The sequence below is a fragment of the Streptomyces sp. TOM-9 genome (genome assembly GCF_056858595.1).
Genome location: NZ_JBXEQB010000001.1, coordinates 3,962,137 through 4,019,807, shown reverse-complemented (window position 1 = coordinate 4,019,807; position 57,671 = coordinate 3,962,137). Strand labels below are relative to the sequence as shown.

At 73.2% G+C, this 57,671-nt stretch carries 38 protein-coding genes, 1 other RNA gene and 1 pseudogene (2 of these 40 only partly in view); 25 read left to right on the top strand and 15 right to left on the bottom strand.

Going from position 1 to position 57,671, the window contains the following annotated elements:
- Positions 1 to 58, bottom strand: the 5' end (the start) of a protein-coding gene (locus tag AC1VWI_RS18660; RefSeq protein WP_499512150.1) for a DUF7544 domain-containing protein. The gene continues 1,196 nt to the left of window position 1, outside the view; 58 of the gene's 1,254 nt are visible here — the first part of the coding sequence; it begins with the start codon at positions 56 to 58; its stop codon lies off the left edge, out of view.
- A 143-nt stretch (positions 59 to 201) separates the two neighbouring features.
- Here AC1VWI_RS18660 and mtnA point away from each other — a divergent pair, with 143 nt between their 5' ends.
- The 7 genes from mtnA to AC1VWI_RS18625 all read left to right on the top strand — a co-directional run bounded on the left by mtnA (position 202) and on the right by AC1VWI_RS18625 (position 8,914).
- Positions 202 to 1,338, top strand: a complete 1,137-nt coding sequence (gene mtnA / locus AC1VWI_RS18655; RefSeq protein WP_499512149.1) for an S-methyl-5-thioribose-1-phosphate isomerase — start codon at positions 202 to 204, stop codon at positions 1,336 to 1,338.
- Positions 1,335 to 2,024, top strand: a complete 690-nt coding sequence (mtrA, locus tag AC1VWI_RS18650) for a two-component system response regulator MtrA (RefSeq protein ID WP_078620260.1) — start codon at positions 1,335 to 1,337, stop codon at positions 2,022 to 2,024. Before mtnA ends, mtrA begins: the two co-directional genes overlap by 4 nt.
- 28 nt (positions 2,025 to 2,052) lie before the next feature.
- Complete coding sequence (gene mtrB, locus AC1VWI_RS18645; RefSeq protein ID WP_499516848.1) at positions 2,053 to 3,996, top strand: MtrAB system histidine kinase MtrB; 1,944 nt, start codon at positions 2,053 to 2,055, stop codon at positions 3,994 to 3,996.
- Positions 3,996 to 5,825, top strand: a complete 1,830-nt coding sequence (locus AC1VWI_RS18640) for an LpqB family beta-propeller domain-containing protein (protein WP_499512148.1) — start codon at positions 3,996 to 3,998, stop codon at positions 5,823 to 5,825. The genes mtrB and AC1VWI_RS18640 overlap by 1 nt, the downstream gene beginning before the upstream one ends.
- Before the next feature lie 215 nt (positions 5,826 to 6,040).
- Positions 6,041 to 6,820 (top strand): ComF family protein, encoded by a 780-nt coding sequence (locus AC1VWI_RS18635; protein WP_499512147.1) that lies wholly within the window; start codon positions 6,041 to 6,043, stop codon positions 6,818 to 6,820.
- Positions 6,821 to 7,305: 485 nt separating this feature from the next.
- Entirely contained in the window at positions 7,306 to 7,989 is a 684-nt protein-coding gene (gene hpf, locus AC1VWI_RS18630) for a ribosome hibernation-promoting factor, HPF/YfiA family (protein ID WP_499512146.1), read from the top strand.
- 172 nt (positions 7,990 to 8,161) lie between these two features.
- Positions 8,162 to 8,914, top strand: a complete 753-nt coding sequence (locus AC1VWI_RS18625) for a response regulator (protein WP_499512145.1) — start codon at positions 8,162 to 8,164, stop codon at positions 8,912 to 8,914.
- Positions 8,915 to 8,924: 10 nt separating this feature from the next.
- Here the strand turns inward: AC1VWI_RS18625 and AC1VWI_RS18620 are convergent, their stop codons facing one another.
- Both AC1VWI_RS18620 and AC1VWI_RS18615 read right to left on the bottom strand, forming a co-directional pair.
- Complete coding sequence (locus tag AC1VWI_RS18620; protein WP_499512144.1) at positions 8,925 to 10,088, bottom strand: winged helix-turn-helix domain-containing protein; 1,164 nt, start codon at positions 10,086 to 10,088, stop codon at positions 8,925 to 8,927.
- A 95-nt stretch (positions 10,089 to 10,183) separates the two neighbouring features.
- Entirely contained in the window at positions 10,184 to 10,771 is a 588-nt protein-coding gene (locus AC1VWI_RS18615; protein WP_499512143.1) for a GNAT family N-acetyltransferase, read from the bottom strand.
- Positions 10,772 to 10,978: 207 nt separating this feature from the next.
- On the opposite strand from AC1VWI_RS18615, the gene secA reads away from it, so the two are divergent.
- A complete protein-coding gene (secA, locus tag AC1VWI_RS18610; RefSeq protein WP_499512142.1) occupies positions 10,979 to 13,771 on the top strand; it encodes a preprotein translocase subunit SecA in 2,793 nt (930 codons plus the stop codon).
- Between the two features lie 65 nt (positions 13,772 to 13,836).
- Here secA and AC1VWI_RS18605 read toward each other — a convergent pair whose 3' ends face one another.
- A complete protein-coding gene (locus tag AC1VWI_RS18605) occupies positions 13,837 to 14,262 on the bottom strand; it encodes an Rv3235 family protein (protein ID WP_499512141.1) in 426 nt (141 codons plus the stop codon).
- Positions 14,263 to 14,400: 138 nt separating this feature from the next.
- Here AC1VWI_RS18605 and AC1VWI_RS18600 point away from each other — a divergent pair, with 138 nt between their 5' ends.
- Together AC1VWI_RS18600 and AC1VWI_RS18595 are read left to right on the top strand one after the other, a co-directional pair.
- A complete protein-coding gene (locus tag AC1VWI_RS18600; protein WP_499512140.1) occupies positions 14,401 to 14,907 on the top strand; it encodes a DUF6912 family protein in 507 nt (168 codons plus the stop codon).
- Positions 14,908 to 14,988: 81 nt separating this feature from the next.
- The gene (locus tag AC1VWI_RS18595; RefSeq protein WP_499512139.1) at positions 14,989 to 15,642 is read left to right on the top strand and encodes an HAD family hydrolase; all 654 of its coding nucleotides are present in this window, start codon (positions 14,989 to 14,991) and stop codon (positions 15,640 to 15,642) included.
- A gap of 106 nt (positions 15,643 to 15,748) precedes the next feature.
- Here AC1VWI_RS18595 and AC1VWI_RS18590 read toward each other — a convergent pair whose 3' ends face one another.
- The gene (locus AC1VWI_RS18590) at positions 15,749 to 16,315 is read right to left on the bottom strand and encodes a DJ-1/PfpI family protein (protein ID WP_499512138.1); all 567 of its coding nucleotides are present in this window, start codon (positions 16,313 to 16,315) and stop codon (positions 15,749 to 15,751) included.
- Positions 16,316 to 16,625: 310 nt separating this feature from the next.
- Here AC1VWI_RS18590 and AC1VWI_RS18585 point away from each other — a divergent pair, with 310 nt between their 5' ends.
- A complete protein-coding gene (locus tag AC1VWI_RS18585; RefSeq protein ID WP_499512137.1) occupies positions 16,626 to 21,554 on the top strand; it encodes an NAD-glutamate dehydrogenase in 4,929 nt (1,642 codons plus the stop codon).
- A 73-nt stretch (positions 21,555 to 21,627) separates the two neighbouring features.
- Here the strand turns inward: AC1VWI_RS18585 and AC1VWI_RS18580 are convergent, their stop codons facing one another.
- From AC1VWI_RS18580 to AC1VWI_RS18570, 3 genes are all read right to left on the bottom strand, one after another.
- Positions 21,628 to 23,151 (bottom strand): hypothetical protein, encoded by a 1,524-nt coding sequence (locus AC1VWI_RS18580; protein ID WP_499512136.1) that lies wholly within the window; start codon positions 23,149 to 23,151, stop codon positions 21,628 to 21,630.
- Positions 23,152 to 23,251: 100 nt separating this feature from the next.
- The gene (locus AC1VWI_RS18575) at positions 23,252 to 25,534 is read right to left on the bottom strand and encodes a bifunctional glycosyltransferase/CDP-glycerol:glycerophosphate glycerophosphotransferase (protein WP_499512135.1); all 2,283 of its coding nucleotides are present in this window, start codon (positions 25,532 to 25,534) and stop codon (positions 23,252 to 23,254) included.
- A 17-nt stretch (positions 25,535 to 25,551) separates the two neighbouring features.
- Positions 25,552 to 29,241, bottom strand: a complete 3,690-nt coding sequence (locus tag AC1VWI_RS18570; RefSeq protein WP_499512134.1) for a bifunctional glycosyltransferase/CDP-glycerol:glycerophosphate glycerophosphotransferase — start codon at positions 29,239 to 29,241, stop codon at positions 25,552 to 25,554.
- Positions 29,242 to 29,377: 136 nt separating this feature from the next.
- On the opposite strand from AC1VWI_RS18570, the gene AC1VWI_RS18565 reads away from it, so the two are divergent.
- Positions 29,378 to 31,474, top strand: coding sequence for a bifunctional glycosyltransferase/CDP-glycerol:glycerophosphate glycerophosphotransferase (locus AC1VWI_RS18565; RefSeq protein ID WP_499512133.1), 2,097 nt, complete (start codon positions 29,378 to 29,380; stop codon positions 31,472 to 31,474).
- Positions 31,475 to 31,478: 4 nt separating this feature from the next.
- On the opposite strand, the gene AC1VWI_RS18560 is transcribed toward AC1VWI_RS18565, so the two are convergent.
- The 5 genes from AC1VWI_RS18560 to AC1VWI_RS18540 all read right to left on the bottom strand — a co-directional run bounded on the left by AC1VWI_RS18560 (position 31,479) and on the right by AC1VWI_RS18540 (position 40,782).
- Entirely contained in the window at positions 31,479 to 33,692 is a 2,214-nt protein-coding gene (locus AC1VWI_RS18560) for a bifunctional glycosyltransferase/CDP-glycerol:glycerophosphate glycerophosphotransferase (protein WP_499512132.1), read from the bottom strand.
- Positions 33,693 to 33,814: 122 nt separating this feature from the next.
- Complete coding sequence (locus tag AC1VWI_RS18555; protein ID WP_499512131.1) at positions 33,815 to 34,735, bottom strand: carbohydrate ABC transporter permease; 921 nt, start codon at positions 34,733 to 34,735, stop codon at positions 33,815 to 33,817.
- Entirely contained in the window at positions 34,732 to 36,009 is a 1,278-nt protein-coding gene (locus AC1VWI_RS18550; protein WP_499512130.1) for a carbohydrate ABC transporter permease, read from the bottom strand. The genes AC1VWI_RS18555 and AC1VWI_RS18550 overlap by 4 nt, the downstream gene beginning before the upstream one ends.
- 81 nt (positions 36,010 to 36,090) lie before the next feature.
- Positions 36,091 to 37,476 (bottom strand): ABC transporter substrate-binding protein, encoded by a 1,386-nt coding sequence (locus AC1VWI_RS18545; protein WP_499512129.1) that lies wholly within the window; start codon positions 37,474 to 37,476, stop codon positions 36,091 to 36,093.
- Positions 37,477 to 37,695: 219 nt separating this feature from the next.
- Positions 37,696 to 40,782: an FtsK/SpoIIIE domain-containing protein gene (locus AC1VWI_RS18540; RefSeq protein WP_499512128.1), complete on the bottom strand. Its 3,087-nt coding sequence runs from the start codon at positions 40,780 to 40,782 to the stop codon at positions 37,696 to 37,698.
- Positions 40,783 to 41,149: 367 nt separating this feature from the next.
- On the opposite strand from AC1VWI_RS18540, the gene AC1VWI_RS18535 reads away from it, so the two are divergent.
- The 4 genes and pseudogenes from AC1VWI_RS18535 (at position 41,150) to prfB (ending at position 46,576) form a co-directional block, all read left to right on the top strand.
- Positions 41,150 to 42,937 carry a serine/threonine-protein kinase gene (locus AC1VWI_RS18535; protein WP_499512127.1) on the top strand — a complete coding sequence of 596 codons (1,788 nt, stop codon included), beginning with the start codon at positions 41,150 to 41,152 and terminating at the stop codon, positions 42,935 to 42,937.
- A gap of 287 nt (positions 42,938 to 43,224) precedes the next feature.
- Positions 43,225 to 44,469, top strand: a pseudogene (locus AC1VWI_RS18530) (serine/threonine-protein kinase); the annotation flags it as partial.
- Between the two features lie 75 nt (positions 44,470 to 44,544).
- Positions 44,545 to 45,372, top strand: a complete 828-nt coding sequence (locus AC1VWI_RS18525) for a DUF8189 domain-containing protein (protein WP_499516847.1) — start codon at positions 44,545 to 44,547, stop codon at positions 45,370 to 45,372.
- A gap of 85 nt (positions 45,373 to 45,457) precedes the next feature.
- Positions 45,458 to 46,576, top strand: a complete 1,119-nt coding sequence (prfB, locus tag AC1VWI_RS18520) for a peptide chain release factor 2 (RefSeq protein WP_499512126.1) — start codon at positions 45,458 to 45,460, stop codon at positions 46,574 to 46,576.
- Positions 46,577 to 46,968: 392 nt separating this feature from the next.
- On the opposite strand, the gene AC1VWI_RS18515 is transcribed toward prfB, so the two are convergent.
- Positions 46,969 to 47,160, bottom strand: a complete 192-nt coding sequence (locus AC1VWI_RS18515; protein ID WP_326575680.1) for a hypothetical protein — start codon at positions 47,158 to 47,160, stop codon at positions 46,969 to 46,971.
- Positions 47,161 to 47,435: 275 nt separating this feature from the next.
- On the opposite strand from AC1VWI_RS18515, the gene ftsE reads away from it, so the two are divergent.
- The 5 genes from ftsE (at position 47,436) to ssrA (ending at position 51,344) form a co-directional block, all read left to right on the top strand.
- Positions 47,436 to 48,125 carry a cell division ATP-binding protein FtsE gene (gene ftsE, locus AC1VWI_RS18510; protein ID WP_018564091.1) on the top strand — a complete coding sequence of 230 codons (690 nt, stop codon included), beginning with the start codon at positions 47,436 to 47,438 and terminating at the stop codon, positions 48,123 to 48,125.
- Positions 48,126 to 48,169: 44 nt separating this feature from the next.
- Positions 48,170 to 49,087 (top strand): permease-like cell division protein FtsX, encoded by a 918-nt coding sequence (gene ftsX / locus AC1VWI_RS18505; RefSeq protein ID WP_499512125.1) that lies wholly within the window; start codon positions 48,170 to 48,172, stop codon positions 49,085 to 49,087.
- Positions 49,088 to 49,154: 67 nt separating this feature from the next.
- Positions 49,155 to 50,318, top strand: coding sequence for a S41 family peptidase (locus tag AC1VWI_RS18500; RefSeq protein WP_499512124.1), 1,164 nt, complete (start codon positions 49,155 to 49,157; stop codon positions 50,316 to 50,318).
- Between the two features lie 55 nt (positions 50,319 to 50,373).
- Positions 50,374 to 50,856 (top strand): SsrA-binding protein SmpB, encoded by a 483-nt coding sequence (gene smpB, locus AC1VWI_RS18495; protein ID WP_499512123.1) that lies wholly within the window; start codon positions 50,374 to 50,376, stop codon positions 50,854 to 50,856.
- 101 nt (positions 50,857 to 50,957) lie between these two features.
- Positions 50,958 to 51,344, top strand: a transfer-messenger RNA (tmRNA) gene (ssrA, locus tag AC1VWI_RS18490).
- A gap of 112 nt (positions 51,345 to 51,456) precedes the next feature.
- Here ssrA and AC1VWI_RS18485 read toward each other — a convergent pair.
- Positions 51,457 to 52,665 carry an MFS transporter gene (locus tag AC1VWI_RS18485; protein ID WP_499512122.1) on the bottom strand — a complete coding sequence of 403 codons (1,209 nt, stop codon included), beginning with the start codon at positions 52,663 to 52,665 and terminating at the stop codon, positions 51,457 to 51,459.
- A gap of 98 nt (positions 52,666 to 52,763) precedes the next feature.
- On the opposite strand from AC1VWI_RS18485, the gene AC1VWI_RS18480 reads away from it, so the two are divergent.
- From AC1VWI_RS18480 to AC1VWI_RS18465, 4 genes are all read left to right on the top strand, one after another.
- A complete protein-coding gene (locus tag AC1VWI_RS18480; RefSeq protein WP_499512121.1) occupies positions 52,764 to 53,753 on the top strand; it encodes a LysR family transcriptional regulator in 990 nt (329 codons plus the stop codon).
- Positions 53,754 to 53,856: 103 nt separating this feature from the next.
- Entirely contained in the window at positions 53,857 to 55,248 is a 1,392-nt protein-coding gene (locus AC1VWI_RS18475) for a nitrate/nitrite transporter (RefSeq protein ID WP_499512120.1), read from the top strand.
- A 153-nt stretch (positions 55,249 to 55,401) separates the two neighbouring features.
- Positions 55,402 to 56,547: a uroporphyrinogen-III synthase gene (locus tag AC1VWI_RS18470; protein WP_499512119.1), complete on the top strand. Its 1,146-nt coding sequence runs from the start codon at positions 55,402 to 55,404 to the stop codon at positions 56,545 to 56,547.
- Between the two features lie 620 nt (positions 56,548 to 57,167).
- On the top strand, positions 57,168 to 57,671 hold the 5' portion of the coding sequence (locus AC1VWI_RS18465) for a UvrD-helicase domain-containing protein (protein WP_499512118.1). Its footprint extends 1,770 nt past the window's final position; 504 of the gene's 2,274 nt are visible here — the first part of the coding sequence; the start codon lies at positions 57,168 to 57,170; its stop codon lies off the right edge, out of view.

Sequence of the window (57,671 nt, the reverse complement as noted above, 5' to 3'; positions counted from 1 at the left end):
GGCCCGGTTCGCCGGAGGGGGAGGATCCGGGCGAGGCCCAGCCCGGAGAGTCGTTCATCGTCGCTCCTTCGCTACTGCGCTACCTACTCGTCCAACGGCGGGACGGTGGCCATCGTGCCATGGGCGAAGCGGGCTTGTACCTGCGGATGCGGAGTGCCGCAACCGTTCAAAACGTGCTGCCGTTCACGGCAGACTGAGCAGATGGGTGATCAGTACGTGGTAACTCTGGCCAATGATTCCAAGGGCAACCCTGACGAGCCCCTCCCGGCGCTGCGCTGGGAGGAGCCGCCGGAAGGCCCCGTCGTCGTCCTCCTCGACCAGACCCGGCTGCCCTCCGAGGAAGTGGAGCTGGTCTGCACCGACGTCCCCGCCCTGGTCGAGGCCATCCGCGGCCTCGCCGTGCGCGGCGCCCCACTGCTCGGCATAGCCGGCGCGTACGGCATCGCCCTCGCCGCCGTCCGCGGCTACGACGTGGACGAGGCCGCCGAATCCCTCGCCCACGCCCGGCCCACCGCCGTCAACCTGGCCTACGGCGTCCGGCGGGCCCTGGCCGCCTACCGGACCGCCCTCACCGGCACCGCCGGGGGCGACCCCGAACGCGCCGCCGCGGCGGCCCTGGCCGAGGCCCGCAGCCTGCACGCCGAGGACAAGGAGGCCAGCGCCGCCATGGCCCGCCACGGCCTCCAGCTGCTCGCCGAGCTCCTCCCCGGCGGCGGCTACCAGATCCTCACCCACTGCAACACCGGCGCCCTCGTCTCCGGCGGCGAGGGCACCGCCTTCGCCGTCGCACTCGCCGCCCACCGCCAGGGCCAGCTGCGCCGCCTGTGGGTCGACGAGACCCGCCCCCTGCTCCAGGGCGCCCGCCTCACCGCCTACGAGGCCGCCCGCTCCGGCATGGCGTACACCCTGCTCACCGACAACGCCGCAGGCTCACTCTTCGCCGCCGGTAACGTCCACGCCGTCCTCATCGGCGCCGACCGCATCGCCGCGGACGGCTCCGTCGCCAACAAGGTCGGCAGCTACCCACTCGCCGTACTCGCCCGGTACCACAACGTGCCCTTCATCGTCGTCGCCCCCACCACCACCGTCGACCAGGGCACCGCCGACGGCCCGTCGATCGAGATCGAGCAGCGCCCAGGGCACGAAGTGACCGAATCGGCCGGAAACCCGGTGGCACCCCTCGGCACCCAGGCGTACAACCCTGCGTTCGACATCACACCCGCAGGCCTGATAACGGCAATAGTCACCGAAAACGGCGTGGTTTCGCCGGTCACACCCGATGCCCTGGCAGCTTTGTGCCCGTCTCGTGCTCCAGGTCACGATCAGGTAATGGGATGATGGTCGCTATGAAGGGACGCGTCCTGGTCGTCGACGACGACACCGCACTGGCAGAGATGCTTGGCATCGTGCTGCGCGGAGAAGGTTTTGAGCCGTCGTTCGTGGCCGACGGTGACAAGGCCCTCGCCGCATTCCGTGAGACCAAGCCTGATCTGGTCCTCCTCGACCTCATGCTCCCCGGACGGGACGGCATCGACGTATGCCGCCAGATCCGGGCCGAGTCCGGGGTCCCCATCGTCATGCTCACCGCGAAGAGCGACACGGTCGACGTCGTCGTGGGCCTGGAGTCCGGGGCCGACGACTACGTCATCAAGCCGTTCAAGCCCAAGGAGCTCGTCGCCCGCGTGCGGGCCCGGCTGCGCAGGGCCGAAGAGCCCACGCCGGAGCAGCTCACCATCGGTGATCTGGTTATCGACGTGGCCGGCCACTCGGTCAAGCGGGACGGCCAGCCCATCGCGCTGACCCCCCTCGAGTTCGACCTGCTGGTCGCGCTCGCCCGCAAGCCCTGGCAGGTCTTCACCCGCGAAGTGCTGCTCGAACAGGTCTGGGGCTACCGGCACGCCGCCGACACCCGCCTGGTCAACGTGCACGTCCAGCGGCTGCGCTCCAAGGTCGAGCGGGACCCCGAGCGCCCCGAGATCGTGGTGACCGTCCGCGGCGTCGGCTACAAGGCCGGACCGGGCTGACGTGGCCACCGCGTACGAGCGTGAGCGGATGGAGAGCCGGCACGCGGACCCCCTGACGGGTCTGCTGCCGGTGCTCCGCTCGTTCGTGCGCTGGGCCCGGCGGCCCCTCCAGCCCGCCGCCCGGCTCTGGCGCCGCAACATCCAGCTGCGCGTGGTCGCCACCACCCTGCTGATGTCCCTCGGCGTCGTCCTGCTCCTCGGCGTCGTCGTCATCGGGCAGGTCAAGAACGGACTGCTCGACGCCAAGCGGCAGACCGCCCAGAGCCAGGCCGTCGGCGGCTTCGCCGTCGCCAAGGAGACGGCCCGCAGCGCCCCCGACACCGGCGGCGCCGGAACCGACAGCCAGCACAGCCCCGACACCGCGACCTGGCTCAACGACCTCGTCGACGGACTCGCCAGCAGCGGCCAGGGCGTCTACTCCGTCGTCGCCCTCAGCTCGGACACCTACAGCGCCAAGGCGGACAGCCCCGGCACCCACGCACCCCGCGGCTCCGGCGGCGTCTGGCCCGAGGAGAGCGTGCCCGCGGACCTGCGTCAGGCCCTCGACGAGCGGTCCGACGTCTTCGAGCGCTACATCTCGATGAAGAGCGACAGCGAGCCCGACGGCGAGCCCGCCCTCATCGTCGGCCAGCGCCTCAGCGACCCCAACGGCAACCCCTTCCAGCTGTACTACCTCTTCCCCTTCGACCAGGAGGAGAAGACCCTCGGCCTGGTCAAGGGCACCCTGGCCACCGCAGGGATCTTCGTCGTCGTACTGCTCGGCGCCATCGCCTGGCTCGTCGTCCGGCAGGTCGTGACGCCCGTCCGCATGGCCGCCCGGATCTCCGAACGGCTCGCCGCCGGACACCTCCAGGAACGCATGAAGGTCACCGGCGAGGACGACATCGCCCGCCTGGGAGAGTCCTTCAACAAGATGGCGCAGACCCTCCAGGTCAAGATCCAGCAGTTGGAAGACCTGTCCCGGATGCAGCGCCGCTTCGTCTCGGACGTCTCCCACGAGCTGCGCACCCCCCTGACCACCGTCCGCATGGCCGCCGACGTCATCCACGAGGCCCGCGAGGACTTCGACCCCGCCACCGCCCGCTCCGCCGAGCTGCTGCAGAACCAGCTCGACCGCTTCGAGTCGATGCTCTCCGACCTCCTGGAGATAAGCCGCTTCGACGCGGGCGCCGCCGCCCTGGAGGCCGAACCCGTCGACCTGCGCGACGTCGTGCGGCGCGTCGTGGACGGCGCCGAACCGCTCGCCGAGCGCAAGGGCAGCCGCATCGTCGTCCACGGGGACGAGCAGCCCGTCACCGTCGAGGCCGACGCCCGCCGCGTCGAACGCGTCCTGCGCAACCTCGTCGTCAACGCCGTCGAACACGGCGAGGGCCAGGACGTCCACGTCCGCATGGCCTCCGCCGGAGGCGCCGTCGCCGTCGCCGTGCGCGACTACGGCGTCGGCCTCAAGCCCGGCGAGGCCACCCGCGTCTTCAACCGCTTCTGGCGCGCCGACCCCGCACGCGCCCGCACCACCGGCGGCACCGGCCTCGGCCTGTCCATCGCCCTGGAGGACGCCCGCCTGCACGGCGGCTGGCTCCAGGCCTGGGGCGAGCCCGGCGGCGGCTCCCAGTTCCGGCTGACCCTGCCCCGTACCGGCGCCGACAGCCTGCGCGGATCACCGATCGCCCTCGAACCAGAGGACTCCCGCCGCAACCGCGACCTCGCCTCCGCGCTCTCCCACCGCGGCATGCCCGCAGGTGCCACCGCGCTGGACGCCGCCGCGTCCCCGGCCTCCGCACACCACGGCTTCCCGGCGCCGCGCTTCGCCGCGCCCGCCATCCCCTCGATGCCGCTCAGCCCACCGCGACCCCCGGCCGCAGACCCCGCGGCCCTGCCCGGCAACGGCGCACGGGTCGTCGGGCACCGCGCGGGCAGCGGGACGGTCACCCACCCCACGACAGCGGACCAGGCGCGGGAGGACGAGGACTGATGCGTGCGAAGGGGGGCGGCCTTCCGAGGCCGGCCGCTGCGGGCGTGCTCCTGTGCGCACTGGTGCTGCTCACGGGCTGCGCCTCCATGCCCAGCAGCGGCGAGGTGCACAAGGTCGGCGGCGGCGAGAAGCACGCCGACACCGACGCCCAGGTCCGGGTCTTCGGCGTCAAACCGCAAGGCGGCGAGAACCCCCGCGACATCGTCAACGGCTTCCTCGAAGCCACCACGAGCGACGAGGCCGACTACGCCACCGCCAAGCTCTACATGACCAAGGACCAGGCCAAGCGCTGGAAACCCGAGTCCGGGATCACCATCCTCGCCGGCGGACCCTCCCAGGTGCAGGAACCCGGCGCGCCGATAGCCGACGGCAAGGACGGCGGCAGCACCCAGATCACCCTCACCGGCGACAGGGTCGCCACCGTCGACGGACGGCACGCCTACCGCGCCGAGGACGGCTCCTTCAGCACCGGCATACGCCTGACCAAGGAGAAGGGCGAATGGCGCATCGCCGGCGTCGGTGACGGCCTGGTGCTCAGCGAGGCCGACTTCCAGCGCTTCTACCGCTCCGTCGACACGTTCTACTTCGCCTCCCCCGGGCCGGGCCCCGAAGAGGCCGCCGCCGGCCGGAACGCCCTCGTCGCCGACCCGATCTACCTGCGCAAGCGCATCAACGCGCTCAGCACCACCGTCAACGCCCTGCTCGCCGGACCCACCGACTGGCTGGAACCGGTCGTCGTCTCGGCGTTCCCCATGGGCATCCGGGCCACCAAGGTCGAGATCGACGACTCCCAGCGCGTGACGGTGACGCTCAACCGGTCCCCCGGCGGCGACGGTGCCCGGTGCGAGCGGATGGCCGCCCAGCTGATCGAGACCGTCCAGGGCATGTCCTCCACACCCGTGCCCTCGGTCGAACTCCAGGGCCCGGCGGGCCGCAGCCTGTGCTCGCTCCGGCGCGACGACGCCGGAGCGTACGCACCGGGCAAGCTCGTGGGAGAGAGCCGGGAGCAGTACTTCATCGACGCGGACCACCACCTCGTCAGCCTCAGCGGCGCGGACACCCAGCCCACCGCGGTGGCGGGCCCCCTCGGCACCGGCCCGTTCAAGATGGGCTCCGCCGCCGTGCGGCGCGACGAGCAGTACGCCGCCGCCCTCAGCGAGGACGGTGCGAGCCTCTACGTGACCGGGCTGAGCGCCGACGCCCAGCTCGGCCCCGTCGTCCTGCGCAGCCAGGCCACCGACCCGAAGAACCGCCTCACCACGCCCAGCTGGGACGGCTACGGCGACCTCTGGATCGCCGACCGCAACCCGAAGCAGCCGCAACTGCTGATGCTGCGCGACGGCGCCGGCACTCCTGTGCCCGTCGCCGTGCCGGAACTCGGCGACGGGCGCATCGAATCACTACGGGTCGCGGCCGACGGCGTGCGCATCGCCCTGCTGGTCCATGACGGCGACCACACCACACTGAGGCTCGGGCGGATCGAGCGCACCGGGACCGCCGACGACCCGCGGATCACGGTGGCGGAGCTGCGCAGCGTCGCGCCGCAGCTCGAGGACGTCAAGGCGGCGTCCTGGGCCGGGGTCAGCCGGGTGGTCGTCGTGGGACGCGAGGCCGGGGGAGTGCCGCAGATCCAGTACGTGGACGCGGACGGCTCGGGCGCGTCCACGCCGAGCCTGCCGGGCATCAGCGGCGTGACGTCGGTCGCGGCCTCGGAGCGCCAGGACAAGCCGCTGCTGGCGGAGCTCGATGGCGGGGTCTTCCGGCTGCAGCCCGACTCCAACTGGAAGGAAGTCGCGCCCAAGGCCAGCTCGCCCGTCTACCCGGGCTGACCGGCCGGGGGCGCCCTCCCCGGGCGCCCCCTTCGGGCGTCTGCGTCGAGCGGCGATCGCGCGGTGATCATGCGGCGGCGGAAGTTATCCACAGGCTGGGGACGGGCCTGGTGATCATCGCCCTTTCCCGGGATCGTTGAGTCATGCGGGGAGCACGGTCAGCACGGGGGCGGCGCGGCCGCGGGGGATGGCGGAGCCTGTGGGGGGCCCGTGGGGTGCGGTCATGGTGGCGGGAGATCTCGGGGCTGCTGCTGCCGGCCGAGTGCGCGGGGTGCGGGACGCCGCGGACCGTGCTGTGCGACGAGTGCGGCGCAGCGCTGCACGAGCCCGGGGCCCGGCAGGTCTGGCCGGACGCGCCGCCCGATGGGCTGCCCGCCGTGTGGGCGGCGACCGTCTACGCCGACCAGCCGCGCGCGGTGCTGCTGGCGCACAAGGAGCGCGGCGCGCTGGGGCTGGCCCGCCCGCTGGGCGAGGCCCTGGCGGGCGCGGTCTACGCCGCGGTGCGGGGAGGGGGTGGGGGAGGGGCCCCTGAGACGCGGCACCCGGAAGGCATCCTCGCCCCCGCCCTCCCCCCGCTCCTCCTCGTCCCCGTCCCCTCCTCCCGCCGGGCCGTCGCGGTCCGCGGCCATGACGCGACCCGCCGCCTCGCCTTCGCCGCCGCCGCGGACCTGCGGCGCGACGGGCTGTCCGTCCGGGTGGCCGCGGTGCTGCGGCAGCGGCGCGCGGTGGCCGACCAGTCGGGCCTCGGCGCCTGCGACCGGCCCGCGAACCTCTGCGGTGCCCTGACGGCCGTGCGCGGTGCCGGCCGCCTCCTGGGGACCGCGCCCGTGGTGCTGGTGGACGACCTGATGACCACGGGCGCCTCGCTCGCCGCCGCGGCCCAGGCGGTCGAGGACGCCGGGGGCCGGGTCCTGGCCGCGGCCGTGGTCGGCGGCCCGGCGCCGCTGCGCCACCCGGCGGGCGCTGCGGGTGATCCGGGCGCGCCGGGCGCTTAGGGCGGCGGGGAAGGTTGGGCCCCCGGGTAGCCCCGACGCGGGAAGCCGGGGCGGGCGGGGCTCCGACCGCGGGCCGGGTGGACGGCCGGACGGGCGGCCGAACAGGTGGCCGAACGGGAAGCGGAATCCGAAGGTCAGAGCGGATCTCGCAGGTCGCACAAGGGGCATTTCACCCGAAGGGAGGTATAGCGCTTCTGGGGGTGCCGACCCCGGGTCCGCGGGTCTATGTTCGGTGGTGAGGGGCGGCGGCGCCCGCTGTGGGCCGCCGTTTCACGGACCGCGGGACGTGGTTCACCCATGGTTCAGTGGGTGAAGATCTGTCTCGCGGGGGAGGAGGAGGTGAGAGTCGCGGCTTCGCCGCCCGGGAAGCCTCCGAGCGCGCGGAGCGGCAACGAACGTCGACGCCGGGCGGGACCTGGTGCCCGCCGGCCTCAGCGCAAGGGATCGTCCCGTGAGACCGAGGCGATCCGGGAACGGAGTTCTGCGTGGACATCGTCGTCAAGGGCCGCAAGACCGAGGTGCCCGACCGGTTCCGGAAGCACGTGAACGAGAAGCTGGAGAAGATCCAGAAGCTCGACGGCAAGGTGATGAGCCTCGAGGTCGAGGTGTCCAAGGAACCGAACCCCCGGCAGGCAGACCGTTCCGACCGGGTGGAGATCACGCTGCGCACCCGTGGCCCGGTGATCCGGGCCGAGGCCGCCGCGACCGATCCCTACGCGGCGCTCGACGTCGCGGCGAACAAGCTTGAGGCGCGGCTGCGCAAGGCGGCCGACAAGCGCCGGGTGCACCGCGGCGGCAGCCGTACTCCCATGAGCGTGGCGGAGGCGACGGCCGGACTGGCCATGACCGAGTTCAACGGCGCGCCGACCGGCGGGGAGACGTCCACAGGCGTGCCCACCACCAAGATCGGCGGCTGTCTCGAGGTCCAGGGTGAAGGACCCCTGGTGGTTCGCGAGAAGACGCACGCGGCAGCACCGATGACGCTCGACCAGGCCCTCTACGAGATGGAACTGATCGGGCACGACTTCTACCTGTTCATCGACTCCGACACGGAACAACCGAGTGTCGTCTACCGGCGGCACGGCTACGACTACGGCGTCATCCACCTCAAGGCGGACCCTTCCGTCGAGGATGCGCCGGCCGGCGCGGGCGGAGCGCTCAGCCGGTGAACTAGGGGTCAGGGGCGGCGCTCCCGGGCGGGAAAACGACCATCGCCTGGGGGCGCTGCCGTGCTCGGGCATGGAATCATGGCCGGGCAGCCAATGTACGGGCCGCAGCGCCCGGTTGGCCTGGCACGGACAGTGCGACTACCACGGGCGCCGGCCCGAGGGGGAGGAACCGATGGCGGACAGCTTCGAGCCCGCGCCGGCCGTTGGCGCGGAGCCCGGTCCGGGCGCCGCGGGGGAGGCGGGCGTCGCCGGTGCGCCGCGCAAGGAGCCGATCAGGGTGCTCGTGGTGGACGACCACGCCTTGTTCCGCCGGGGGCTGGAGATCGTGCTCGCGCAGGAGGAGGACATCCAGGTCGTCGGCGAGGCGGGGGACGGCGCGGAGGCGACGGAGAAGGCCGCCGACCTGCTGCCGGACATCGTGCTGATGGACGTGCGGATGCCGAGGCGGGGGGGTATCGAGGCGTGCACCTCCATCAAGGAGGTGGCCCCCAGCGCGAAGATCATCATGCTGACGATGAGCGACGAGGAGGCGGACCTCTACGAGGCCATCAAGGCCGGGGCGACCGGTTACCTCCTCAAGGAGATCTCCACCGACGAGGTGGCCACCGCGATCCGCGCGGTGGCGGACGGGCAGTCGCAGATCAGTCCGTCGATGGCGTCGAAGCTGCTGACCGAGTTCAAGTCGATGATCCAGCGCACGGACGAGCGCCGGCTCGTGCCCGCCCCCCGGCTGACGGACCGTGAGCTGGAGGTGCTGAAGCTGGTCGCCACCGGCATGAACAACCGGGACATCGCCAAGGAGCTCTTCATCAGCGAGAACACGGTGAAGAACCACGTGCGGAACATCCTGGAGAAGCTGCAGTTGCACTCGCGGATGGAAGCCGTGGTGTACGCGATGCGGGAGAAGATCCTCGAGATCCGCTGAGTCCGCCCGGTCAGGAGAGGGCTTCGGCCAGGGCAGCGGCGAGCTTGGGGTCGTCGAGCCGTTCGACGCGGACGCTGTCGCAGCCGACCCATGTGGCGGCCTCGCGCAGTGCCTGCGCCATGGGTTCGACGGCGCGCGCGGACTCCAGCGAGACCTGACGGGCGATCAGGGTGGTTCCCTCGCGGGCCGGGTCGGCACGGCCGACCAGCCGGCCGCCGGCCAGCAGCGGCATCGCGAAGTAGCCGTGTATGCGCTGGGGCTTGGGAACGTACGCCTCCAGGCGGTGGGTGAAGCCGAAGATGCGCTCGGTGCGGGGCCGGTCCCAGATCAGGGAGTCGAAGGGGGAGAGCAGGGTCGTGCGGTGCCGGCCGCCGCGGGAGGCTTCGGCGAGGGCGGTGGGGTCGGCCCAGGCGGGCTTGCCGCCCCAGCCTTCGACCTGGACGGGGACGAGCCCGGTGTCGGCGATGACCGAGTCGACCTGCTCGGCCTTGAGCCGGTGGTAGTCGGCGAGGTCGGCCCGGGTGGCGACGCCCAGCGCGGCGCCGGCTTGGGCGACCAGCCGGCGCAGGCATTCGGCGTCGTCGATGTCGTCGTGGAGGAGGGCGTCGGGAACCGCCCGTTCGGCGAGGTCGTAGACGCGTTTCCAGCCGCGCCGCCGGGTGCAGACGACCTCGCCGGTGTCGAGCAGCCACTCCACCGCGATCTTCGTCTCCGACCAGTCCCACCAGGGGCCGCCGTTCTTGGCGCCGCCGAGTTCGGTCGAGGTCAGCGGGCCGTCGGCCTTGAGCCGGTCCAGGACGGCGGCGGTGGAGCGGTCGGCGTCCTGCAGCACGTGCCAGCGGTGGCCGCGGGCCCGCCGGGCGCGGCGGCGGAAGGCGAAGTGCGGCCATTCCTCGACGGGGAGGATGCAGGCGGCGTGCGACCAGTACTCGAAGGCGTGGTTCTCCGTCCAGTACGCGGCCTCGACCGCGGTGCGGCCGACGGCGCCGAGGCGGGCGTACGGGATGAGCTCGTGGGAGCGGGCGAGCACGGAGATGGTGTCGAGCTGCACCGCACCCAGCCGCCGCAGGACGCCGCGGACGCCGCCGCGGCGGTCGGGGGCGCCGAGGAAGCCCTGGGCGCGCAGGGCGGTCCGGCGGGCGTCGTCGGCGGAGAGGGCCACGGGCGTCGTCATGGGCCCACCCTAGAAGGCGCCACTGACAATTCCGGTCCGGGCCTGGCCGCGGGGCCCGTCCCGGGAGTCCGCGGCCAGGCCGGCCGCCGCCGCGGTCACCCGCCCTGGTGCGGGAGGTAGGCGGCCCCGCCGCTCAGGCCGAGGTCGGAGGGGAGCAGGGAGCCGATCCACGCGTCCCGCCGGGTGCCCTGGTGGACGATCTTGGCGCGCATGGTGCCCTCCATCCGGAAGCCCGTCTTGAGGGCGACCGCGCGGGAGCCGGCGTTGCCCGCCTCGGCGTACCACTCCAGGCGCTCCACGCCGAGCTCCTCGAAGGCCCAGCGGGCGACGGCGCGGGCGGCTTCGGCGGTGAGGCCGCGGCCGCGCTGTTCCTTGGCGGTCCAGTAGCCGAGTTCGGCCTGCCGTTCCGCGGTGTTGAGCTGGGCCAGCCGCACCAGCCCCATGGCTCCCACCAGGCGTCCCTCGCGCGTGGTGACGGCGAAGTTGTAGACGGTGTCGTCGCGCCAGCCGTCGGGACAGGTCCGGGTGACGAACTCCTGCGCATGCTCGTGGGTGTACGGGGACGGCACCGGTGTCCAGCGCGGGATCTCCGGGTCCTGGCAGGCGACGCGGACGGCCTCGGCGTCGTCCGGTCCGAAGGGGCGCAGGACGAGGCGGTCGGTGGTGAGGGTTATCGGCTCCATGCGTCGGAGTATCCCCGAGGCAGGGGTGCGGTCTCGACCGGAAAAGACCGGATCGGGAGGGCGGCCGGCGGGGAGAACCGCCCGGCTTGGTGACGGACCTCCCGGCCCGCTGGTGTCCTCGCTTACGATGGCCGTTGCAGCGGGGTGTGACCTGCTGTGCCAGCGCGCGAAACCGTGCCAGGCCCGACCGGCAAGGAGCCAGCCTACGTGTCCGTCCTCAACAAGATCCTGCGTGCAGGCGAAGGCAAGATCCTGCGCAAGCTGCACCGCATCGCGGACCAGGTCAATTCCATTGAAGAGGACTTCGTCAATCTGACGGACGCCGAGCTGAGGGCCCTCACGGACGAGTACAGGGAGCGCTACGCCGACGGCGAGAGCCTGGACGACCTGCTCCCCGAGGCGTTCGCCACCGTCCGCGAGGCCGCCAAGCGCGTCCTGGGTCAGCGGCACTACGACGTCCAGCTCATGGGTGGTGCGGCGCTGCACTTCGGCCACGTCGCCGAGATGCGCACCGGCGAGGGCAAGACCCTGGTCGGCACGCTGCCCGCCTACCTGAACGCGCTGTCCGGCAAGGGCGTGCACCTGATCACCACCAACGACTACCTCGCCGAGCGCGACTCGGAGTGGATGGGCCGGGTGCACCGCTTCCTGGGCCTGCAGGTGGGTTGCATCCTCGCGAACATGACCCCGGCGCAGCGCCGCGAGCAGTACGCCTGTGACATCACCTACGGCACCAACAACGAGTTCGGCTTCGACTACCTGCGCGACAACATGGCGTGGTCGCAGGAGGAGCTGGTACAGCGCGGTCACAACTTCGCGATCGTGGACGAGGTGGACTCGATCCTGATCGACGAGGCCCGTACGCCGCTGATCATCTCCGGCCCGGCGGACCAGGCCACGAAGTGGTACTCGGACTTCGCCAGGCTGGTGACCCGCCTGAAGCCGGGCGAGGCCGGCGCCATGGGCAAGGCGGAGACCGGTGACTACGACTTCGACGAGAAGAAGCGCACCGTCGCCATCCACGAGTCCGGTGTGTCCAAGGTCGAGGACTGGCTGGGCATCGACAACCTCTACGAGTCGGTGAACACCCCGCTGGTGGGCTACCTGAACAACGCCATCAAGGCCAAGGAGCTCTACAAGAAGGACAAGGACTACGTCGTCATGGACGGCGAGGTCATGATCGTCGACGAGCACACCGGCCGCATCCTGGCCGGCCGCCGCTACAACGAGGGCATGCACCAGGCGATCGAGGCGAAGGAGGGGGTGGACATCAAGGACGAGAACCAGACGCTCGCCACGATCACCCTCCAGAACTTCTTCCGCCTGTACTCCAAGCTCTCGGGCATGACCGGTACGGCGATGACCGAGGCCGCGGAGTTCCACCAGATCTACAAGCTCGGCGTGGTCCCGATCCCGACCAACCGCAACCTGCAGCGCAAGGACCGGGCGGACCTGATCTACCGCACCGAGGAGGCGAAGTTCGCGGCGGTCGTCGACGACATCGTCGAGAAGCACGAGAAGGGCCAGCCGGTCCTGGTCGGCACCACCTCGGTCGAGAAGTCCGAGTACCTGTCGCAGCAGCTGAACAAGCGCGGCGTGCCGCACGAGGTGCTCAACGCCAAGCAGCACGAGCGTGAGGCGTCGATCGTCGCGCAGGCGGGCCGCAAGGGCGCCGTCACGGTGGCCACCAACATGGCCGGCCGTGGTACGGACATCAAGCTCGGCGGCAACCCGGACGACCTGGCCGAGGCGGAGTTGCGGCAGCGCGGCCTGGACCCGGTGGAGCACGTCGAGGAGTGGGCGCAGGCCCTGCCGGAGGCGCTGGAGCGTGCCGAGGCGGCGGTCAAGACCGAGTTCGAGGAGGTCAAGGAGCTCGGCGGCCTGTACGTGCTGGGCACCGAGCGCCACGAGTCGCGGCGCATCGACAACCAGCTGCGCGGCCGCTCCGGCCGTCAGGGCGACCCGGGCGAGTCCCGCTTCTACCTCTCCCTCGGTGACGACCTGATGCGCCTGTTCAAGGCGCAGATGGTGGAGCGCGTGATGGCGATGGCCAACGTGCCCGACGACGTGCCGATCGAGAACAAGATGGTGACCCGCGCCATCGCCTCCGCCCAGTCGCAGGTCGAGCAGCAGAACTTCGAGATCCGCAAGAACGTCCTGAAGTACGACGAGGTGCTCAACCGGCAGCGCGAGGTCATCTACGGCGAGCGCCGCCGCGTCCTGGAGGGCGAGGACCTGCACGAGCAGGTGCGTCACTTCATGGACGACACGATCGACGACTACATCGCGATCGAGACGGCCGAGGGCTTCGCCGAGGACTGGGACCTGGACCGGCTGTGGGGCGCCTTCAAGCAGCTCTACCCGGTCACGGTGACCGTGGAGGACCTGGAGGACGCCGCGGGCGACCGGGCGGGCATCACCGCGGACTTCATCGCGGAGATGGCCAAGGACGACATCCACGAGCAGTACGACGGGCGTGAGCAGCAGCTCGGCTCGGAGATCATGCGCGAGCTGGAGCGGCGCGTGGTGCTGTCGGTGCTGGACCGCAAGTGGCGCGAGCACCTGTACGAGATGGACTACCTGCAGGAGGGCATCGGCCTGCGGGCGATGGCGCAGCGCGACCCGCTGGTGGAGTACCAGCGCGAGGGCTACGACATGTTCAAGGCCATGATGGACGGCATCAAGGAGGAGTCCGTCGGCTACCTGTTCAACCTGGAGGTCCAGGTCGAGCAGCAGGTCGAGGAGGTGCCGGTGGAGGCCGGTGCCCCGCAGGACGCGGCTCCGACGCTGGTCAAGCAGGACGCCCGTCCGGAGATCCGGGCCAAGGGCCTGGAGGCCCCGAAGCGGGCCGACCGGCTGCACTTCTCCGCTCCCACGGTGGACGGCGAGGGCGGTGTCGTCGAGGGCGACTTCGAGAGCGACGCGGGCCCGGAGTCGGACGGCATGACGCGGGCGGAGCGCCGCCGCGCGGCCAAGGGCGGCCGGCGCCGCAAGAAGTAGCGTCCGCGCGTTCCGGGGCCGGACTCCTGCGGGGGTCCGGCCCCTGGCTTTCGCCCCGGCGCGGGTCACCGCGCCTCGACGGCGGCGCAGCGCCATCCGGTGCCCGTGACGGTGCCGCCTCCTGCGCGTGCCGGGCCCTCGCGGCCCGCGCGCTCCAGGCGGAAGGCGAGGGCCCGCACGACGTGCGGGGTGAGCAGCACGACGGCGCTGACCTCGACGGCCGTCCCGTCGGGGACGGGGCAGACGCGCGGCGGCCCCAGCAGTCGAGGCAGGTGGCCCCGGGAGACGTAGCGCCAGTCGGCGCGGGCGCCCACGAGGTCCCAGAGCCGGTCGTAGGCCTCGGGTTCCATCCGTCCGGCGAGGCTGGTGATGGGCCGCCGTCCGGTGAGGACCTCCAGGAGCCGTCCGGCGAACCAGACGTGCGGTGGCAGGGCGGTGACGTGCCGTGTGGGTGCGGGCGTGGACGCGGGCATGGGTGTGAAGACAGGCATGGTGTGGACCCCCGTGGTCTACCGACTGGTAACCGGGTTCTACGGGGACGGGCGCCGCTGCGGGAAGCCGGGCCCGCGATGTCCGGGGGGCGGTGCGGGATTCACCTATCAGGGGTGGTGCGCCCGTATGCTGACGCCATGCGCGTCTACATCCCCACGACCCTCCCAGGCCTGGCCGAGGCGCACAAGGCGGGTGAGCTGGGCCCTGCCCCGCTGGACGCCTTCGCCGTCACCCCGAGCCTGCGCGAGTGGTACGTCTCCGACGACATCGAGGAACTGGAGTACGCCGCGCTCACCCGCGCCGCCCAGGCCTCCCTGCGGCAGCTGGCGGCCACCCCGGACGCGCCCAGGCGGCGCGTCGTGGTGGCGGTGGACGTCGCCGACGGCGCCGTCTCCTTCGACCCCGACCGCGGCCTGGACCCCTCCGCGCTGGGCGCGGTGCGCCTGGCCGCGCCCGTGCCGATGGCCAGGGCGGCCGCCGTCCACGCCGACGCCGACGAGGCCGAGCAGGACGTCACGGCGGCCGCCGACGCCCTCGGAGCGGCCGACGCGGGGGACGACGACGCCCGCTTCACCGTCGACGGCGCCGAGGACCACGAGCTGCTCTGGTACGCCACCCAGGAGATCCCCTCGCTCATTGCGTGAGGTGACCGTACGAATACGCCGCGAGTGGATTTGACCTGGGCACTTGCCTTGAGGACATGGGGTCTGGGTACGGTTTCGGATGTGAACGCGCATCTCGTGTGGGACTGGAACGGCACGCTGCTCCATGACATCGACGCGGTGATCGAGGCGACCAACGCCTCCTTCGCCGAGATCGGGCTGCCGCGGATCACGCTGGAGCGTTACCGCGAGCTGTACTGCGTGCCGGTCCCCCTGTTCTACGAACGGCTCATGGGCCGGCTGCCCACCGACGAGGAGTGGGAGGTGATGGACGACATCTTCCATCGCCACTACTGGACCCTCGCCGGTACGTGCGGCCTCGCCGAGGGGGCGGCGGAGATCCTGGCGCGGCGCCGCTACGAGGGGCTGACGCAGTCGCTGTGCTCCCTGGCGCCCCACGATCAGCTGATACCGATCCTGCGCACGCACGGCATCGAGCACCACTTCCTCCGGGTGGACGGCCGTACCGAGGGCAGCCACAGCGGCAAGTCCGAGCAGATGGCGCGGCACGTCGCCGCGATGGAGGGCATAGCGGCGGACCGCATCGTGGTGATCGGCGACGCCGTCGACGACGCGGTGGCCGCCAAGCACGTCGGGGCCATGGCGGTGCTCTACACCGGCGGCTCGCACAGCCGGGCCAGCCTGGAGACCGCGGGGGTGCCCGTCGTGGACAGCCTGGAGCAGGCGGTGGAGACCGCCGAGGCGCTCGTCGCCTGAGCCTGAGCCTGAGCCGGAGCCAGAACCTGCGCCCGCGCCTGCACTGAGCCCAGCCCCAGCCCCGGCCCGGGCCCGGGTCCCCGCCGGGGACCCGGGCGGCCGTCCGTCAGGTCACCGGCGCCTTGGAGCGCAGCACCGTGAGGAACTCGCGCATCCACGCCGGGTGGTCCGGCCAGGCGCGCGAGGAGACCACGACGCCGTCGACGACGGCCTCGGAGTCCTGGAAGCTCGCTCCAGCCGCCTCCATGTCCATCTCCAGCGCAGGGTAGGCGGTGACGCGGCGCCCGCTGAGGGCGCCGACGGCGGCCGTCAGCAGGGGGCCGTGGCAGATCTGCGCGACGGGCTTGTCGGCGTCGAAGAAGGCCTTGAGGACCTTGCGCAGCTCCGGGTCGTTGCGCAGGTACTCCGGGGCGCGTCCGCCGGGGACGACCACGGCCGCGTACGCGCCGGGGTCGACGTCCGCGAAGGACAGGTCGGCCGGCCAGGTGTACCCGGGCTTCTCGGTGTAGGTGTCGAAGCCCTCCTCGAAGTCGTGGACGACGAACCTGAGCTTCTTGCGGCTCGGGGCCGCGATGTGCACCTCGTACCCCTCCTCGAGGAGCCGCTGGTACGGGTACATGACTTCCAGCGATTCCGCCGCGTCGCCGGTCACGATCAGGATCTTGGTGGCCATGGCTGGGTGTCCCGCCTCTCACCGTCTGCTGTCCGCCTGCTGTCCGTCCGCTGCGTGCTGCTGCGCCGCGCTGCCGTCCGGCGCCGCCGTCGTGTGAACGTCTCGATACATCTCCGCGACGCTCCCCTCCTCAACCTGCACCCGCCCGGCCGGACTGTCCAGTTCGTCAAAGATTGGTTCGTGGTTTTGTACACAAAGAGCCCCTGACAGCCCCCCCGGACGTAGCGATAGCCTTACAGCGTGATCAGCGCTGATCCACCGATCACCATCACCTACGTCACGCAATGGCGCGCGACAGGAGCATGAGGACATGCAGACCAAGCTGGACGAAGCAAAGGCCGAGCTGCTCGCACGGGCGGCCCGGGTAGCTGAGAACAGCCCGGCGGGGGGACAACCTGGCCAGGGCCTCGAGAAGGAGGCGCTGGAAGCCTTCCTTCAGCGCTACTACCTGCACAGCGCCCCGGAGGACCTGCTCGACCGCGACCCGGTGGACGTCTTCGGCGCCGCCGTGTCCCACCACCGTCTCGCCGAGGTGCGCCCGCAGGGGACGGCCAACGTCCGCGTGCACACCCCCTCGGTGGAGGAGAATGGCTGGACGTGCAGCCACACGGTCGTCGAGGTGGTCACCGACGACATGCCGTTCCTGGTCGACTCCGTCACCAACGAGCTGTCCCGGCAGGACCGCGCGATCCACGTCGTCGTCCACCCGCAGATGCTTGTGCGCCGTGACGTGACCGGGAAGCTGCTGGAGGTGCTGGACGCCGCGCCCGGCGACGGCGCCGGTGTGCCGCACGACGTGCTGACCGAGTCCTGGATCCACGTGGAGATCGACCGCGAGACCGACCGCGAGGACCTGAAGCAGATCACCACGGACCTGCGCCGCGTCCTGTCCGACGTCCGCGAGACCGTCGAGGACTGGCAGAAGATGCGCGACGCCGCGCTGCGCATCGCCGACGAGCTGGCCGCGACCCCGCCCGCGCTGCCCGAGCAGGAGGTCGGCGAGGCCTGGGAGCTGCTGCGCTGGCTGTCCGAGGACCACTTCACCTTCCTCGGCTACCGCGAGTACGCGCTGACCACGGAGAGCACCCCCGAGGGCGAGGAGGACGTGCTCACCGCCGTCCCGGGCACCGGCCTCGGCATCCTGCGCTCCGACCCGCAGCACCGCGTGGAGGAGTCCGAGAGCGGCCAGGCGGTCTCGCCGTCCTTCAACCGGCTGCCCGCGGACGCCCGCAAGAAGGCCCGCGAGCACAAGCTGCTGATCCTCACCAAGGCCAACAGCCGCTCCACCGTGCACCGCCCGTCCTACCTCGACTACATCGGGGTGAAGAAGTTCGACGCCGACGGCAACGTCGTCGGCGAGCGCCGCTTCCTCGGCCTGTTCTCCTCGGCCGCCTACACCGAGTCGGTGCGCCGGGTGCCGGTGATCCGCCGCAAGGTCCAGGAGGTGCTGGACGGCGCCGGGTTCTCCCCGGACAGCCACGACGGCCGTGACCTGCTGCAGATCCTGGAGACCTACCCGCGCGACGAGCTCTTCCAGACCGGCCCGGACGAGCTGCGCGAGATCGTCACCAGCGTGCTGTACCTGCAGGAACGCCGCAGGCTGCGGCTGTTCCTGCGCCAGGACGAGTACGGCCGCTACTTCTCGGCGCTGGTCTACCTGCCCCGGGACCGGTACACCACGGGCGTGCGGCTGCGGCTGACCGACATCCTCAAGGAGGAGCTGAACGGGGTCACCGCGGACTTCACCGCCTGGAACACCGAGTCGGTGCTCTCCCGGCTGCACTTCGTGGTCCGCGTCGCGGCCGGCACCACGCTGCCGCACCTGACCGACCGCGACGTCGAGCGGATCGAGAACCGGCTCGCCGACGCCGCCCGCTCCTGGGCCGACGGCTTCGCCGAGGCGCTGACCTCCGAGTGCGGCGAGGAGCGCGCGGCCGAGCTGACCCGCCGCTACGCGCACGCCTTCCCCGACGGCTACCGTGCCGACTTCACGCCGCGTGCGGCCGTCGCGGACCTGCAGCACCTGGAGCGGCTCAACGGCGAGGACTTCTGCCTCAGCCTGTACGAGCCGGTCGGCGCCGCCCCCGACGAGCGCCGCTTCAAGATCTACCGCACCGGTGCCCCCGTCTCGCTGTCCGCGGTGCTGCCCGTGCTGCAGCGCCTGGGCGTCGAGGTCATCGACGAGCGCCCGTACGAGATGCGCCGCGCCGACGGCACCCGCGCCTGGATCTACGACTTCGGGCTGCGCATCGACCCGTCGCTGGGCGACCTCGGCGACGACGCCCGTGAGCGCTTCCAGGACGCCTTCACCGCGACGTGGACCGGGCAGGCCGAGAACGACGGCTTCAACTCCCTGGTGCTGCGCGCCGGGCTGACCTGGCGCCAGGCGATGGTGCTGCGGGCGTACGCCAAGTACCTGCGGCAGGCCGGCACGGCCTTCTCGCAGGACTACATGGAGGACACCCTCCGCAACAACGTCCACACCACCCGGCTGCTGGTCAACCTCTTCCAGGCCCGGCTCTCCCCGGACCACCAGCGGGCCGGCAGCGAGCTGACCGACGCGCTGCTGGAGGAGGTGGACGCCGCCCTGGAGCAGGTCGCCAGCCTGGACGAGGACCGCATCCTGCGCTCCTTCCTCACGCTCATCAAGGCGACGCTGCGCACCAACTACTTCCAGCGCGCCGACAGCGGCAAGCCGCACGCCTACGTGTCGATGAAGTTCGACCCGCAGGCGATCCCGGACCTGCCCGCGCCGCGCCCGGCGTACGAGATCTGGGTGTACTCCCCGCGCGTGGAGGGCGTGCACCTGCGCTTCGGCAAGGTCGCCCGCGGCGGGCTGCGCTGGTCCGACCGGCGCGAGGACTTCCGCACCGAGGTCCTCGGCCTGGTCAAGGCGCAGATGGTGAAGAACACCGTCATCGTGCCGGTCGGCGCCAAGGGCGGCTTCGTCGCCAAGCAGCTGCCGGACCCGGCCGCCGACCGCGAGGCGTGGCTGGCGGAGGGCATCACCTCCTACAAGACCTTCATCTCCGGTCTGCTCGACGTCACCGACAACCTGGTCGGCGGGCAGGTCGTGCCGCCGGCCGACGTGGTCCGCCACGACGGCGACGACACCTACCTGGTGGTCGCGGCCGACAAGGGCACCGCGTCGTTCTCGGACATCGCCAACGAGGTCGCCACCTCGTACGGCTTCTGGCTCGGCGACGCCTTCGCCTCCGGCGGCTCGGTCGGCTACGACCACAAGAAGATGGGCATCACCGCCCGCGGCGCCTGGGAGTCGGTCAAGCGGCACTTCCGCGAGACGGGCCACGACACCCAGAGCGAGGACTTCACCGTCGTCGGCGTCGGCGACATGTCCGGTGACGTCTTCGGCAACGGCATGCTGCTCAGCGAACACATCCGGCTGGTCGCCGCCTTCGACCACCGGCACATCTTCATCGACCCCGTGCCGGACGCGGCGACCTCGTACGCCGAGCGCCGCCGGATGTTCGAGCTGCCGCGTTCCTCGTGGGCGGACTACGACACCAAGCTGATCTCGCACGGCGGCGGTGTCTTCCCGCGCAGCGCCAAGGCGATCGCGCTCACCCCGCAGATCCGCAAGGCGCTCGGCATCGAGCAGCCGGTGGCGAAGATGACGCCGGCGGACCTGATGAAGGCGATCCTCAAGGCCCCGGTGGACCTGCTGTGGAACGGCGGCATCGGCACCTACGTGAAGGCCGCCACCGAGTCCCACCTCGACGTCGGCGACAAGGCCAACGACGCGATCCGCGTGGACGGCGGCGATCTGCGCGTCAAGGTCGTCGGCGAGGGCGGCAACCTGGGCCTGACCCAGCTCGGCCGGATCGAGTTCGCCCAGACCGGCGGGCGGGTCAACACCGACGCCATCGACAACAGCGCCGGCGTGGACGCCTCCGACCACGAGGTCAACATCAAGATCCTGGTCAACGCGGTCGTCGCCGACGGCGACCTGACGGTCAAGCAGCGCAACTCGCTGCTGGCGCAGATGACCGACGAGGTCGGCGCCCTGGTGCTGCGCAACAACTACGCGCAGAACGTGGCCCTGGCCAACGGCATGGCCCAGTCCGCCAGCCTGCTCCACGCCCACCAGCGCTACCTGCGCAGGCTGGTCCGCGACGGCAAGCTGGACCGGGCCCTGGAGTTCCTGCCCTCCGACCGGCAGATCCGGGAGCGGCTGAACGCCGGCCACGGCCTGACCCAGCCGGAGCTGGCCGTCCTGCTCGCCTACACGAAGATCACCGTGGCGGAGGAGCTGCTCGGCACCGGCCTGCCCGACGACCCCCACCTGCGGCAGCTGCTCGACGCGTACTTCCCCAAGGCGCTGCACGAGCGGTTCCAGGCGCAGATCGACGGGCACGCGCTGCGGCGCGAGATCGTGACGACGGTGCTGGTCAACGACACCGTCAACACGGGCGGCACCACCTTCCTGCACCGCTTCAAGGAGGAGACCGGGGCCACCACCGAGGAGATCGTGCGGGCGCACACCGCGGCCCGCGCCATCTTCGGCCTGGGCGGCATCTGGGACGAGGTGGAGGCGCTGGACACGGTCGTCGCGGCCGACGTCCAGACCCGGATCCGGCTGCACTCGCGGCGGCTGGTCGAGCGGGGCACCCGCTGGCTGCTGAACAACCGGCCGCAGCCGCTGGCCATCGCGGAGACGATCGACTTCTTCCGCGAGGGCGTCGCCACGGTGTGGGCGGTGCTGCCGAAGCTGCTGCGCGGCGCCGACCTGGAGTGGTACGAGTCGATCCACGACGAGCTGACCGGCGCGGGCGTGCCGGAGGAGCTGGCGACTCGGGTCGCCGGGCTCTCCTCGGCCTTCCCGGCGCTCGACATCGTCGACGTCGCCGACCGGACCGGCAAGGACCCGCTGGCGGTCGCCGAGGTCTACTACGACCTCGCCGACCGGCTGCAGATCACGCAGTTGCTCGACCGGATCATCGAGCTGCCGCGTGCCGACCGCTGGCACTCCATGGCCCGCGCGTCGATCCGCGAGGACCTCTTCGCGGCGCACGCGGCCCTCACCCAGGACGTGCTGTCCGTCGGCAACGGCTCCTCCACCCCGGAGCAGCGCTACCAGGCGTGGGAGGAGTCCAACAGCGCGCTGATCGGGCGGGCGAGGACGACGCTCGACGAGATCCAGGGATCGGAGAGCTTCGACCTGGCGAACCTGTCGGTGGCGATGCGGACGATCCGCTCGCTGCTGCGGGCCCGCCGCTGACGCCGGGACGGCGCACGTACGACGGCAGGGGCCGGGGAGCACGCGCTCCCCGGCCCCTGCCGCGTGGACGGGCTCAGCCGACCCGGTACAGCCGTTCGCCGGTGCGGGGGCCCTGGGCGACCTGGACGCCGCCCGGCGGGGCCGGGTCGTCCGCCTCGGTCATCACCCACTTCACGTGGTAGCGGCGGGCGATGGCCAGGCGCTGGTCCGTGGGCGTCGCGGGGGCCAGGTAGGCGCGTACGTCGGCCTCGCGGCGCTCGCGGTCGGCCGCCGTCGTCGACGGGTCGGGCCAGGCCGGTGACACCAGGAACGCGCCGTAGGCGGGCATGACGTGCTTGGGGTTGTACCCGTCGGTCAGGAGGACGTCGCCGACGGCGACGTGCGCTTGCGCCCACAGGTAGCCGGGCCAGGTGCCCAGCCGCTGCAGGTGCAGCGCGGGCGGCACGTAGCGCGCCGGTACGACCGCGCCCGCCTGCGCCAGCAGTCCCGCGCAGGCCGCCACCGCCGCCAGCGGGGCCAGCACGGTGCGCAGCGCGGTCCACGGCGGGGCCTGCGCGAGTTCCACCGCCAGCGCGAACTGCAGCGGTACCAGCAGCAGCCCGAAGATCCGCCCGAAGGAGTAGGAGCCGCTCAGCCAGCCGTAGGCGGCGACGGCGCAGTCCGCGGCGAACATCAGCACCAGTGGGTCGAAGCGGTTCAGCCGCAGCCGGCACAGCAGCGCCGGCAGCCCGGCAAGGGCCAGCCCGTACCACTGCCACAGGTCCGCGTACAGCCGCCGGTGGACGTCGTCGACGGTGGGGTCGCCGAGCAGCGCGGAGAGGCTGAAGTACGGCCACCAGGCGGCGACGGCGAAGGCGACGGCCGCGGTCAGCGCCCACCGGCCGAGGACCCCGGCGGCGACCGGCATGCGCTGCATGCCGATGACGATGGCGACCACGCCGATGAGGGTGCCCATCGCCGTGAAGGGGTGCACGAGCAGCACGGTCCCGATGAGCAGTCCGAGCCAGGCGTGCAGCCACGTCCCGGCGACGCCGCGGCGGGCCGCCCGCGCGGTCAGCGCCCACACCCAGAACGTCACGCCGACGGCGAAGGCACTGGGGTAGGTCAGTCCCCGGATCATCGACTGCAGACCGAGGAAGCCGCTCCACTCCTTGTGCTGCGGCCCCCACAGCAGGACGAACGCGGCGAGCGCCAGCACCGGCGCCCAGCGCCGGTTGCTCAGCACGCGGGTGAAGGCGCCGATGCCGGTGACGACCAGCGCCAGGTTGACCGGGCCGCACCCCTTGAGCAGCTGCCAGCCCGGTACGCCCGTCAGGTGCGACAGCAGCCCCAGCACCACGGTGTACGGGGTGAAGTAGGGGCTGCCGGTGCCCGGCACGTCGAGCAGCGGGTTGGCCGGGTGCCGCCAGTCCGTGGCGATCCGCTCGATCGCGGCGGCGTGCTGCCCGAAGTCGGAGGCGACCGGCGACTGCCAGGTGCGGTAGGCCACCACCGCCCAGAAGAGGGTGCCGAGGATCAGGTACGGGGAGGGCCTGCGCACGTCCCGCAGCTCGTACGCCTGGATCCGCCAGTCCCGCTGGGTCAGCACGCCGGTCACCGCAGCCCTCCCGGCCGTCGTCGGCTCGTCACCTCGTTCCCCTCGATGCTTGATCGTGACGGACGCGGCTGCATCCCGGCGGGGCCCGTACGGGGCGTCGCTACGGCCGTGCGGCGGCCTCCTGCGGACCGGAGCGCGGTCCCTGCGGCGGGGCGCCGGCCAGGAGCGCGGGAGCGGGTGCGGGGGTGCGGGCTTCCAGGGGCACGACGGGCAGCGGTTCGCTCTCGCCGAGGAAGACCCGCCGAACGACCCGCTCGGCGGCCCGGCCGTCGTCGAAGGCGCAGAAGCGGCGGCGGAACGCCTCCCGCAGCCCGGCCGCCTCCGGGCTGTTCCAGACGCCGTCGCGGAAGACCGCGATCAGCTCGTCGTCGCTGGTGGAGACGGCGCCGGGGGTCTCGCCGGGGGCGCCGGACAGCAGGTCGAAGTAGACGCCGCGACTGGCCCGGTAGACCGGCCAGTCGTCGGCGTGGACGACGATGGGCCGGTCGAGGAGCGCGTAGTCGAACATGATCGACGAGTAGTCGGTGACCAGGGCGTCGGCGGCCAGGCACAGCTGTTCGACCGACGGGTGCCGGGAGACGTCGATCAGCAGCCCTTCCTCGTGCAGCGCCTTCAGACGGGCGTCCTCGCCGTGGAAGTAGTGGATGCGGGTGAGCAGGACGAAGCCCTCGCCGAGCGCCCGGCACACCCGTTCCACGTCCAGCCGCGGCACGAAGTTGCGCTGGTAGTCGCGGGTCGTCGGCGCGTACAGGACCGCGGTGCGGCCGGGGGCGATGCCCAGGGCCGCGCGGGCGTGGGAGACCTCGGCGGCGCCGGCGGTCAGGAAGACGTCGTTGCGCGGGTAGCCGGTCTCCAGGTGCTGCCAGGAGGAGGGGTACACGCGCTCCCAGACCTCGCTGGAGTGCGGGTTGGAGGACACGCTGTAGTCCCAGCGGTCCACCCGCTCCAGCAGCCGGCGGAAGCTCATGCCCTTGGCGGAGGCGGGGTAGCGCTGCTGGTCGATGCCCATCTTCTTCAGCGGGGTGCCGTGGTGGGTCTGCAGGTGGACGCTGCCGGGCCGCTTGCGGACGTCGTTGGGGAAGTTGACGTTGCTGATCAGGTACGTGGCCCGGGCCATCAGCCGCCAGTAGCGCCGGGTGCGCGGCACGACGTAGTCCACGCCCTTGGGCACCCGCGGGACGTCGGACTTGCGGACCAGCCACACCCCGTGGACGCCCGGGGCGATCTCCCGTGCCTTGTGGTAGATCGCGGCCGGGTTGCAGAACACCCCGCGGTCCCAGTACGCCGAGTACACCGCGAGGTTGGGGTCGAGCGGCCGCCGCAGGTGGTAGGCGTACAGGGCGGCCTTGGCCCGCTGCGCGACCTGCCGGCGCAGCCGCCGCCTGCGCCGCGTCAGCTCCTTGCGGGCCTCGCGCGGTACGTCGCCCAGCCGGGCCAGCAGCCAGCTGCCGCGGGCCAGCCGCCGGTAGGCGGTGGCCTTGTCCGCGGGCGGCACGAACCCCTCCGGCAGGTGGCGGGCGTACCAGCGGGCCGCGAGCCGGAAGAACGCGCCGCGCAGCCGCGGCGGGATCCGGTCGGGGTTGCCGAGGCAGAACAGGAAGTGGCTGACGGCCCGCTCGAACAGCATCGGCCGCAGCGGCGCGAGGTGTTCGCGGCCGGGCGCGTCGAGGAAGTCGAAGAGCCGGGTGTACTGGTCGAGGATGACGAAGTGGTTGCGGCCCGGGCTGCGGGTGCTGGCGCCGCTGCGCCGCTGCCGGTACTCCAGCACCGCCCGGGCCAGGCAGGAGATGCGTTCGGCGCTGAGCATCGTCACGTACGAGACGAGGGCGTCCTCGTAGATGCCGTCGCTGAAGGAGAAGCCGTGCCCCCGGTAGAAGGCGCGGCGGTAGACCCGGTTGGAGGTCATCGCGAACAGCCGCAGGAACTCGGGGCGTTCGGTGATCCGGAAGACGTCGGTGCCGGCCGAGGCGAGCAGGTCGCCGAAGACGCTCTTCTCGGCCGCCTCCCACCAGTAGGTGCGCACGTGGTCGAAGTAGAGGATGTCCGGGTCGCCGTCCTGCTTCAGCCGCTCGGCGACCGCCTCCAGCGAGCCGGGGGCGAGGGTGTCGTCGCCGTCGAGGAAGAGCAGGTAGTCGCCGGTGGCCCGCTCGGCACCGGTGTTGCGGGCCCGCCCCACTCCCAGGTTCTCCTCGTGGTGCAGCGCGATCACCCGGCAGTCGCGGGCCGCGTACTCGTCGAGGATGCGGCCGCAGTGGTCCGGCGAGCGGTCGTCGACCGCGATCACCTCGAGGTCGGGCAGTGACTGCGACAGCACCGAGTCGAGGCAGGCGCGCAGGTAGCCCTGCACCTTGTGGACCGGGACGATGACGGAGAAGCGGGGCATGTGGATCCTGGGTTCCCTCAGGGTCGGTGACGGTCGGGTTCGAGCAGCCGGTCGACGGCGCGGGCCGCCGCACCGCCGTCGTCGAGGTGGCAGAAGGTCGCGCGGAAGTGCGCGTACGCGTCGGCGCTGTGCCGTGCCACGGTGCCGAGGTCGCGCAGCGCGCCCGCCAGGTCGGCGGTGGACTGCAGCAGCGGGCCCGGGGCCTGGGCCTCGAAGTCGGGGTAGAAGCCGCGCAGGGTGTCGCGGAAGTGCTCCAGGTCGGGGACGAGGAAGAGCATCGGGCGGCCGGTGTTGGCGAAGTCGGCCGCGGGGGAGGCGTAGTCGGTGACCAGGACGTCGGCGACCAGCAGCAGCTCCGCCACGTCCGGGTGGCAGGACACGTCGCGCACGAACCCGGAGCGCGGGGTGCGGACGCGGTCGGCGACCAGGGGGTGGGAGCGGAAGAGCAGCACGTGGTCGGCGCCCAGCGCGCGTTCGGCCTCCGCCAGGTCCAGGTGGGGCGACATGCGGTAGTGCTCGGTGTCGTACGCCAGGTCGTCGCGGCGCGTCGGCGCGTACAGCACGACGGTGCGGTCCCTGGGGATCCGCAGCCGGTCGCGCAGCGCGGCGGCCACCTTGGCGCGGTCGTCGGCGAAGAGCACGTCCGTGCGGGGCAGTCCCGTCTCGGCGACCGGGCCGTCGTAGCCGAGCGCGGCCCGCAGCAGCGGGGTGCTGTACGCGTTCGGCGACAGCAGCAGGCTCCACTGGGCGCCCGGGTCGCGTGGCGGGCGGGGCAGGTGCACCAGGTCCGCGCACAGGGTGCCGGCGAGGTCCCGGCCGGTCCGCTTGAGGGGAGTGCCGTGCCAGGTCTGCAGCACGGTCTGGTCCGGGCGGCGCACGAACCACTGCGGCAGGTGCGTGTTGGTGACGACGTAGCGGCTGCGGGCGAGCGCCTCGTACCAGGCGGCGCTGTGCAGCACGACCGGCCGCGCGGTCGCCGGCGGAGGGGCCTGGCCGTCCCTGACCACCCACAGGTGCTCCAGGCCGTCCGCGGCGCGGCGGCGCAGCATCTCCTCGTGGACGGCGCGCGGCGAGTCCCCGTACGCCCGCCCGTCGAAGGCGCTGTAGAGCACCGACTCGCGGCGCGGCAGCCCGCGGGTGCGCGGATGGTGGCTCTCGCGCAGCGCCCGCTGCCGGTACGGGCCGCGCTGCGGCTCCGGCACCGTGGGCCGGGCGTCGAGGAACAGCCGGTCGTGGAAGCGCCGGTCGACGCAGAAGGACTTGCCGCCCGCCTCCGCCGCCATCGGCAGTGCCTCGAACACCCCGGGCGCGACCCGCACCGGCGCTTCCGTGCCGGCGCCGTCGCGCAGGTGCAGGTACCAGCGGCCGGCGGGCAGCGGGACGGTGCCGGCGAGGGACTCCAGCGTGCCGGGGCGCACGGTGGCGGTGAAACGGCGCCCCTCGTACGGGCCCGGCTCCGCGGCGTCCTCCGGCACGGACGGCAGCGGCGGGATCGCGCTGGACGGCGGCGGGAAGCCGGGGCGGCGGCCCGGTACGCCGTCGGCCTGGACCGGGACGGCGTGCTCCACGCGGTGCGTGCCGTGGCGGAGCACCAGTTCGGCCGGGCCGGGGGCGGAGCCGGGCGCGAGGCGGCCGGCCACGACCAGGGCGCCCTCGGCGGTCCAGCCGATGGCGTCGGCCACCGGCTGCGGGGTGCGGTCGCGCAGCACCAGCTTCCCCGACGCCTTCGCCTCGACCAGCAGCCGCCGCGGCGTCCCGCCGAGCCGGGGGTCGGTGCCCAGGTCGTAGTGGCCGGCGGGCAGCGCGCCGTCGAGGTGGACGGGGTCGGCGTGCCCGGGGTTCAGCAGCGCGACGTCCCAGCTGTCGGTGTCCTCAGGGCGGATCTCCTTGGGCCCGGCGTCCAGCGCGGGCCGGGCGGCCGCCAGGTCGGCGAGGGGCACGCGGGCCCGGCGGACGCCGTCGTCCCTCTCCCCGGGGACCGCGGGCTCCAGCGGGTACTCCAGCACGGTGGGCGTCGCGGAGTGCGTCAGCCGTACCGCCGTCGCCTGTGGCGCGCCCGTGAAGTCCAGTTCCACCGAGGTGCCGTCGCCGGTCGCCCGGTGGCCGGTCAGCCGCCGTACCTCCGGCTCCACCGACAGGTGCAGCCGCCCCTGCCGGTAGTACGGCACGAGCCGCATGCCGCCGCCGGCCGCGTACGACGGCGGGGACGCCCCCGAGCCCGCGTCCGCGGCCCGCAGGCCCGCCTTGCGGATGACCCCCTTCGCCGCGACGACCACCCCGAGCCGCCAGCGGCCGGCCCGTGGTTCGCCCTGGCGGCGGCCGGTGGTCAGCCGCGCCGGGTCGATGGTGATCTCGAAGCCCGACCAGTCGTAGCAGTGTTCCTCCTGGCGCGAGTTGAGGGTCGCGGCGGGCTCCTGCCGGATCCTGACCGGCAGCAGCACCACCTTGGCCCGGCGGCCGTGGCCGTGGACGGCGACCGCGGTGATGTGCGCGGCGCCCTTGCGGTCGGCGTCGATGTTGCGCAGGTAGGCGTAGCCGCGCAGGACGAGCCGGCCGTTCTCCCGCACCACCTCGCGCACCCGCGCCCGGACGGGGAAGTCCGCGCGCCGCAGCCGGGCCGCCGAGGCCGGCAGGGCGATCCGGCCGCCGTCGGCGCCGCGCAGCACCGCCCGCTTGCGCAGCGGCGGGCCGGTGACGCCGAAGCCGGCGGAGTTGCGCTGCTCGTGGTCGAGCACCGTCAGCAGGTCGTCGAGGCGGTCCTTGACGATCAGGTGCCACTTGATGCGCAGCCCGGCGGTCAGCTCGGGGAAGAGGGTGGGGTCGACCCGGGTGAGCCAGTCGCGGCAGCGGTCCATGAAGACCCGCCGGTACTCGGGGCCGGCCATCGGCAGGGCGTCGATGAAGTACAGCAGGTCGTCGGTGAGGACCGAGCGGTCGTAGGCCCGTTTGAAGGAGGTCCAGCGCGTGCGGGCCGGGTCGCCGAGGAAGCGGCTGACGTGGTCGACGGCGGCGATCCGGTCGCGCACGCCCTTGACGTCGGTGCGGCGCCGGGTGATGGAGCCCTCGCGGATCCGCCAGTAGTAGACGTGCTCGTGCGTCACGTCGACGGCGTCGGCGAGGAAGTGCGCGGGGATGGTGAGCGGGGTGTCCTCGTAGAGCACGCCCTCGGGGAAGGCCAGGTGGTGGCGCTCCCAGAAGGAGCGGCGGAAGACCTTGTTCCAGGCGACCCGGTCGGACAGCAGGCTCAGGTCCCGGGTGATGTGGGTGCCGGTGACGGTGCGGGTCATGTCCCGGTGCTGCCAGGCCTGGCTGCGGCCGTCGGCGGTCAGCCGCCACACGTTGCCGGTCGCGAAGTCCGAGCCCGACCCGTCCAGCAGGCCCACCAGCCGCTCGTAGGCGTGGGGCGGCAGGATGTCGTCGCTGTCGAGGAAGCACAGGTACTCGGTGCGCGGGTCGGCGTGGCGGGTGCCGGTGTTGCGGGCGTGGCCCAGTCCGCCGTTGTCCTGCCGGACCAGGCGGAAGCGCGGGTCGCGGTCGGCGAAGCCCTGGGCGATCTCCGGGCCGGAGTCGGTGGAGCCGTCGTCCACCATGACCACGTCGAGGGCGTCGAAGGTCTGTGCGGCGACCGACCGCAGGCATTCCTGCAGCCAGCTCTCGACGTTGTGGACCGGAACGACGACCGTGAGGCGGGGCGTGCGCGACACCATGGTGACGTGGCCCTTTCCGGACGAGGGCGACAGGGGGCGAGGGGTTCAACTCGTGATCGCGTCCTCGGTCACCTCGCCTGCGCCTTTCGGGTGATCCACCGGGCGCCGGGGGCCGCTCCTGCCTACGCTCGGCGCTATGCCTCGGTTCAGTGTGATCGTCCCGGTATGGAAGACCCAGGGTTACGTCCGTGCGTGCCTGGAGTCGGTGCTCGGGCAGCGGTACGCGGACCTGGAGCTGATCGCGGTCGACGACTGCTCGCCCGACGGGTCGGCCGCCGTCGTCGACGAGGTCGCCGCCGCCGACCCCAGGGTGCTCCCGCTGCGGCGGCCCCGCAACGCGGGGCCCGGCCCGGCCCGGAACGCGGGCGCGGCCCGGGCCAGCGGCGACTACCTGCTCTTCCTCGACTCCGACGACCTCCTCGCGCCCGGCGCCCTGACCGCCCTCGACGCGAGGCTGCGGGCCACCGGCGACCCGGAGGTGCTGCTCTTCGACCACGACCGGGTCGACGTGTGGGAACACCGCACGGAGAGCGGGGACGGCGACTTCCTGCAGGCGGCCGCGCTCGCCGGGCACGCCGTCTTCCGGGCCACCGAGCGCCCGCAGTGCCTGACCGTCTTCCCCGCCGCCTGGAACCGGGTGGTGCGGCGCGACTACTGGGTCGGGTTCGCCTTCGGTGCCGGGCCGTACGAGGACGTTCCGGTGGCGTACGAGATGCTGCTCGCCGCCCCCCGCATCGCCTGCCTGGACCGGGTCTGCGTCACGTGGCGCGGGCGCCGCCGCGGCAGCTTCTCCAGCACGCCGGGCCCGCAGCACCTCGTCCTGGCCGACCGGTACGACGCACTGCTGGCCCGGCACGACCTGCCGGTGCTGCGCGCCGAGCGGGACCGGCGGCTCACGGCCGTCCTGGACGACCCCGGGCGGCTGCGCCCGCAGGACCGCGCCGCCTTCTTCCGCCGAGCCGGGCTGCCGGGCACCTTCGCCGCCCACCGCGCCGCGGAGCTGGGCACCCGGGCCGCCCGGCGGCTGCGCACGCACCGCAACGCCGCCGCCCGCGAGGTGTACCGCCGCTGGTACGCCCTGGAACGCCGCCGCCCGCTCGACGACGACCTGGTGGTGTACGCGGCGTACTGGAACCGGGGGGTGCTGTGCAGCCCCGCCGCGATCTACCGCAAGGCCCGCGAGCTCGCCCCGCACCTGCACGGGGTGTGGGTGGTCCGGCGCGGTGCGCAGGACGCGGTCCCCGAGGGCGTCGACCGGGTGGAGGCGAACTCCCGCCGCTACTGGGAGCTGCTGGCCCGCGCCCGCTTCCTGGTGAACAACGCCAACTTCACCGGGGAGGTCGTCAAGCGCCCCGGCCAGGTCTACCTGCAGACCCACCACGGCACCCCGCTCAAGCACATGGGCATGGACCTGCGCGCCCACCCGGCGGTGGCCAAGGGCATGAGCTTCCGCCGTCTGCTGGACCACGCCGACCAGTGGGACTACTCCCTGTCCGCCAACCCCCACTCCAGCGAGGTCTGGGAGCGGGTCTACCCCGGCGGCTACCTGACGCTGCCGACCGGCTACCCCCGCAACGACGTGTACTTCACCGCGGGCGCCGACGACGTGCGGCGGATCCGGGCCGCGCTGGGCATCCCGGACGGGGTCAGGGCGATCCTGTACGCCCCCACGCACCGCGACTACCAGCGGGAGTTCGTCCCGCAGCTGGACCTCGCCCGGCTGTGCCGGGCGCTGGGGCGGGAGTACCTGGTGCTGGTCCGCGCGCACTACTTCTACCCCGGGGCCGGCCCGGCGGCGCTGCCGGAGGGGGCGCTGGACGTCTCCGCGCACACACCGCTGGAGGAGCTGTGCCTGGCCTCCGACGCGCTGCTCACCGACTACTCGTCGCTGATGTTCGACTACGCCGGCCTCGACCGCCCGATCGTGGTCCACGCCGCCGACTGGGAGGTCTACCGGGCCGCCCGCGGGGTCTACTTCGACCTGGTCTCCGGGCGCCCCGGCGACACCCCGGGCGTGGTCGCCCGCGACGAGGCCGCGATCGCCACCGCCTTCCGCTCCGGTGCCTGGGCCTCGCCGGAGGCGGCCGAGCTGCGGGCGGCCTTCCGGGCCCGCTTCTGCCCCTGGGACGACGGCCGGGCCGCCGAACGCGCCGTACGGCGGGTGCTGCTCGGCGAACCGGAGCTGCTGCCCGTCCTCAAGCCGGACGAGCGCACCCCCGCGCCGCCGCCGTGAGCCGTCAGGGGCGGGCCGCCGGGGCGGGGGTACGGCGCTCCGGGGGGAGGGCGGCCGGCTGGCCGCCGTCCTCGCCGAGGAAGACCCGCCGCACGACCCGCTCGGCGGCGTGGCCGTCGTCCCACGGGCAGAAGTGGGCCCGGAACGCCGCCCGGGACTGGGCCGAACGGGGGCCGCGCCAGGTGTCCGTGGTGAGGATGGACAGGAGTTCGTCCTCGCTCCGGGCGACCGGCCCGGGGGCGCCGGCGGTGATGTCGAAGTACGTGCCGCGGGCGGCCCGGTAGGCCGTCCAGTCCTCGGCGTGGACCACGATCGGGCGGTCGAGGCCGGCGTAGTCGAACATCAGGGGGGAGTAGTCGGTCACCAGGGCGTCCGCCGCGAGGCACAGCTCCTGGACCGAAGGGTGGGCGGAGACGTCCAGCACGGTGTCCGGCAGCCCCTCGGGGAGCGTGCCCGAGCCGCCGTGGCCGTCCGGTGCCCGGTACAGGACCACGTGGCCGGGGCCGAGTTCACGGGCCAGCCGGACCAGGTCGACGGGCGGGTGGAAGCCGCGCCGGTAGTCGCGGTGCGCGGGCGCGTACAGGATCGCCGTGGACTCCGGCGGGATGCCCAGCCGGGCCCGGATCCGCCGCACGTCGTCGGCGTCGGCGCGCAGCAGGACGTCGTTGCCGGGCCGCCCGTGCTCCAAGGTGGTGTAGCCGGCGGGGTAGGCCCGCTCCCAGACCACGGTCGAGTGCGGGTTGGCGGACAGGCAGAAGTCCCAGCGGTCGGTGTGGGCCAGCATCCGGGCGAAGTCACGGCCCGCCGAGGCGGCCGGGTGCCCCTGGACGTCCAGGCCCGTGCGGCCGAGCGGGGTGCCCTGGTGGGTGTGGAGGTTCACCTGGCCGCGCCGCTTGCGGTAGGCGTGCGGGAAGTTGACGTCGTTGACCAGATAGGTGGCGCGCGCCAGCGCCGTCCAGTACGCGGGCGAGCCGGGCTGGAGCCGGCGTACGCCGCGCGGCAGGGTGGCCGCGTACGCCGGGGTCGTGATCCACGCGGTGCGCAGGTGCGGGGCCAGGTCGCGGACGGCGGCCTCCAGGGCGGCGGGGTCGCCGCCGTAGCCGGCGTAGCGGCAGGCCGCGAAGACGGCCAGGTCCGGGTCGAGGCGGCGCTGCCGCTGGATCCGGTAGTGCAGCCGCAGGCCCGCCTCCCGGGCCGCCCGGGCGGTGTCCTTCACCAGCCGCCGCAGCCTCCTGCGCAGCGCGTTGGCGGTGCGCACGGCGTCGAAGACCTGCCGCGCGCCGAGCCGCACGAGCAGCCGCCGGGTGCCGCCGGGGACGCCGTGCGGACGGGAGCCGGGCTCCTGCGGGCGGTAGCGGCGGAAGTGGACGCTGCAGCGCTGGAAGTAGACGCCCCGGGCCGAGCGGGGCAGCCGGCCGGGGGTGTTGTAGACCGCCAGCAGGTGGTCGGTCATCCGGCTGAAGAGGGCGGCCCGCCAGCTGTCGAGGGCGGGGTTGCGGTCGAGGAAGGCGAAGACCCGGTCGTACTGGTCGAAGACGTCGAAGTGCCGGCTGCTGGTGGTGCGCAGGATGCTGCCCCGGCGGCGCTGCCGGTAGTGCACGCAGACCCGGTCGAGCACCGCGATGCTGCGGGCGGACAGCAGCAGGGGGTAGGTCCAGGGGACGTCCTCGTACCAGCCGGGCGGGAAGGCGAGGTCGCGGCGCTGGACGAACTCCCGCCGGTACGCCTTGTTCCAGGCGACCGGCAGCAGCCGCAGCAGCTCGGGCCGGTCGTCGAGGGGCCCGGCGGGGCGTGCGTCCTGGGCGAGCAGGGGGGCGCGCTGGTTGCGCACGACACGGCCGTCCCAGTAGGTGCGGGCGTAGTCGTAGACCAGCACGTCCGGCTCGGCGGTCTCCTTCAGGCGGTCGGCGACGGCCTGCAGGGAGCCGGGCGCGAGGGTGTCGTCGCTGTCGAGGAAGAGCAGGTAGTCCCCGGTGGCGCGGGCCATCCCGGCGTTGCGGGCCGGGCCGAGACCCACGTTCTCCTTCAGGTGCAGGACGGTCACCCTGCGGTCGCGGGCCGCGAAGGCGTCGAGGATGGCACCGCTGGCGTCCGGGGAGCGGTCGTCGACGGCGATCACCTCGAAGTCCGAGAAGCTCTGCCCGAGCACGGACTCCAGGCACTCGTGCAGGTAGGCCTGCACCTTGTGGGCGGGCACGATGACGCTGAACCGGGGCAAGGCAGCACATCCATAATGTCGGCTTACGCGGCGTATGCCCGTTATATCCCGGGCGTACGCCGCGTACGGCGACCCGTCCGACGACGGAGTGTTGCCCCTCTGGCCTGCGGAGGGTTACGGGGTCACTTCACGGCGCCCGCCATGACGCCGGAGACGAACTGGCGCTGGAAGGCGAAGAAGACGACGAGCGGGACCACCATCGACACGAAGGCCCCCGGTGCCAGGACGTCGATGTTGTTGCCGAACTGCCGGACCTGCTGCTGCAGCGCGACCGTGATGGGCTGCGAGCCGCTGTTGGAGAAGATCAGCGCCACCAGCATGTCGTTCCACACCCACAGGAACTGGAAGATGCCGAGCGAGGCGATCGCCGGGCCGCCCAGGGGCATGATCACGGTGGCGAACAGCCGCAGCTCGCCCGCGCCGTCCAGCCGGGCCGCCTCCAGCAGCTCCCGCGGGATCTCCGCGAAGAAGTTGCGCAGCAGGAAGACCGCGAACGGCAGGCCGAAGCCGACGTGGAAGAGCACCACGCCGATGATGTCGCCGAAGATCCCGATCTGCCCGAACAGCTTCGCCACCGGGACGAGCGCGATCTGCACCGGCACCACCAGCAGCCCCACCACCACGAGGAACAGCCAGTCCCGGCCCGGGAACTCCATCCAGGCGAAGGCGTAGCCCGCCAGCGCCCCGATCACCACCACCAGCAACGTGGCCGGCACCGTGATCAGGGCGGTGTTGACCAGCGAGGAGGTGACGGCGTCGTTGCCGAGCAGCTCCCGGTAGTTGGTGACGGTCAGCTGCGAGGGTGTGGTGAACACCTTCCACCAGCCGGAGTCGGCGATGTCCACCGGCCCGCGGAAGGAGGAGATCAGCAGCCCCACGGTCGGCATCAGCCAGAACAGGGCCACCAGCACCAGGAACACCCGCAGCGCCCCGCCGCTGGTACGGGCCGCCACCCGCGAGGCGAAGGACCGCCGGGCGGCGGCCGTGGTGGCCCGCGCCTCGGCGGGGCCCGCCGGTTCCGCTGTGCCTGCGACGGTCGTCATCGTCGGGCCTCCCTGCGCAGTCGGCGGATGTTGAAGACCATGACCGGGACGACCAGCAGCAGCAGGACCACACCGATCGCGCTGCCCACGCCCTGGTCGTTGCCGGCCCCGAAGGAGGACAGGTACAGCTGCAGGGCCAGGACGTTGGCCTCGTCCTTGGAGGTGTCGGGCGCGACGATGTAGACCAGGTCGAAGATCTTCATCACGTTGATCATGAGTGTCACGACGACCACGACCAGCACCGGCGCCAGCAGCGGCACGGTGATCCTGCGGAAGACCTGCCACTCGTTGGCGCCGTCGATGCGCGCCGCCTCCATCAGCTCCCGCGGCACCCCCGCCAGGCCCGCCGCGATGAGGACCATGGCGAAGCCCGCCCACATCCACAGGTACGACCCGATGATGGCGGGCGTCACCAGGGTGGGGCCGAGCCAGTCGACACCGTTGTAAGGCTCCGCGAAGTTCGACGCCGGCAGCCGCAGTTGGGCCCCGGCCGCCGAGGCGGGCAGCGAGAAGGTGCCGTCCGTGCCGGAGGTGGCCGAGGCCACCACCCGTCCGTCGCGCACGGCCTCGACCTTGACGCCCTCCAGCGCCTTCTCACCGGCGTCGATCACCCCGGGCTCGCCGCCGCCGCCCGGCTTGAAGTCCAGCCACACGGTGCCGGTCACGCCGGGGCCCGCGGCGGCCTGCCGGGCGTCCGCGGTGCCCGCGGGCAGCTTCGCCGCGGGGATGCCGATCAGCGGCAGCCCGACCGCCGTCCCCTGCCCGGCGGCGTCCCGCGTGGTGTACGAGCCTCCTCCCGAGGCCGCCAGCGAGCCGTTCGGCCGGGGCCGGGCCCCGGGGTACGCCGAGGACTCGGCGAAGGTGTCGTGGACACCGACCACGACCGCGTTGGCCGCGCCGCGCGCCGGGTCCTGCTCGTACACCAGCCGGAAGATGATCCCGGCCGCCAGCATCGAGATCGCCATCGGCATGAAGACGACCAGCTTGAAGGCGGTGCCCCAGCTCACCCGTTCGGTCAGCACCGCGAAGACCAGCCCGAGGGCCGTGGCCAGCACCGGCGCCACGACCACCCAGACCGCGGTGTTGCGCAGCGCCGTCAGGGTGCTGTCGTCGCTGAAGACCGAGGCGTAGTTGTGCAGGCCGACGAAACCCGAGCCGGCCTTGTCGAACAGGCTGCGCCAGGTGGTGTACCCGATCGGGTACACCACCAGCGCGCCCAGCAGCACCAGCGCGGGCAGCAGGAACAGTCCCGCCACCCAGCGCCGGGTGCCCATGACGCTCCTGCCCGGGGCGGAGGGAGCGCCGCCGGGAGCGGCCGGCCCCTTCGCCGTGGCCGCCGTCGCCATCGTGGCCGCCTAGCCGGCGTACGCCTTGGCGGCGTCCGCTTCCAGCTTGGCCTGCGTGCCGGCGACGTCGGAGGGGTTCCTCAGGAAGTCCTGCAGGTCCTTCCACTCGCCCTTGCCCGCGGTGCCGCCGAAGGCCGCCGGGGCCTGGTCGGACATGTCAAAGCGGAAGTCGTCGCCCGCCGCGACCAGGCCCTGGGCGATCGAGCGGGAGACCTCGTCCGGGTACGCCGACAGGTCCAGCGACTTGTTCGGCGAGACGAAGCCGCCCGAGGAGGCCCACACCTTCGCCGCGTCGGTGGAGGCGAGGAAGGTCAGCAGCGCCTGCGCGCCCTTGGTGTCCTTCAGCGCCACACCGACGTCACCGCCGCTGACCACCGGGGCCTTGCCGGAGCCCACCGCGGGGAAGGGGAAGACCTTGGCGTCCTCGCCCACCTTCGCCTTGGTGTTGTCGCCGATGAACGCGCCGACGAAGTCGCCCTCGTAGACCATGCCGGCCTTCGGCGGGTTGCCGGTGAAGGTCTGCGTCACGGACTTCGGGAAGTCGGTCTTGAGCGCACCGCTCTGCCCGCCGGCGATCAGGTCCTTCTTGCCGAAGAGCTGGGCGAGGGTGGTGAGCGCGTCCTTCACCGAGGGGTCGGTCCACTTGATCTTGTGCTCGGCCAGCTGGTCGTACTTCTCCGGCCCGGCCTGGGAGAGGTAGATGTTCTCGAACCAGTCGGTGAGGGTCCAGCCGTCCGCCCCGCCGACCGATACCGGGGGAGTGCCCGACTCGAAGAGGGTCTCGGCGGTCTGGAGGAAGTCGTCCCAGGTGGCCGGAGGTTCGGAGACCCCGGCGTTCTCGAAGGCCGCGGTATTGTACCAGACCAGCGACTTGTTGGCGGCCTTGGCGTAGACGCCGTACTGCTTGCCCTCGTACGCGCCCAGGTCCTTCCAGCCCGTGGTGAAGTTCTTGTCGAGCTGCGCCTGGACGTCGGAGGAGAGCGGCTTCAGCCAGCCCTTCTGCGCGAACTGCCGTAACACTCCGACCTGCGGGAGGAACGCCACGTCCGGCGGCTGGCCGCCCTCGATCTTCGTACCGAGGAAGGTGGAGACGTTGTCGCCGGTGGGCACGAAGCCGACCTCGGCCCCGGTGCGCCGGGTGAACTCGTCCAGCACCTTCTGGAAGTTCTTCTGCTCCGGTCCGGTCCACACCGCCGCGACCTCGAGCTTGACGCCCTTGAGGTCCGGCAGCGAGACGCTCCCGCCGCCACCGGAACTGCTCCGGCCCCCACCGGGGTCGCCCTTGTCGTCGTCGCCTCCGCCGCACCCGGCGGCCGTCAGCGCCAGGGCGGCCGTCGCCACGGCGGCGATGACCGCTTCGCGTGTACGTCGCGTGCGCCTGCTGGATGTCCGCATCTGCCTGCCCATCCCCTCAGCGCGGACCCGCGCCGCGGTGGCAGCCCGCCGCATGGCCGTGGCAGCTGCGCCGGGCGTCCCGTCCCCGCGTCATCCGCTGTTCCGCGTTCAGTCCTACGCCCTGTCTGATAACCGCCGCAATAGCGCCTCAGCGCACGGCGGTTGGATCGTGACCTTCATGTGACCGGCGGTGCGGCCGGCGCAGGGGACCGGGAGGGCTCAGAGCAGCGGCGGCACCGGATCGGCCGCCGCGGACTCCGCGGCACGCTGCAGGGCACTGGCCAGCAGGGCGAGGTCGGTGGGGCCGTTGCCCAGTTCGCGGACCGGGCGGCGGGTCGGCGGATCGCCCATGCGCTCCCATTCCAGCGGGACCACCGTGGGCCGCAGGGTCGCCGTACGCGGGATCCGGCCACTGACCCGTCCGGCCTGGAAGGCCGTGACCGCTCCGTCCGGCCGGCGCAGGTAACCCCGGCCCGGCAGGGCGTCGTCGACGGTCGCCGGCTCCTCGACGGCGACCAGCAGCGCGGCCGACTCCGGCTCCTCGGTGCGCAGCGCGATCCGCAGCCGCGCCGCGTCGTCGGTGTCGGTGCCCGCGGTGCGCTCCGGGCGGCCGGTCGCGGCGACCAGGTGGACGCCGAGACGCTCACCGTCGCGCGCCACGCCCTCCAGGGCGCGGACCACCGAGCCCGCGGCGGGCCGGCCGGGACTGCCCAGTGCGGGAGCGACCAGGACGTCGAAGTCGTCCACCACCACGACCAGCCGGGGCAGCGGCTCGGTGGTGCGGGTCCGTACCCGCACCGCGCCGCGCACCTGCGGGTCGGCGGCACCGGCCGGGGCGTGGCCCGGCTCCACCTGGCGGGGCACGGCGGGCAGTCGGCGGCGCTCGTGCCACTGCGCGAAGTCGCCCCCGTCCAGCAGCTCGTCACGGCGCCTCAGCTCCGCCGTGAGGGCCTGCGCGAACTCGCGCATCCGCACCGGGTCGGAGGCGGACAGATAGGTGGAGACGTGCGGGAGGTCGGTGCAGGTGCGCAGCCCCTCGCCGCGCTCCGACCCGGCGCCGTCGACGAGGACCAGGGCCAGCCGGTCCGGCCGCTCGCCCGCGGACAGGGCGGCGGCCACCGAACGCAGCAGTTCGGTCTTGCCGGCGCCCGCGGCGCCGCCGACCAGCAGGTGCGGCCCCTCGGCGACCAGGTCGACCAGGACCCGGCCCTCCGGGCCGGCGCCCAGGACCGCCGCGGCGGCGCCGCCGGAGGGAGCGGGCTCGGCCCAGCGGGTCGCGATCTTCGCCGGGGTGGCGAGGGCCAGGTCCAGTTCGTCCAGCAGCCGGGCCGTCGGCGGCAGCGCGGAGCGCGTACGCCGGGGCGCGGCGGCGTCGCCCTCGCGCAGCGGAGCGAGGGCGCGCGCGAAACGCTCGGCCCAGGCCGCCGACACCGCCTCCATGGTCATGTGCTCCGGGCCGTGCGGCTCCATCCGCAGCGTCGTCGCGACGTCGCCCTCCAGTACGGCGACGGCACCGCACCCGGCGGCCAGCCGCTCCGGGCTCTCGGCCAGGCACAGCAGGTGCACCCCGACCGACGGCCCGGCGGCCGCGATGCGGCCCGCGGCCTCGCGCAGATAGGCCGAGCCCGGGTCGCCGTCCACCACCAGCAGGGTGTACGGGCCCTCGCGGCGTGCCGCGGCCTCGGCCACCTCCTCCGGGGAGGCGGTCGCCCAGCCCGTGCCGAGCGGGCCCTCCTCGATGCGCCGGACCACCTCGGAGACGCGGGCCTCCGCCTGCTCCCGGTCCGTGGCGGTGAGCAGCCGGCAGTCCTGGCCGTGCGCCGGGCGCAGATGCGGCAGCCAGTTCAGCCACCCCCACTCCTCGGCCCGCTGTTCGGCGGGACGGGAGCGGTCGGCGTTGACCAGGACGACCTCCAGCACGCCGGGCGGGTGCAGGGCGCACAGCTGGGCGATCACCGCCCGGGCCAGCCCGGACAGCCTCGGGCGCGGTCCGGCGAGGCCCAGCACATGGGTGTGCGGGTCGCGCAGGTCGACGGTGAACGGCACGGCGGGCAGCGTCCGGAAGCCGTCCTCGGCGGTCAGGTCGGCGGTGCCGAGCCGGACCGTGAGCAGGTCGGGATGGCCGAGGGCGCGCTCCCACAGCCGCGGGCCCGGTCCGAGCGCGGTGAGCAGGACGGCCGCGGGATCGGGCCAGCGCTCGCGCAGCGCGGCGGCGTCGGCCTGGTCGTACGTCGCCGCGCCGCCCCCGGGGCCGTCGGCGCCCGGGGCGCCGCGTCCGGCCGCCAGGCGCCTGGCCCAGCCCCCTATGGCCCCGGCCATCCGGCTGCCGGCCTCCGCGGCCTTCCCGCCGCCGCGGCGGCCCTGGGGCAGCGCGACCGTGCGGGTCTGCTCGGACAGGCCGCGCTGCGGGGTGTCCCGCCGGGCCGGGGTGTCCGGCGCGTCCTGCGCCGGCCCCGGTCCGGGCGCGGGAGCGGCGAGGGCGTCCACGCCCACGTTCCCGGCGCCGGTGCCGGTGGTCGTCGGGCCGTCGGCGGGCGCCGCGTCCCGGGCGGCGGGCCGCTCCCCGGTGCCGTCGGCGGGACGGGCGGGACGCCAGGTCGCCACGGGGCCGCTGTCCGGCCAGGAGGTCGGGGGGAGGGTCACCTGGAGGTGCCCCTCGGCGTCGGGGACGGCGGGGATGGAGGCGGGCGGCGGGGGGACGGCCGAGCCCGGGGGTGCCGGCTCCAGCCGGAGGGTCGACTCGCCGATCCGCAGCAGCGTGCCGGCGGGGAAGGGGACCGCGCGCTCGCCCACGGGAGCGCCGTCGAGGGTGGTGCCGTTGGTGGAGCCGAGGTCGGCCACGGTGACCCGGCCCTCGCCGTCCACCGTGATGGCACAGTGCAGCCGCGAGACGTCGGGGTCGTCCAGCGGGACGTCCGCGTCCGCGGACCGGCCGACCCGGATCCGGCCGCCCTGCAGCAGGTGGACGCCGCCCGCGTCGGGTCCGCCGACGACGTGCAGCCGGGCGGCGGCCGAGGGGCGGCCGCCGTCGTGCCCGTCGGCGGGGGAGTGCAGCGACAGGACGGCGCCGTCGAGCAGGGGCGGCACGCCGAGGACGGCGGTGGCCGGGTCCAGGCGCTCGGTGCCCGCGTACAGCGGGGGCGTGGACTTGCCGGCCCGCGCGGGCTGGCCGGAGCCGCCCGAGCCGGACGCGAGGGCTCCGGCCACGGCACTCAGGGGAGTGCCCGCGGGCGCGGTGACCAGCACGTCGCAGGAGCGCGCCGCGCGGCCGCCGCGCGGCCCGAGAACGGTCAGCCGGATCTGCATCTCCGTCCACGGTCCCTTCTGCCCGGATCCACCGCGGTGCGGGCCCCCGACCCCACCCCGCCGTGCCCGGGACGTCGACACGTACAAGAACGGACCGGCGGGCTCCCCTCGCCCGGCTGACCCAGCCGGCTCGGCGATGCGCGTTCCGCGACACGCATCCTCCCACCCGCCGCCGACAGCTCGCCGCCGGTGCCCACCTTTGCGATCTTGAATGGTCAGCATTGGGCGGAAAGAGCAACCAAACGACCGTACCCAGCGTCCTAACCCCACACCCGCCCCGTACCGGAACGCAGCCCCGCTCCCACGTGGCGGCACTACAGTGGGCGAAACAGGCCACGGACCAGGCCAAGATCCAGGGAGCGCGAACGTGCGGCCGGTAGGCAGCAAATACGAACTGGTGGAGCCGCTCGGGCGCGGAGCCACGGGCACCGTGTGGCGGTCGCACGTACGGGACACCGGCGAGACCGTCGCGATCAAGGTGCTCAAGGAGGAGCTGGCGGGCGATCCCGACATCGTCATGCGCTTCCTCCGGGAGCGGTCGGTCCTGCTGAGGCTGCGCCACCCGCACATCGTCCGGGTCCGCGACCTGGTCGTGGAGGGTGAGCTGCTCGCCCTGGTGATGGACCTGGTCGAGGGTCCCGACCTCTACCGCCACCTGCGCGAGAACGGCCCGTTCTCGCCGGTCGGCGCCGCCCTGCTGACCGCCGCCGTGGCCGACGCGCTGGCCGCCAGCCACGCCGACGGCGTGGTCCACCGCGACCTCAAGCCCGCCAACGTCCTGCTCGCCACCGTCGCCGGCCCGGACGGCACCCAGCAGATGCACCCGATGCTGACCGACTTCGGCATCGCGCGGCTGGCGGACTCGCCCGGCGTCACCCGCACCCACGAGTTCGTCGGCACGCCCGCCTACATAGCGCCGGAGTCGGCCCAGGGCCGTCCGCAGACCTCCGCGGTGGACATCTACGGCGCCGGCATCCTCCTGTACGAACTGGTCACCGGCCGCCCGCCGTTCCGGGGCGAGAGCGCGCTCGAAGTGCTGCACCAGCACCTGAGCGAGGAGCCGCGCCGTCCCTCGACCGTGCCCGAACCGCTGTGGACGGTGATAGAGCGCTGCCTGCGCAAGGAGCCCGGCGAGCGGCCGAGCGCGGAGAACCTGGCGCGCGCCCTGCGCGTCGTCGCGGCGGGCGTGGGCGTGCACTCCTCCCCGGCGCAGTCCGAGGCGGCGCTCGGCGTCGCCGCGCTGCTCGCGCCGGACCCGGCCCCGGCCACCGTCCCGGACACCCCGCTCGTCCCGCCGGGCACCGCCGACCCCACCCAGGTGCTGCCGAACCGGTCGCCCGTCGGCGCGTACGACGCGTACGACCCCAATGCCGCCACCAGCGTCCTGCCCGCCTCGGCGGGGGGCGCCGCCGATGCGACCCGGGTGATCCCGGGCGGCTCGGCACCGACGGCGTCCGGCGACGGCACCCGCGTGATGCCGCCGGTGCCGGACGGGCCGCCGGACTCCGGTGTCCCGCAGGGCCCGCATCCGTGGGAGTCGCAGCTCAACCGCGCCCGTGCGCGCGCCGAGCAGACCGAGATCCAGTACCTGGACCCGGAGCAGGACCCGCTGCGCCGCAGGCCGCGCCGGCAGCCCGCCCAGCAGCCGCAACAGCCGCAGCAGCCTCCCCAGGCGTACCAGCAGCGGCCGCAGCAGCCCCCTCAGTACCGGCAGCCCTCGCAGCCCGCCTACGCCCCGCAGCCGCATCCGCAGCAGTACGGCCAGCAGCCGCAGCCCCAGCCCCAGCAGTACGCGCCGCGGCCGCAGCAGCCCGCGCCGCGCTACGAGCAGCCGCAGCACCAGCGGTACGAGCCGCAGCGCCCGCCCGCGCCCGAGCCGGCCCCGCACCGCGAGCCGCGCCCCCGCAGCGCCAACCCGATGAAGATCCCGGGCCTGGGGTGCCTCAAGGGCTGCTTCACGATGATCGTCGTGCTGATCGTGATCTTCATGCTGGCCTGGTACCTCACCCCCCTGCAGGACTGGCTGAACACGGGCAAGGGCCTGTGGGACACCGTGACCGGCTGGATCAGCGAGGCGTGGAACTGGGTCTCCACCATCGGTGACACCGCCAACAGCGCCCCGGACGTCCCGAACGTCCCCGGCGGCAACCAGTAGCGGCGTGCGGCGGCGCCCCCGGCCGGGGGCGCCGGCAACCGAGCGCGCAACTGGGCGGGCCGGGGCGGCGGATGACGTGGCGCCACCCGTGCGCGGGGCCCGGTTCCGTCAACGCCGAGCGGTACGCCGTCACCTCTCCGATCCGCCGATGTTGGTGATTTGTCGACTTCTGGAGGGTGATTTCTCCCGGAGAAGCCGCACTCACCCCTGACAGGTTCCCCCAACCGGCTCGCATCCGCGTAGCTTTGTCGCCAACACGACGGCACGTCGGAGGAGTCGGAGCAGCCTTGGGACGGAAGATCGGCAGCCGGTACACCGCGCACCAGGTGCTGGGGCGGGGTTCCGCCGGCACGGTGTGGCTGGGCGAGGGCCCCGAAGGCCCGGTCGCCATCAAGCTGCTGCGCGAGGACCTCGCCTCCGACCAGGACCTCGTCGGCCGCTTCGTGCAGGAGCGCACGGCCCTGCTGGCGCTCCACCACCCGCACATCGTCGGCATCCGCGACCTGGTGGTCGACGGTTCCGACCTCGCGCTCGTCATGGAACTCGTCCGCGGCACGGACCTGCGCTCCCGGCTGGAGCGCGAACGCAGGCTCACCCCCGAGGCGGCCGTGTCCATCACCGCGGACGTCGCGGACGGCCTGGCCGCGGCCCACGCCGCGGGCGTTGTCCACCGCGACGTCAAGCCGGAGAACGTCCTGCTGGACTCCGCCGCCCCGCCCGGACCGGGCGGGGCGCCCCCGGCGCTGCTCACCGACTTCGGCATCGCCCGGCTGGTCGACTCCCCGCGCCGCACCCGGGCCACCCGCATCATCGGCACCCCCGACTACCTGGCACCGGAGATCATCGAAGGTCTGCCGCCGCGTGCCTCCGTCGACATCTACGCCCTCGCCACCGTCCTGTACGAGCTGCTCGCCGGCTTCACTCCGTTCGGCGGCGGTCACCCCGGCGCGGTGCTGCGCCGGCACGTCACCGAGTCCGTCGCGCCGCTGCCCGACCTGCCCGACGAGCTGTGGCAGCTGCTCTCCCAGTGCCTCGCCAAGGCCCCCGCCTCCCGGCTGAGGGCGGCCGAGGTCGGCGCGCGGCTGCGCGAGCTGCTGCCCGCGCTCGCCGGGCTGCCCCCGCTGGAGGTGGACGCGCCCGGCGACCACCACGGCGAGGATGCGTACGACCGGGAGCCCGGTTCCGTCGCCGAGCCGTACGACCCGCCGGCCGGCCAGCCACGTGGTGCCGTGCCCCTGGTCCGCGGCTCCGCACCCGACTCGACGCGCGACACGCACACCAGCATCAAGCTGCCCACCGCGGAGGAGCTGGCCGGCGGCGGGGCCGCCGCGATGCCCGGCCAGCGCGCCCGGCACCGCCACCGGGCCGTCCCCGACGCGCTCCAGCGCCGCCGCGTCAAGATCGGCGCCGCGGCGGCGGCCGCCCTGGTCGTCGGGCTCGGCGGCTGGGCGATCGCGGCCTCCGGCTCCGACGACGACGGCGGCTCCAACAGCCGGGAGGACAAGCCGTCCGGGCAGGCCTCGACCACCCCGACCGCCCCCACCGGCGCCGCCGCCTCCCCGCAGGGCGCGGTCAGCACCCCGGCGGGCACCGCCGAGGACGCCGCGCTGCGCTGGTCCGGCTACACGGCGCTGCCCCACTTCCCGGACCACGACGTCCACCCGGTCGGCGGCCCCCGCGCGATCTCCGTCTCCGGTACGACGTACGTGTTCACCCGGGGCAGCGACAAGAACGTCTGGTACCTGGTCTCCGGCACCTGGCACCGGCTCACCGGGATAAGCGTCGCCGACGACCCCTCGGTCGTCTCCTCGCGCGCCGGGCAGCTGGACGTCTTCGCCCTCGGCACCGACCACAAGGTCTACCGCCGCACCCTCAGCGGCGGCGCGTGGGGCGACTGGTACCAGGTCGACCAGCCCGCCCGTTTCACCACGACCCCCGCCGCCGCGTCCTCCGCGCCCGGCCGGATCGACCTGGTCGGCTGCTCCGGCGGTGACCTCGTCACCTCCTCCTGGGTCGACGGCCGCTGGAACGCCTGGGCGCTGGTCCCCACCGCGGGCCGGGTCACCGCCGCCCCCGGGCTGGTCTCGGCCGCCTCCGGCACCCTGGACGCCTTCGCCGTCCGCAAGGCCGACGGCGCGGTGCTGCGCCTGCCGTACGTGAACGGCGCCTGGCGCCCCTCCGAGATCGTCACGGGCCTGGACGCCACGGGCCGCCCCGAACCCGCCGTCTCCGGCGGCCGGCTCTTCGTCCTCGCCCCCGCCGACGACGGGGCCCTGGCCGCCGCCGTCTCCGACGGCGGCACGTGGACGCCGGTGCCGCTGTCCGCCAGCACCCCCTCCCACCCCGGTCTGACCACGGCGGACGACACCCTGACCCTGTACCTGCGCCGCGCCGACGGCACGCTCGCCCACGCGTCGGCCCCCGTCCCCGTCTGAGCGGCGCGGGACCTCCCGGCCGGTGGGCCGGGCCGCCCCGGCTCACCGGCACGGCAATGCGCGGCGTGCCGGTACGCTGGGGGACGTGGCAGTCCTGGATGTATCCGAAGAGCTCAAGTCCCTCTCGTCGACCATGGCCTCGATCGAGGCCGTTCTGGACCTCGACAAGCTGAGGGCCGACATCGCCGTGCTCGAGGAGCAGGCGGCGGCCCCGTCGCTGTGGGACGATCCCGACGCGGCGCAGAAGATCACCAGCAAGCTGTCGCACCTGCAGGCCGAGGTCCGCAAGGCCGAGGCGCTGCGCGGCCGCATCGACGACCTGGGGGTGCTCTTCGAGCTCGCCGAGGCCGAGGACGACGCGGACACCCGCGCCGAGGCCGAGACCGAGCTGGAGTCGGTGCGCAAGGCGCTGGACGAGATGGAGGTCCGCACCCTCCTGTCCGGCGAGTACGACGCCCGTGAGGCGCTGGTCAACATCCGCGCCGAGGCCGGCGGTGTCGACGCCGCCGACTTCGCCGAGCAGCTGCAGCGGATGTACCTGCGCTGGTCCGAGCGGCACGGCTACCCGACCGAGATCTACGAGACCTCGTTCGCGGAAGAGGCCGGCATCAAGTCCACCACCTTCGTGGTGAAGGCGCCCTACGCCTACGGCACCCTCTCCGTCGAGCAGGGCACCCACCGCCTGGTGCGCATCTCGCCCTTCGACAACCAGGGCCGCCGCCAGACGTCCTTCGCGGGCGTCGAGGTGCTGCCCGTCGTCGAGCAGAGCGACCACGTCGAGATCGACGAGACCGAGCTGCGCATCGACGTCTACCGCGCCTCCGGCCCCGGCGGCCAGGGCGTCAACACCACCGACTCCGCGGTCCGGATCACCCACATCCCGACCGGCATCGTGGTCTCCTGCCAGAACGAGCGCTCGCAGATCCAGAACAAGGCCAGCGCGATGAACGTGCTGCAGGCCAAGCTGCTGGAGCGGCGCCGCCAGGAGGAGCAGGCCAAGATGGACGCGCTCAAGGGCGACGGCGGCAACTCCTGGGGCAACCAGATGCGTTCCTACGTCCTCCACCCGTACCAGATGGTCAAGGACCTGCGGACGGAGTACGAGGTCGGCAACCCCCAGGGCGTCCTCGACGGCGACATCGACGGCTTCCTCGAGGCGGGCATCCGCTGGCGCAAGCAGCAGGAGCAGGGCGCCGGCGTCTGACGCGTCGTCAACGTCCCGGAACTCCACGACTGCCGCCCATCGGGCGGCAGTCGTTGCGTTCCGGGGCGCCCGAGCCCGCACACGGGCGTGTGCGGACGGTCCGGCCCGGGTGCCGACGGTGCCACCCGCACCGTCGTCGGCGGCAGCGGATCGGTCACCCAGGGTCACGGCAACGCGAGCCGGACGGGGTGCCGTCGCGACTCTCTTCGTCCGGTCGGTGCCGGTTTCCGCTTGATGCCGCGCCTGACCGGCTGCGGCCACCACGCCGCGCCGGGAGGCTCACGCCCGGATCCGGGGGCCCCTGTGCGTCCACGGGAGCCCCGCAAACGCCACGGGGGCCCGCAGCGCCGATGCGCCGCGGGCCCCCGTGCTTGCTGTCTGTGTACGCCGTGCTACACGGCGGCCTCGTGCACCACCCACGCCACCGCGAGCAGGGCGACCAGCAGGGCGATCAGTGCCGCCGGGGAGATGGCCGCGAAGGGGTTCTCCTGCTGCATGCGGGCGCGGTGGGCGCGGCAGACCGCACAGCGGCCCTCGCTGACGGGGCCGGCGCAGTTGGCGCACACCAGTCGGTCGACTGTCATGCGGTGGCCTCCTCCCAGGCGGCCTGGCGGCCGCTCCATGAACAACGCGCGACAGGGGCGGTACGTTCCCGAGCCCCCCGACCACTGTGCCAGTTCCCGGGACGCTCGGCGCGCCCCGCGTGATTCCTGCGACTCCGAAGAGTGACGCATGTGGCCAATGCCTGCTTTGTCCCCCCGTGGTCGATGAATAAACCCGTCATCCCGGACCGCGGACTGCGCGGGCCGCGGCCATTCGCGTAAGGTCGCCTCCGATCCCCTGTATCCGGAGTGCGACCGTGATCCGATTCGACAACGTCACCAAGACCTACCCCCGGCAGAACCGTCCTGCACTTCGGGACGTGTCGCTGGAAATCGAGAAGGGTGAATTCGTCTTCCTGGTGGGCTCCTCCGGCTCCGGGAAGTCGACCTTCCTGCGGCTGATCCTGCGCGAGGAGCGGACGGACACCGGCATGGTGCACGTCCTCGGCAAGGACCTCGCGCGGTTGTCCAACTGGAAGGTGCCGCAGATGCGGCGCCAGTTGGGCACCGTCTTCCAGGACTTCCGCCTGCTGCCCAACAAGACGGTCGCGGAGAACGTGGCGTTCGCCCTCGAGGTGATCGGCAAGCCGCGCGGCACCATCCGCAAGACGGTCCCCGAGGTGCTCGACCTCGTCGGCCTCGGCGGCAAGGAGGACCGCATGCCGGGCGAGCTGTCCGGTGGTGAGCAGCAGCGCGTGGCGATCGCCCGGGCGTTCGTCAACCGCCCGATGCTGCTGATCGCGGACGAGCCCACGGGAAACCTCGACCCGCAGACCTCCGTGGGCATCATGCGGCTGCTGGACCGCATCAACCGGACCGGCACCACCGTGGTGATGGCCACCCACGACCAGAACATCGTCGACCAGATGCGCAAGCGCGTCATCGAGCTCGAGAAGGGGCGACTGGTCCGCGACCAGTCCCGCGGCGTCTACGGCTACCAGCACTGAGCCTGGGCCCCGCCCTGCACACCGCAGCCTTCTGAAAGGACAACATGCGCGCCCAGTTCGTGCTCTCGGAGATCGGCGTCGGTCTCCGGCGCAACCTCACCATGACCTTCGCGGTCATCGTCTCCGTGGCCCTCTCGCTCGCGCTCGCCGGCGGCTCGTGGCTCGCCCGCGAGCAGGTCGACTCGATGAAGGGCTACTGGTACGACAAGGTCCAGGTGTCGATCTTCCTCTGCAACAAGAACGACGCCAAGACCGACCCCAACTGCACCAAGGGCGCGGTCACCGAGGAGCAGAAGCAGGACATCGAGAAGCAGCTCAAGGCGCTGCCGCTCGTGGACAAGTACTTCCACGAGAGCGCGGAGGACGCCTACAAGCACTACAAGGAGCAGTTCTCCGACTCGCCGCTGGCCGACTCGCTCACCCCGGACCAGATGCAGGAGTCGTTCCGGGTCAAGCTCAAGGACCCGACGAAGTTCCAGGTGGTGGCGAGCGCCTTCCAGGGCCGTCCCGGCGTCCAGGAGGTGCAGGACCAGAAGGCCCTGCTGGACAACCTGTTCGGGCTGCTCAACGGCATGACGCTGGCCGCGCTGGTGGTGCTGGCGTTCATGCTCGCGGTGGCGATGATGCTGATCGTCAACACGGTGCGCGTGTCGGCCTTCAGCCGCCGCCGGGAGACCGGGATCATGCGGCTGGTCGGCGCGTCCAGCTTCTACATCCAGATGCCGTTCATCATGGAGGCCGCGTTCGCCGGTCTGGTCGGCGGTGGCCTGGCCTGTCTGATGCTCCTCGTGGGCCGCTACTTCCTGATCGACCACGGCCTCTCGCTGCAGACCAAGGTGCCGCTGATCAACTTCCTCGGCTGGGGCGAGGTGGCGCAGGTGCTGCCGCTGGTGCTGGTGGTGGGCATGCTGATGCCCGCGCTGGCGGCCCTGATCGCGCTGCGCAAATACCTCAAGGTCTGATCCGCGCCAAGGGCGCTGTACGGCCAACTTTCCGTACAGCGCCCGCTTCTCGCCTAGACTGCCCGACGTGCTGAGCCCACGTCCGCCCGGGAGACCACGCCGCCTGCGCCGTGCCGCGGCGCTGACGCTGGTCTTCGGCGCGGTCCTGGCGACGGGTGCCGCGGCGGGTTCCTTCGGGGACCTCGGCGGGGAGCGGCGGACGCCGTCGCACTCCCGCATCCCGGCCGGCACCGTCGCCGACACCGACGAGATCGCCGAGGCGATCGCGGAGGGCAAGGTCGGCGCGCAGGCCGCGCAGGCCCTGGTCAGCCGTAGCGGCGACCGCTGGTCCTCCTTCTACACGGCCCAGGAGTACGAGGGTTTCCAGCAGTCCCTGGACGGCCGGTACGTGGGCGTCGGTCTGTGGGTGCGACGCACCGAGGACGGCCGGATCGGCATCGACCGCGTCCAGTCCGGCAGCCCGGCCGCCCGGGCCGGGGTGCTCGCCGGGGACCGGCTGATGAGCATCGACGGCACGGAGGTCACCGGCCGTCCCGTCACCGAGGTCGTCGCCCGGCTGCGCGGTTCCGACGCGGCCGGCACCGCCGTGGCCTTGGGCCTGCGGCGCGGCGCGCGCTCCTGGACGGTCTCCCCGCGGCGCGCCCTGCTGCCGACGGAGTCCGTACGGGTCCGGCACGTCCCCGGCGGCGTCAGCGTCGTCAAGGTGGACGCCTTCACCAAGGGTGTCGCCGGGCAGGTCCGCAACGCCCTGGCCGGCCGGCCGGGACACAAGGGCATAGTCCTGGACCTGCGCGGCAACTCCGGCGGCCTGGTCACCGAGGCCGTCGGTGTGGCCTCCGCGTTCCTGGACGGCGGCCTGGTCGCCACGTACGACGTCCACGGCAGGCAGCAGGCGCTCTACGCGGCCGACGCCGGCGACACCGACACCCGGCTCGTCGTGCTCGTGGACGGCGGCACGATGAGTGCGGCCGAACTGCTCGCCGGCGCCCTGCAGGACCGCGGCCGTGCCGTCGTCGTGGGCTCCCGCACCTTCGGCAAGGGCTCGGTGCAGATGCCCAGCCGGCTGTCGGACGGCTCGGTCGCCGAGCTCACCGTCGGCCACTACCGGCTGCCCGCGGGCCGCCGGGTGGACGGCCGCGGGGTCGAGCCCGACCTGAAGGTCACCGGTGGCGCGGACGCCGAGTCCGAGGCCCTCCAGGTGCTGGACGGTCTGGGCACGCCGGCCCGCTGACCGGCGCGCAAACCGGTACCCCCCGGCCCCGCCGAGGTGCGAGAATGGCCGCGCTATGGCAAAGGAAACGGGTCGCAAGCTGATCGCGCAGAACAAGAAGGCGCGGCACGACTACCACATCCTCGACACCTACGAGGCGGGCCTGGTGCTCACCGGCACCGAGGTGAAGTCGCTGCGCCAGGGACGCGCTTCCCTGGTCGACGGCTTCGGCCAGCTCGACGGGGGCGAGGCGTGGCTGCACAACGTGCACATCCCCGAGTACACCCAGGGGACGTGGACGAACCACTCGGCGCGGCGCAAGCGCAAGCTGCTGCTGCACCGGGAGGAGATCGAGAAGCTCTTCCAGAAGTCCCAGGAGACCGGTCACACGATCGTGCCGCTCTCCCTGTACTTCAAGGACGGCCGGGCGAAGGTCGAGATCGCGCTGGCCAAGGGCAAGAAGGACTACGACAAGCGGCAGACCCTGCGCGAGAAGCAGGACCGCCGCGAGGCCGACCGGGCCATCTCGGCGGCGCGCCGCCGGCAGCGGGGCGACTGACCCCCGGGAAATGCGCTGGCCTCCGTGTACGTCGGTCACGTACGATGGCGTCAGCACCACCGGGCCGTGACGGCCCGGTGAGCAGTTTGAAAAATCAACATGGGGATGATCGGTTTCGACTGGGGATGTCGAAGCAGGGGAAGCGAGCCGAGAAAGCGGCAATGATCTCGTAAACCATATGCCGAAAACAATAATCGCCACTTCTAAGCGCGATTCCTCCGCCTTCGCTCTCGCTGCCTAATTAGCAGCTAGCGAAGACTCCGCGGAGTGTCAGCCCGGGGCTGTTCCCGACCCGGATCCTGGCATCAGCTAGGGGACTAAACCACTGAGTCCGGCCACGGGGCTCGGTGGGAAACCAAACAGTGGCTGGGCCCGTCGGCGGCTTGTCCGCGTGACTGCCGGGGCCGAGAAAAGCACAGCGGACTGCGCTCGGAGAAGCCCTGATTCTGCACCACAGGACGCGGGTTCGATTCCCGCCATCTCCACTGACCCAACGGAAGGCGATGCCTGCCGCGCACTGCGCGGCAGGCATCGCCTTCCGTCGTTTCCGGGGCCCGTCGCCTCGCCGCACGGCGCCCCGCCCGGCTGACGGCCGGTAGGTCAGGCCCGGCGACGGGCCGTCCGCAGGGAGGCCGCCGCGACCAGCGCCGCGGTGGCCGCGGCGACCGCCGGTATCGCGTACGCGGGGACCGCACCCCGGTGCTCCACGACGGACCCCGCGGCGAAGGAGCCCGCGGCGATGCCGCCGAGGAGGGCCGTGACGGCCAGCGTCATCCCCTCGTTGAGGCGGCCCGGCGGGACCCGGCGCTGGATCAGGGCCATGCCGTTGATCATCGTGGGCGCGGTGGCCATGCCCGCCAGCAGCAGCGCGGGGGCCAGCAGCCACAGGCCGCCGAGGGCCGCCGCGGGCAGCGGGCCGAGCATGAGGGCGGCCATCAGGGCGACGCTCGCGGCGAAGCGGCCCTCCGCGCCGCCACGGGGCCTGCGCAGCCCGTACAGCAGGCCCGCGGCGCACGAACCCGCCGCCTGGAGGGCGAGCACCGCCCCGGCGGCGCCGCGGTGCCCCTGGGAGTCGGCGAAGGCGATCGTGGTGACCTCCAGGGCGCCGAAGACCGCCCCCGTCGCCAGGAACGTCAGCAGTACCGCCGGTACCGCGGCCCGCAGGGCGCCCGCCCCCGGTCCTGCGGTGGCCCGCGGCACCGGCGGCGGTTCGGTGCCGCGCTGCGCGGCGAAGATCAGGATGCCGCCGAAGAGCAGCAGCGCCCCCGTCAGCGTGCCGGCCTCGGGGAACAGCGAGGTGCACAGGAAGGCCGCGAGGACCGGGCCGAGCATGAAGCAGACCTCGTCCGCCGCCTGCTCGAAGGAGTTGGCGACGTGCCGGCCCCGCTCGTCGTCCCGGTACAGGTGCGCCCAGCGCGCCCGCGCCATGCCTCCTGTGTTCGGCGTCGTCGCGGTGGCGGCGTACGCGGCGAACAGGGTCCAGGCCGGGGCGTGCAGCCGTACGCACACCACCAGCGCGAGCGAGCCCAGCGCGGCGAGCCCCGCGGCCGGCACGGCCACCCGGGCCTGGCCGTGCCGGTCGGTCAGGCGCGCGGTCCAGGGGGCCACCACGGCCGTCGCGGCGAGCCCGGTGGCGGTGACCGCCCCGGCCAGCGCGTACGAGCCGTAGCCGGCCGCGATCATGACGACCGCGCTGACGCCGAACATCCCCATCGGGAGCCGGGCCAGGAGGTTCCCGGTGGTGAAGGCCCGGGTGCCGGGCAGGGCGAAGAGCCGCCGGTAGGGGGCGGCGAAGGCGAGCGCGGTCATGCGACCACCCTCCCGGCGCGTCCCCGGCGCGGTCCAACACCTGATCAGCGCCCATTGACGCGTTCCCGTTGTCAATCGCGGACGTGTTCAATGGGCGGATGCCGCACGCCATCGACCCGCGCCTGCTGAGGGCCTTCACCGCCGTCGCGGAGGAACTGCACTTCACCCAGGCCGCCGCCCGCCTCCACGTCGCCCAGCAGGCGCTGAGCCGGGACGTCCGGCGCCTGGAGCGGGAACTGCGGGCCGAACTGTTCGTGCGGACGACCCGCTCGGTGCGGCTGACCGCCGAGGGGGAGCGGCTGCTGCCGTACGCCCGGCGCGTGCTCGCCGCCCACGACGAACTGGCCGCCGCCTTCGCGCCCGCCGGCCGTCCGCTGCTCGTCGACATCGGCGCGCCGGTGGGCACCGGCCACCGGGTGCTGGCCGCCGCCCGCGCCGCCGCGCCCGAACTCGAGCTCACCGCGCGCTTCCACGGCGGGCTCACCGGCGCCGCCGCGGGGATCCTCGCCGGCCGCCTGGACGTCTCCTTCGGCCGGGCGGCGGGCCTGGCCCCCGCCGTGCTGGACCGGCTGGAGCACCTGCCGGTCCGCTACGAGCGGATGGCGGTGCTGCTCCCCGCCGGCCACCGGCTGGCCCCGCTCGCCGAGGTGCCGCTCGACCGACTCGCGGGGGAGTCGCTCTACGCGGCCGCCGGGAACCCGGACACCGCCGAGTGGACGGATCTGGCCCGGCGCCTGTTCCGGGGCCGGGGCATCGCCGTCGCCGCGCCCTTCCCCGCCATCGACGGGCCGGAGGAGTTCGTCCGTCTGGTGCGCAAGCACCGCTGGCCCGTCCTGGCCAGCACCGAGTTCATCGACCTGCCCGGCTTCGTCCTGCGCCCGCTCACCGGCCCCGTACCGCTCGCCCCCGTCTCCATGGTGTGGCGGCGCGGACTGCGCCACCCCGCACTGGACGTTCTGCTCCGCGCCGCGCGCCGGCTCGCCGCGGAGGACGACTGGCTCACCGTGCCGGACGGCGCCTGGCTGCCGGAGCCGGACGCCCGCGTGATGGCGCCCCCGGCGCTCACACCGGGCCCGCGCACCGGGTGAGAGCAAGGTTGCGTGGCGGTCACCTCAGGCCATCGGGAGGAAACGCGCCGTTCCTACCGTCGTGGGCATCACCCGACGAGCGACATCAGGGCCTGGAGGCGTCATGACTGCCGCGAGCACCACCGCACGCAAGGGCGGCCGCTGGATCGAACGGTGGGACCCTGAGGACGAGGGGTCCTGGGAGAACGGCGGCCGGCGCGTCGCCCACCGGAACCTGCTCTTCTCCGTCCTGTCCGAGCACGTCGGCTTCTCCGTCTGGACGCTCTGGTCGGTCATGGTGCTCTTCATGGGCCCGGAGTACGGCATCGACCCCGCCGGGAAGTTCTTCCTGGTCGCCATGGCCACGGCGGTCGGCGCCCTGGTCCGCGTCCCGTACACCTTCGCCGTCGCGCGCTTCGGCGGCCGCAACTGGACCGTCCTCAGCGCGCTCATGCTGCTGCTGCCGACGATCGCCGCCGCCGTCGTCATGGAGCCCGGCACCTCCTACGGGACCTTCCTCGCCGTCGCCGCGCTGACCGGGGTCGGCGGCGGCAACTTCGCCTCCTCCATGACCAACATCAACTCCTTCTTCCCGCTCCGGAAGAAGGGCTGGGCCCTCGGCCTGAACGCGGGCGGCGGCAACATCGGCGTGCCGGTCGTCCAACTGGTCGGCCTGCTGGTCATCGGCACGGCGGGCGCCGGCCACCCGCGGCTGCTGCTGGCCGTCTACATCCCGCTCATCGTGGTCGCCGCCACGCTGGCGGCCCTGTACATGGACAACCTGGCGCCCGTGCGGAACGACATCGGCGCGGCCGCCGAGGCGGTGAAGGACGGCCACACCTGGATCATGTCCTTCCTCTACATCGGCACCTTCGGGTCCTTCATCGGCTACAGCTTCGCCTTCGGGCTCGTCCTGCAGAACCAGTTCGCCCGCACCCCGCTGCAGGCCGCGTCCATCACCTTCGTCGGCCCGCTGCTCGGCTCGCTGGTCCGCCCGGTCGGCGGACGGCTCGCGGACCGCTTCGGCGGCGCGCGGATCACCCTGTGGAACTTCCTGGCGATGGCCGCCGCCACCGCCGTGATCGTCCTCGCCTCGGCACAGAAGTCCCTGGCGCTGTTCTCCGGCGCCTTCGTCGCGCTGTTCATCCTGACCGGCCTCGGCAACGGCTCGACGTACAAGATGATCCCGGGCATCTACGCCGCCAAGGCCGCCGCCAAGGGCCTGACCGGCGAAGCCGCGGCCTCCTACGGACGCCGGCTGTCCGGCGCCGCGATGGGCCTGATCGGCGCCGTCGGCGCGCTCGGCGGCCTCGGCATCAACCTCGCCTTCCGGCAGTCCTTCCTCACCCGGGGCACCGGCACCCCGGCCTTCGTCACCTTCCTGGCCGTCTACGCGGTCTGCTTCGCCGTCACCTGGGCCGTATACCTGCGCAGGCCCGCACCGGCCCCCGCCCCGGCGGCCGGGCCCGGTGCCGGGGCCGAGCCGGAGCCACGGCTGTCCTACGCGCAGGTGTAGCCCCGGCGAACTGCGTAACAACGGGGAAATGCCGGTGAACCGAGACCGTCACCGGGGCTTGGAACCATGCGCGCAACGGGGCGCACGACTCCGGGACCCGGGACGGTCCCGGCCTCCGTTGCACGCGTACCTCCGGCGGAGCGAGGCAGAGCCATGCAAGTGCGACACCCAGACGTCCTCCCCTTGGCGGGCTTCACGGTCGGCGTCACAGCGGCCCGCCGCGCCGACGAGCTGTGCGCCCTGCTCGAACGGCGCGGCGCCGTCGTGATGCGGGCCCCCGCGCTGCGGATCGTCCCGCTGCCGGACGACACCGAACTGCTCGCCGCGACCAAGCGGTTGCTCGACCGCGGTCCCGACGTGGTGGTGGCCACCACGGCGATCGGCTTCCGCGGCTGGATCGAGGCCGCCGACGGCTGGGGGCTCGGCGAGCCCCTGCTGGAACGGCTGCGCCACGTCGAACTGCTCGCCCGCGGCCCCAAGGTGCGCGGTGCGATCCGCGCGGCCGGGCTCAGGGAGTCCTGGTCGCCGGCGTCCGAGTCGATGGCGGAGGTCCTCGACCGCCTGCTGGACGAGGGTGTCGACGGCCGGCGCGTCGCCGTCCAGCTGCACGGGGAGCCGGTGCCCGGCTTCAGCGAGGCACTGCGCGCGGCCGGCGCGGAGGTCGTGGGCGTACCCGTCTACCGCTGGATGCCGCCGGAGGACCTGGGCCCGGTCGACCGGCTCATCGACGCGGCCGTCGCCCGCGGACTGGACGCGGTCGCCTTCACCAGCGCCCCCGCGGCGGCCTCCCTGCTGGACCGGGCCGACCGCCGGGGCCTGCGCGGCGAACTCCTCGACGCCCTGCGCCACGACATCCTCCCGGCCTGCGTGGGCCCCGTCACGGCGCTGCCCCTGCAGGCCCACGAGGTGCCCACCGCCCAGCCCGAACGCTTCCGCCTCGGGCCGCTGGTCCAACTGCTCGCCGCAGAGCTCCCGGGGCGGGTGCGTCCCCTCCCCGTCGCCGGACGGCGCCTGGAGATCCGCGGCCACGCGGTCGTCGTCGACGGCGAGCTGCGCCCCGTCCCCCCGGCCGGGATGGCCCTGCTCCGCGCCCTCGCCCGGCGCCCCGGGTGGGTCGTCTCCCGGGCCGACCTGCTCCGGGTGCTGCCGGGGGCGGGGCGCGACGAGCACGCCGTCGAGACGGCGATGGCGCGGTTGCGGGCGGCGCTGGGGGTGCCGAAGCTCATCCAGACGGTGGTCAAGCGGGGGTACCGGCTTGCGCTGGATCCGGCGGCCGATGCCAAGTACGCCTCCGCGTGACCCGGGGTCGTGGGTGCGGCCTGTTGTTCGTGTGCGGGTTGTCTGCGCCTGCGGCGGGCATCCCCCGCCCTCCCGCCCGATTGCCCGGCGCGGTCAGTGCGGGCCTGCGCTCCGTTGGGTTGGGGTCGGGGCCGCGCCGGCGCACTCCCCCAGCCTTCGGCCGGGGGGACCCCCACAGCGCTCGCGGTTTACGTCCACGTCGTTGCGTACCTGGTTCGCCGCTCGTCTCCCCCAGCCTTCGGCCGGGGGACCCCCATGGGCGCACCCCGCCACACCCCCTCCGGTCGTATGGGCGACTGACGGCCGGACGAGGTGGGGGTTGTGGGAAGTCGTTCCGCAAGGCATGGGGGTCCCCCCAGCCTCCGGCGAGCGGCCGACCCGCAACCAGGTGACTGCGCCGGATGGGGGCCCGGCCGAAGGCCTGGGGGCGGGCGGGGGAGAAACCCCAACGGCAACCACGACGCACCCGCACGGGGCGGCGCGGGGTACCCCGGACGCTTCGGGGGGCACTTGCCGAGTGGGCGGGAAACGCCTGGTTGGCGTACGGTGACAGGCTGCCCCGTACGCCGGGGCGGCGCGCGCGGCGCGTGACGTACGGAAGTGGAAGAAGGGGGTCCTGCGTGGCAGCGGTCCGGGACACGGAGATCGCAGTCGAGCAGACGCATCTGGACCGGGTGTACGACCGGCTCGAGGAGAAGATCCACGAGGCGGAGTTCCTCATGGACGACGCCGTCAAGCGCGGCCAGGTCGGCACGCCGGGCGCGCTGGCGGAGCGCGACGCCCAGGTGTTCCGGGCGGGGCTGCACCTGAACCGCCTGAACGCGGAGTTCGAGGACTTCCTCTTCGGCCGGATCGACCTGCTGCTGGGCAAGGACGGCAAGAAGGGCCCGGACGGTGCGTACACCTCCGTGGAGCCCGCCGATGACGCGATCCGGCCCGACGGGACGGCGGAGGTCGCCGAGACCCTGCACATCGGCCGGCTGGGCGTGCTGGACGCGGACTACGCGCCGCTGGTGATCGACTGGCGGGCGCCCGCGGCGGCGCCGTTCTACCGGGCGACGCCGGTCGCGCCCGGCAGGGTCGTGCGGCGGCGCGTCATCCGCTCCAAGGGCCGCAAGGTGCTG

What these genes read in the sequence shown, in the direction of transcription:
- mtnA (WP_499512149.1), top strand. Translation starts at nt 202, where the DNA reads ATGGGTGATCAGTACGTGGTAACTCTGGCCAATGATTCCAAGGGCAAC.
- mtrA (WP_078620260.1), top strand. Translation starts at nt 1,335, where the DNA reads ATGATGGTCGCTATGAAGGGACGCGTCCTGGTCGTCGACGACGACACC.
- mtrB (WP_499516848.1), top strand. Translation starts at nt 2,053, where the DNA reads ATGGAGAGCCGGCACGCGGACCCCCTGACGGGTCTGCTGCCGGTGCTC.
- AC1VWI_RS18640 (WP_499512148.1), top strand. Translation starts at nt 3,996, where the DNA reads ATGCGTGCGAAGGGGGGCGGCCTTCCGAGGCCGGCCGCTGCGGGCGTG.
- AC1VWI_RS18625 (WP_499512145.1), top strand. Translation starts at nt 8,162, where the DNA reads ATGGCGGACAGCTTCGAGCCCGCGCCGGCCGTTGGCGCGGAGCCCGGT.
- AC1VWI_RS18620 (WP_499512144.1), bottom strand. Translation starts at nt 10,088, where the DNA reads ATGACGACGCCCGTGGCCCTCTCCGCCGACGACGCCCGCCGGACCGCC.
- AC1VWI_RS18615 (WP_499512143.1), bottom strand. Translation starts at nt 10,771, where the DNA reads ATGGAGCCGATAACCCTCACCACCGACCGCCTCGTCCTGCGCCCCTTC.
- AC1VWI_RS18605 (WP_499512141.1), bottom strand. Translation starts at nt 14,262, where the DNA reads ATGCCTGTCTTCACACCCATGCCCGCGTCCACGCCCGCACCCACACGG.
- AC1VWI_RS18600 (WP_499512140.1), top strand. Translation starts at nt 14,401, where the DNA reads ATGCGCGTCTACATCCCCACGACCCTCCCAGGCCTGGCCGAGGCGCAC.
- AC1VWI_RS18590 (WP_499512138.1), bottom strand. Translation starts at nt 16,315, where the DNA reads ATGGCCACCAAGATCCTGATCGTGACCGGCGACGCGGCGGAATCGCTG.
- AC1VWI_RS18585 (WP_499512137.1), top strand. Translation starts at nt 16,626, where the DNA reads ATGCAGACCAAGCTGGACGAAGCAAAGGCCGAGCTGCTCGCACGGGCG.
- AC1VWI_RS18575 (WP_499512135.1), bottom strand. Translation starts at nt 25,534, where the DNA reads ATGCCCCGCTTCTCCGTCATCGTCCCGGTCCACAAGGTGCAGGGCTAC.
- AC1VWI_RS18570 (WP_499512134.1), bottom strand. Translation starts at nt 29,241, where the DNA reads ATGGTGTCGCGCACGCCCCGCCTCACGGTCGTCGTTCCGGTCCACAAC.
- AC1VWI_RS18565 (WP_499512133.1), top strand. Translation starts at nt 29,378, where the DNA reads ATGCCTCGGTTCAGTGTGATCGTCCCGGTATGGAAGACCCAGGGTTAC.
- AC1VWI_RS18555 (WP_499512131.1), bottom strand. Translation starts at nt 34,735, where the DNA reads ATGACGACCGTCGCAGGCACAGCGGAACCGGCGGGCCCCGCCGAGGCG.
- AC1VWI_RS18550 (WP_499512130.1), bottom strand. Translation starts at nt 36,009, where the DNA reads ATGGGCACCCGGCGCTGGGTGGCGGGACTGTTCCTGCTGCCCGCGCTG.
- AC1VWI_RS18545 (WP_499512129.1), bottom strand. Translation starts at nt 37,476, where the DNA reads ATGCGGACATCCAGCAGGCGCACGCGACGTACACGCGAAGCGGTCATC.
- AC1VWI_RS18540 (WP_499512128.1), bottom strand. Translation starts at nt 40,782, where the DNA reads ATGCAGATCCGGCTGACCGTTCTCGGGCCGCGCGGCGGCCGCGCGGCG.
- AC1VWI_RS18515 (WP_326575680.1), bottom strand. Translation starts at nt 47,160, where the DNA reads ATGACAGTCGACCGACTGGTGTGCGCCAACTGCGCCGGCCCCGTCAGC.
- ftsX (WP_499512125.1), top strand. Translation starts at nt 48,170, where the DNA reads ATGCGCGCCCAGTTCGTGCTCTCGGAGATCGGCGTCGGTCTCCGGCGC.
- smpB (WP_499512123.1), top strand. Translation starts at nt 50,374, where the DNA reads ATGGCAAAGGAAACGGGTCGCAAGCTGATCGCGCAGAACAAGAAGGCG.
- AC1VWI_RS18485 (WP_499512122.1), bottom strand. Translation starts at nt 52,665, where the DNA reads ATGACCGCGCTCGCCTTCGCCGCCCCCTACCGGCGGCTCTTCGCCCTG.
- AC1VWI_RS18480 (WP_499512121.1), top strand. Translation starts at nt 52,764, where the DNA reads ATGCCGCACGCCATCGACCCGCGCCTGCTGAGGGCCTTCACCGCCGTC.
- AC1VWI_RS18475 (WP_499512120.1), top strand. Translation starts at nt 53,857, where the DNA reads ATGACTGCCGCGAGCACCACCGCACGCAAGGGCGGCCGCTGGATCGAA.
- AC1VWI_RS18470 (WP_499512119.1), top strand. Translation starts at nt 55,402, where the DNA reads ATGCAAGTGCGACACCCAGACGTCCTCCCCTTGGCGGGCTTCACGGTC.